Source organism: Pseudomonas sp. SWRI50 (genome assembly GCF_014269095.1).
GTDB classification, from domain to species: Bacteria; Pseudomonadota; Gammaproteobacteria; order Pseudomonadales; family Pseudomonadaceae; genus Aquipseudomonas; species Aquipseudomonas kermanshahensis.
Window position 1 is genome coordinate 230,687 of the sequence record NZ_JABWRW010000005.1, and the last position, 54,807, is coordinate 285,493.

Consider the following 54,807-nt stretch of genomic DNA (forward strand, 5'->3'; position numbering starts at 1 on the left):
ATTACTCGACCACTTGCTTGTCGCTGCCAGTAGGGGGCGACGTGCTGGCAAATCAACGCCGGAGCGCGGAGGTTTACAGCCATCATGTGATCCCACTTCGCGACGTCGAAGTCGTAGATAGAACCTCGGTGGTTAACGGCTGCGTTGTTGACCACAACGTCGATGCGACCAAACTGCTGACCCACCTGCTCGACCATTTCACGGATCGACGCGGGGATGCCAAGATCAGCCTGGACTGCAACGGCACATTGGCCGGGCGCCAGTTGAAGCTGTTTCAAGAAGCCCTGAGTCGCTTCCAAGTCGATATCAGCGGCCGCAATGTGCATTCCATCTTTGGCCAAGCGAATGCAGATTGCCCGCCCCAGTTCTCCAGCGGCGCCGGTGACGAGTGCAACGCGGCGATTTTCATGTGTTGTATTCATGGGCACGGTACCTCAGGGCTTGTTTCGCAAGCGACGGTGGTCATATTCATGTAGCGACGCACAAGATCCCGGTTCCGGGACAGCTTCGATACGTCGGTGTGGCTCGAGTCAAAATCCTCAATTGAGATCCAGTCGTCGAAACCGTTTTTTCGGAGCGTTTTCAGCATGGATTGAAGCGGTAGCACCCCCTCATCCGGCGGGCACCATTCCCAGCGCCAGCCCTCGCCAGGGGCCTGCGGAACGTACGCCACATTTTTAACTTGCACGTGAGCGAGGTAATCGCCCATCAGATCCAGCGACAGCTGCACGTCCTCTCGCCCCTCGATTGCGAGGTTGCCTAGGTCGTAAATGATGCCCAGCTGCTGCGCCGGATAGTGCTCAGCGATTCGCATTGCAAGCGAAGGGCTAGAGCAGATGGTTCGTTGGTGGACTTCAAGCGCGAGCTGAATACCTGCTTTTTCGGCGAGCGGGACAATGTCATCGAGGAAGCGGCGCATAGTCGAATAGCCGGCGGCATAACGCTGATTCTCGTAGCCAGGGCCCCAGAGTCGAAGTCGGGCTTGACCTGCTTGAGCGGCCAGGTCAATGAGGAGACGCGCATTTTCAATGTCCCCGACAGCCAGGTAAGGGCTTAGCCCAAAAATCTCGAGGCCGTGCGACTGGCAGTGACGGTAAATGCGATCAATAGCCTGATGAGTGGGAGGCACGGTACAGCGGTTATTGCTTCGCGCGTCCCATGGGCGCCCAGCATCCAGGTTATCGACATTTGCCACCCGCCATTCCACACCTTGGTAGCCTTCCCGCGCTAAGTGCTCGACAAGGTGTTCTGGGGAAAGCGTAGGCAGCGAAGCGCTGGAGACGCCTAAACGCGGCGTTTTTTGTTGTGTCATATACAGCACCTTAATCACACCCCTAGGTGGTGGGGTGGCTGGATGCTAAATCAAACAGCTGGTTCATTAAATTGATATAAAAGCCACCTTTGGTTAACCTGTGGGTTGATAAACAGAGGTGTTGAATGAAGCCATCACCCATCAGTCTTCGTCATTTCAGGGTGTTCCTCGCAGTCGTTAGCTCTGGCAGCCTTGTGACGGCTGCCAAGCTTCTTCACATCACGCTGTCGGCGGTATCCAAAAGCATCAAGGAGCTTGAGCAGGAACTGGACGCCCAGTTGCTGGTGCGTGGGCGAAAAGGGGTACAACTGACGCAAGCGGGCGAGGCGTTCAGCAAGCATGCCACTCAGACCATGGCCAACTTCCGGCTGGCCATGGAGGAAGTGAAAGATGTGCCCCAAGCACCTCAGGTTTTGAAAGTGGGTGCGTTACCGACTGCTGCTGGTTACATGCTTGCACCTGTCGTAGAGCAGATGCGGCAACGATATCCCCATATTCAGGTGCAGGTCGCTTCCGGTATTTACGATTACCTGGTGGGCAAGCTGAGAACGCGTGAACTCGACTTGATCGTGGGTCGCTTGATCGGACGGGACATGGTAGGTGTGGTGTTTGAAGCACTCTACGAAGAGGATCTGGTGCTTGTGGTACGCAGTGGCCACCCATTGACCCGGCAGCGTCATCTTGGTTTGGAAGATCTGCGCCCCTACACGCTCGTCGTTTCGCCGCACGGGACCTTGGTGCGGATCAGCGTCGACAATTTTCTATTATCCAAGGGCGGGGTTGAGGGATTTCAAATACAGGAATCTCTGAGCGAGACATTCTCGCGAGTGTATGTGCAAGATTTCGATGGGGTGTGGTTTGTTCAGCGGGGGGTGGTCGATCTGGATATACGCATGGGGTTAGTTCAGCAATTGCCGTTCAGCAGCACACTGCTTCGTGCGCCGATAGGATTGACGTCCCCGACAGACCGGCCATTATCAGAGGCGGCGACTGTTTTTGCCGAGCTGTTGAGGCAATGGTGTGCTCAAGTGCAGCCCAAAAACTGAGTGACTGGATGGGCCTCAATATCGACTGACCTACAGCAGGTGGTGATGGGGGACGATCCCGCTCGCCCCCGTAGCCTGATAACCGCACGATATAAATGCACTGGGCATTCAGCGGGTGGCGTGACAAAGCCTTTCTATGATCCGGCGGGCCCTGTTGGCACCGACGTCAACATGAATATCAATCATCTGCCGTTCACCGAATCGACACAGGTTCTTGTATTGAGATTCGATAACAACTTTGTCCTCATCAAATGTCATCATGGTTTGCTCAACTACTTTCGCTTTAACTTCTTCGTGATTGCTTTCCGGGTTGGTGGCGATGGTCCAGAAGTAATGGCTAGTGGTTTCGGTTTCCGGGGTCACGCCGTGGAAGCCGCGCATGTGGAAGCCGCCCCGCTGCGGATTGTCCAGGGGCTCGGTTCCGGCATCTACAGCGCCGGTCCAAATACGCAAGTGGCTGATATGAAACTCAATTTCCTGCCAGCGATCGACAGTGCCCTTGAATGGGTAGGCGGCGATATAGGTCGGAGGTGGGACGGAGTCAGGCATGTGTCGAACAACGCGAACCGAATGATCGTCACTTTCTACCGTCATCTGGGCATTCATGTGAACGCTGGCGTTGCCGCCAATGGTGCGTAGGTGGACATAGCCCAAATGGCTTAGATCCATCAAGTTGTCGTGTATGAGCTGATAGGGCGCGTCGTAGTGATACACGTCACCCTCAAAAAGATAATGCCCATTCGTGTGAACATCGTAGGCAGGAGGTTCATCGATAGGCTCTGGGTGTTCGGGGCTGCCAAACCAGATCCAAACGATCTGGTCTTTTTCAACCACGTGAAAGGCTGCCACTTTTGCTTTGCTAGGTATTTTTTCCTGGCCGGGGACCTCAATGCATTTACCGGCTTCATTGAACAAGAGACCGTGATAGCCGCAGCGAAGGCCGCTGGCTTCAAGTGTTCCATCAGACAGCGGTAGTGCCCTGTGACAGCATCGGTCTTCGAGTGCCGCCACCTTGCCATCCGCGGTGCGGAACATCACGACTGATGTGTTCAGCAAGGTCCGGCCCACGGGACGATCCTTGAGTTCCCAGCCCAACGCAGCCACATACCATTGATTGAGCGGGAATGTGGAAGGCTTGGCGGGTGCAATATCCTGGGCGAGTGACTGAAGGGGAGAGGCAGTCATAGGAGTCTCCGTTGCAGTGAATGTGTTGGTTAGAGATCAGAGGTCAAGTACGAGTCGAGGTGACTTTGCCCGGGAGCAGCACGGCGTGAAGCAATCATTCCTGGCGTGTTCATCGGCGGTCATGAATTGATCCCTGTGATCCGGGATACCCTCCAGCACGCGTGTCACGCATGTCCCACACACGCCTTGTTCGCAGGATGTTTGAACTTCAATTCCCGCGTCGTCCAACACCTCGAATACGCTGCGGTCGATTGGAATTTCAAAGGCTCTACCGCTCCTGGCGAGCACTACCTCGAAGGGCGTGTTCGAACCCTGGTCACTGATCTGGCCCGCAAAGAACTCCCGATGCATGCGCGCTTGCGGCCAGCCGGCAGCCTCGCCGGTTTCCAGAATGTGGTTCATGAAGCCGGTGGGGCCGCACACATACAGATGGCAACCTTGATCGACCCTATCGAGAATGGCGGCGGCATTCAGTTTTTGCTGCTGCACGCCGCTGTCATCATGGAAAGTGACGCGGTCCGCGAACGGCGCATGAGCAAGTGCGTTAACGAATGCTGCACGGTCGCTGGAGCGGAAGCAGTAATGAAGCTCGAACTCCAGGCTGCGATGCGAAAGCTCATAAGCCATGGCCAGGATTGGGGTAATACCAATGCCCCCGGCAAACAGCAGGTGGCGCTTTGCGCGGTGGTCGAGCTGGAACAGATTGCGTGGCGCACTGATCGTCAGCGTTTGACCTTGCTCTACAGCTGAGTGCATTGCCTGCGAGCCACCGCGGGAGCTAGGCTCCCTCAGAACACTGATGAGATAGCGATTACGCTCTCGTGGGTCATTGCACAGCGAGTACTGGCGAATGAACCCGCCTGGTACATGAACGTCGATGTGGGCACCGGCTTCATAGGGCGGAAGTGATCCGCCATCCAAGGGGCTCAATTCAAAGCTGCAAACACCTTCTGCTTCGATTGCCTTGCGGCTGACGTTGACTTCAAACATGACTCATCCCTCCACATTCAAGTGGCTACTGAAAATTCACAGGTAAACGATCGACCGGGAGGAGGTCAGCCTGGCGCGAATGGCGGCAGCTCTGGCTTGCAGCCAGGGACGCGGGAAGTGACTCGGTGACGGGTGTTCATGGCACTACCTGATAATTATTTTTGTGAGGTGCTGTGACGGCATATCATGCTGGGCTGGCCCCAGCTATCGGTTGAGTAAATCCTCGGACCAATTGGTTGCGGTGTCAACTAATTTTCTTCAAGGCCAATTTAAGGTGTGCTCTCGATGTCCTCAGCCCCCCAGCTAGACCTCGCCCGCTATGTGCCCGCGCTGCTGAATTTTCTGTCGAACAAACTCTCCTCAGGGGCTTCGCAGTGCTATCGAAAACACTTCGGGATTGGCGTTGTGGAGTGGAGGATGCTGTCCATGCTGGCAGTGGAAAGCGGGATAACGGCGAATCGTATCTGCCAGGTGATCGGCCTCGACAAAAGTGCTGTTAGCCGCTCTCTACAGGCGCTGGAGGTGGCAGGGCGAGTTCGTACGGAAGTAGATCCTGCTGACGGAAGGCGCTACACCGTTTCGCTTACCGAGAGCGGTGTGCAGTTGTACAACCGGGTCTTGATGGTTGCGCTTGAACGAGAGCGTCGCTTGCTGAGTGGCCTCTCGTCAGCCGAAGTCGATACCTTGATTAACTTGCTTGGACGCTTGAACAGCCAGGTCTCTCACGTCAACGACTACGATCCAGAGAACCCCTGAGCGTGATGACCATGATCTTCATCCGTTCGACGACCAAGCTGCACCTGAGATAACACTACCGGCTACCGGCGCCCCCTTCCGGTATCAACCTTCCAGGCTGCCTTCGCACCTTTGCGCGGGCATACCCCCCCTCGGAGCATCGCAACCGCACTATTCAATGCTTGGCCACAAGTATCGCGATTGCCGATAGGTCACATCCCAACAAGCGATTAGTCAGAGCCCTGCACTGAGGTCAACCTGTCCCCGTCGTCTGGTCTATCCCGCCAGCTGACTTCACCTCGGCAGGTCGATCGCATCGATCCCGTTCGCCTCGTCCGGCCGTGGTGGCAAAGAAAATTGCCAACAAAAACAATAAAAGAGGGTTCGTTCGATGGCTATTCGCTCCATCGCCGCAGCGCGGCGTGCGCCTTTCACTCTGACGCTCGCCACTGCCTTGGTCTGCGGTCTTCCATGTGCCCAGGCGTTTGAAGTGCAGACCGACAACCCTGACCTCAGTCTGCGGTGGGACAACACGCTCAAGTACAGCTCTGCCTGGCGCCTGAAGGACCAAAGCAGCAAGCTCAGCAGCGGCTCGGTGGCGTTGAACCAGGACGATGGCGACCGCAACTTTGACAAGGGCCTGATCTCCAACCGCCTGGATGTACTCTCTGAACTGGACATTGGCTACCGCGAATACGGCGCGCGAATCAGTGGCGCGGGCTGGTTCGATACCGAATACCAGAAAGACAACGACAACAATGACCCGACGCGGGCCAACCAGCGTTCGGTTGCCTACGACGAATTCACCGACGATACCCGCCACTTGCACGGCGGCGACGGCGAGCTACTGGATGCCTTTGTCTACTGGAACGGTGATCTGGCCGACCGTGCGCTCTCGGTACGTCTGGGCCGCCACGGGCTGATCTGGGGTGAAAGCCTGTTCTTCGGCGCCAACGGTATCGCTGGCGGTATGGCACCGGTAGACGTGGTCAAGGCAGTGTCGGTACCCAACACCCAGTTCAAGGAAATCACCCGGCCGGTCAGCCAGCTGTCGACCACCTATCAACTGACCGATGCATTGTCAGTCGGCGCTTACTACCAGTTCGAATGGGAAGAAACCCGTTTGCCGGGGGCTGGCAGCTATTTTTCGGTGAGCGACACCATTGGCGAAGGTAACGAGCGACTGATTGTCGGCGCACCGTTCCCGCCATTTCTGGGCGGCAACCCCGGCAGCCCGGCAGCCTTTTTCCACGGCAACGACAAAGAAGCCAAGAGCTCGGGGCAGGGCGGCCTGCAGTTGCGCTACACCGCCGACACCGTTGAGTACGGCCTTTACGCCATCCAGTACCACGACAAATCCCCCAAGCTGTACTTGAAGCCAAGCGCTACCGGACCGAACTTCGCCACTGGCCAGATCGGCGAATACTACTGGGTCTATCCCGAAGAGATCCGTGCACTGGGCGCAAGCTTTGCCACCACGCTGAATGAGTACAGCTTCGCCGGTGAAGCCTCCATGCGCTGGAATATGCCGCTGGTTTCCAACGGCCAGACCGTTACGCCGGGCATGGTTGCCGACAATGACGACCATCCGCTTTATGCCGTGGGCCGCACGGCGCACCTGAACCTCAACATGCTGGCGTCGCTGGGCCCCTCGTTCATCGCCAATGAGGCAAGCCTGGTCGGCGAAATCGCTTGGAACCGCTTGCTCAGTGTCACCAAGAACCGTGCTGCGCTTGACCCGAGCGCTACCGACGACGGCGTTGGCATCAAGCTGGTGTACAGCCCGACATATCGGCAGATTTTCCCTGGCATCGACCTCAGTGTGCCAGTGGGCGTCAGCTACTTCCCCATGGGCAAATCGGCGGTGATCAGCAGCTTTGGCCCGGACCGCGGTGGCGATTTCAACATCGGCCTGAGTGCCACCTACCTGGACCGAGTCACCTTCGGCCTGACCTACACCCACTACTACGGCCCAGAGGACACCAACCTCAACGCCGCCAGCCAGTTTACGTTCAAACAATCACTGAAAGACCGGGACTACCTGGCCTTCTCGGTCAAAACAACATTCTGAGGGGACGCGTGCATGAACATTCCTTTCTCACTCAAGCACTTTTGTGTGGCCCTGCTCGGCGCTGCCGCGCTCAGTTTGCAACTCGCGCAAGCCGCTGGCCCGGATGATCTGGGCAAGCAACTGACGCCGCTGGGCGCTGAGCGCGCCGGTAACGCCGACGGCAGCATTCCGGCCTGGGACGGCGGCTACACCAAGGTGGACCCCGCGTTCAAAGAGGGTGGCAAGCGCGGCGATCCGTTTGCCGCTGACAAACCGCTGTTCAGCATCACTAGCAAGAACATGGACCAGTACGCGGCCAAACTCAGCGATGGCACCAAAGCCATGTTCAAGCGTTACCCGGATACCTATCGCATCGACGTTTATTCAACCCGGCGCAGCGCTGCAGCTCCGCAATGGGTGTACGACAACACCCTGAACAATGCCAAGCACGCCAAGCTGGTGCAAAGCAGTGCAGGCCTTGTGCCCGAAGGTGCCTACGGCGGTATTCCGTTCCCGATCCCGAAAGACGGCACAGAGGCGATGTGGAACCACATCCTCAACTGGCGCGGCACGTCACTGGCGATGGATTTCCGGCATTACCTGATCACCGCCGATGGTGCTCAAGTGCTCACCACTGACGGCAAAGCGGTGCAGGAGATGCCGTATTACTACAAGGATGGTAACGCCGCCAGCTTCGACGGTGACTATTGGCTGTTCCGCCTGCTCAACGTTGGCCCGCCATTGCGGGCAGGCGAACAAATCATGGGACGTACCAACCTCAATGGCGACAAGTCAGAGGCGCACGTCTACCTGACCGGCCAGCGACGAGTGCGCAAGCTGCCCAACGCCTGCTGCGACACTCCTACGCCGGCGACTGCAGGCGTGATGTCGTTCGATGAGCTGAGTGTGTTCCAAGGTCGGCTGGACCGCTTCAACTGGAAGTTGGTGGGCAAGCAAGAGATGTACATCCCCTACAACACCAACAAGGTCCAGGCTGCCGGCAAGCCTGAAGACCTGTTCGACAAACATCACCTGAACCCCGATCAAGTGCGCTGGGAGCTCCATCGTGTGTGGGTGGTAGACGCCGAACTTGCACCCGGCAAGCGTCACCAGTTGCCCAAAGGGCGGTACTACCTCGACGAGGACACATGGCAAGCCATGCTCGGTGACCGCTGGGACGCCAATGGCCAGTTGGCCAAGACCCTGTGGTCGCTGCCTGCGGTGATGCCAGACCTGCCGGCGGTGGCCCAGTTGTCTTCGGGCTTCTACGACCTGGTGTCCGGTGCCTGGTTCATCCAGAACGTATACACCGGCAAAGCTCAGCAGTACGCCTCGGTTGAACGTTACAAACCTGCTGAATTCTCACCTGCCGCAATGGCCGGGCGCGGCGTGCGCTGACGATGTTCAGGGGAGGGTGCATAGCGCCTTCCCCTCCTGCGACAGAATCGAGGTAGATATGAACACACTGCGTCAGTTGAGTGGCCTGTTGTTGGCCCTCCTTATGCCTTTTGCGCCTTATTGCCTGGCTCAAGGGCTGGTGGTCGGCGACGTACTACAGAGCCCGGCGGCCAAGGTTGCCAACCCTCAGCGCGGGGTTTTCACTGCCCTGGCCTTGGCGGGCCAGCGCCTGGTGGCGGTAGGTGAACGCGGTCTGATCCTGCTATCCGATGACAACGGCGAGCATTGGCGTCAAGCCAGCGTGCCGGTATCGGTGGGGCTCACCGCAGTGCAGTTTGCCGATGCCAATGTCGGCTGGGCCGTGGGCCATGGCGGTGTGGTACTGGGGACGGGCGACGGTGGCGAAAGCTGGCGACTTCAGCTCGATGGCCTGCGTGCAGCGCAGCTTGAATTGCAGGCAGCGCAAAGCGCGCTGTCGAACCAGGCGGATGACGAAGTGGCGCAAGTACGCGTACAAACCGCCGAACGCCTGCTTGCTGAAGGGCCCGACAAACCACTCCTGGCGCTGTCAGCCCGTGACACCAAGCATGTGCTGGTGGTCGGTGCCTACGGCCTGGCTTTGCGCAGCGATGACGGCGGCGCTAGCTGGCATTCAGCGATGGGCCAGATCGATAACCCAATGGGCCTGCACCTGTATGCCGTGGCGTACCAAGGTAATGACTTGGTGCTGGCCGGCGAGCAGGGCTACTTAGCGCGGGCGCTGGACGGAGAACACTTCGAACAGATAAGCAGCCCCTATGCCGGCACGCTGTTCACCTTGGCAGCGCGCGGCGACGGTGCACTGCTCATTGGCGGGCTCAAAGGCCACGCGTTTGTCCTGGCGCCCGGGGCCGAGCGCGCCGAAGCGTTGCCGACCCTGGCGCCGGTGTCCTTCAGTGATGCCAGTGTTTTAAACGATGGTCGCGTGCTGCTGGCCAATCAAGCGGGCGGATTGTTTGCAAGCGCTCCCTCGGGATTCACCCCGGTCTCCGAATCATTGCGCAAACCGGTCTCAGGCATCGTCCAGGCCGCCGATGGCAGCCTCGTTGCCGCGGGGTTCTCCGGGCTTTCGCGCCTGCCACAGCCCACCGTTTCCGCTTCGGAGTGAGTCAATGAATTCCGCTCGCCAAACCCTGTCATCCGCGTCCGATAGCTTCGATCCTCGCTCTGGATCGCTGATCGAACGCGCACTGTTCAATCACCGCCATTGGGTGCTGTTGCTGTGCCTGCTGACCACCGTGCTGCTCGGCTGGCAGTCGGGCCGCCTGGAGCTCAATGCCAGCTTCGAGAAGATGATCCCCACCGGGCACCCCTACATCGCCAACTACCTGGACAACCAGAAGGAGTTGTCCGGCATCGGCAATGCGGTGCGTATCGCTGTCACCAACCGCCACGGTGATATCTACGACGCCGATTACCTGCGTACCCTGCAGGCGCTGAGCGACCAGATCTACCTGTTGCCGGGTGTTGACCGCGCCTACATGAAGTCGCTGTGGACGCCTGCCACCCGTTGGGTTTCGGTGACCGAAGAGGGCCTGGACGGCGGCCCGGTGATTCCTGATGAATACGATGGCAGCCCGTCATCGCTGGGCGAACTGCGGCGCAACGTGCAATTGTCCAACGAGATCGGTCAATTGGTAGCCTTCGACCAGCGCTCCAGCATCATCTACGTGCCGCTGATGGCGCGCACACCCGATGGCAAGCCGTTGGACTACCGGGTGTTGTCCGATCAGTTGGAGACCCTGCGGGCGAAGTACCAGAGCGACAGCGTCGATATCCACATCACCGGTTTCGCCAAGAAAGTCGGTGACCTGATCGAAGGCCTGGAGCAGATCCTGCTGTTCTTCGCTGTTGCCATTCTGATCACCACGGTGGTGCTCTACGGCTACACGCGTTGTGTGCGCAGTACCTTGCTGGTGGTGTTCTGCTCGCTGGTGGCGGTGGTCTGGCAGCTTGGCCTGCTGCCCCTACTGGGCTACGAACTGGACCCCTATTCGGTGCTGGTGCCGTTCCTGGTGTTCGCCATTGGCATGAGCCACGGCGCGCAGAAAATGAACGGCATCATGCAGGACATCGGTCGCGGTATGCACCGCGTGGTGGCTGCGCGTTTCACCTTCCGCCGACTGTTCCTCGCAGGCCTCACTGCGCTGCTGTGCGATGCCGTGGGCTTTGCCGTTTTGATGCTTATCCAGATCCAGGTGATCCAGGACCTGGCGATCATCGCCAGCATCGGTGTGGCCGTGCTGATCTTCACCAACCTGATCCTGCTACCGGTGCTGCTCTCCTATGTCGGCGTCAGTCCTCGCGCTGCTGCGTTGAGCCTTAGAAGCGAGCGGGCCGAGGAGGGGGGCCAGGTGCGTCATGCATTCTGGCGCTTCCTTGACCTGTTCACCCGCAAGCCCTGGGCCGCCGTCTGCGTGGTTGTCAGCCTGGTGATGGCAGTGCTCGGCTTCCTGGTCAGCCTGAACTTGGCCATCGGCGATCTTGACGCCGGGGCCCCAGAGTTGCGCGCCGACTCGCGCTACAACCTGGACGATGCCTTCATGACCCGCAGTTACGGGGCCAGCAGCGATCTTTTCGCGATCATGGTGCGTACACCAAACAGCGCCTGTGCACGCTACGACATCCTGCGCAAGGTCGATGAGTTGGACTGGCAACTGCGCAGCCTGCCGGGCGTGGACTCGACCAACTCGCTGGCGCTGCTCAACCGTCGGATGCTGGTAGGTCTCTCCGAAGGCAGCCCAAAGTGGTACGAACTGCAGAACAACCAGGCGATGCTCAACATGATCACTGCCAGCGCGCCGCGCGGCCTGTACAACGAGTCGTGCAACTTGCTCACGCTCTATGTCTACCTCTCCGACCACAAGGCGCAAACGCTGACCCGGCTGGTGGAGCACGTCGAAGCCTTCGCCGCTGCCAACGACACCGACGAAGTCAAATTCCAGTTGGCTGCCGGTAACGCCGGGATCGAGGCCGCTACCAACATCGTGGTCAAGGAAGCCAATCGCGAGATGCTGTTCTGGGTCTACGGCGCGGTGATCTTGCTGTGTCTGATCACCTTCCGCTCCTGGCGCGCCACCCTCTGTGCGGTGATCCCGCTGATGCTTACCTCCATTCTCTGCGAGGCGTTGATGGTCTGGCTGGGCATCGGCGTCAAGGTCGCCACCTTGCCGGTGATCGCCTTGGGCGTGGGCATTGGCGTCGACTACGCGCTGTATGTGATGAGCATCATGCTTGGCCACCTGCGCCAGGGCGCCAGCCTTTCCGAAGCCTATTACCGCGCGCTGGTCTCCACCGGCAAGGTGGTGATGCTCACTGGCGTGACCCTAGCCATCGGCGTCGGCACCTGGATCTTCTCGCCCATCAAGTTCCAGGCCGACATGGGCGTGCTATTGGCCTTCATGTTCGTCTGGAACATGGTCGGCGCACTGCTGCTGTTGCCAGCGCTCGCCTATTTCCTGCTGCCAGCGACCCGCCGCAGCGATGCAGTCGTCGCCGCCGAGCCAGTCGCCGATATGCAGCCCGCCAAGGCCGCCGCCACGGGTCGCCCGTTGTTGCTGGATACCGCCACCCGCTGACCTTCGCCCCAACAACAAGAGCACATGGGTATGACACCACTGATCGAGACTTTGCAAACCCTCTGGCTCGCACTGCCGCGCGTCCTACAGACGGCCATGGAGGCGCACTGCAATGAGCACTGAGCGCCAGGCGGGTTTGCCGCAATCCTTGTTGCTACTGTTTGGCAGCTGTTTGCCGGTGCTGGGCGCGGTGCTGCTGGCACCTGTACTGCCGCGCATGCAGGCGCATTTTGCCGATACACCCGGCGCCGAAGTGCTGGTGCCTATCAGCCTGACCATTCCGGCGTTAGTGATCGCGCTGCTGGCGCCGTTTGCCGGTGTCATCGCCGACCGTCTGGGGCGCAAGCCGCTGTTGCTGGCCTCGATGATGCTTTACAGCCTCTGCGGGCTGCTGCCGCTGTGGCTTGAGTCGCTGCTGGGTATCGTCATCAGCCGTGCAGGCCTGGGCCTGGCGGAGGCTGGCATCATGACCTGCTGCACGACGCTGATGGGTGACTACTACCAGGGCGGGCGGCGCGAGCGCCTGTTCGCCCTGCAGATGGTCGCCACTTCGCTTTCGGCGGCAGTGTTCATCGCCTTGGGCGGCGCACTTGGGCAAAACGACTGGCGTCTGCCTTTCGTGCTGTACGGCGCCGGCCTGTTGCTCCTGCCGCTGATGGCAATGCTGCTCTGGGAGCCGAAGGTCGCTGAAGCCGCGGCGTTGTCTGGCAAGGCTGAAGACTTCCCGTGGCGCAGGCTCTTGCCGTTGTACCTGCTCACCGTACTGGCGGGCATCAGCCTATTCATCGTGCCGGTGCAAGCTGGCTTCCTGCTCACCCTGCTGCACGTCGATTCGCCCCAGCAGATCGGCATGACCATGGGCGCCAACCAGCTCGGCGTGCTGGCCGGTGCACTGAGCTTCCGCCTGCTCAACGGCCAGCGCCGGCAACATCTGCTGCTGCTGGCTTTCGCCACAGCCGGGGGCGGTGGGCTGCTGATGGCCACCACCGCCAACCCAACGCTGGTGGCGGTTGCGGTGCTGATCAATGGCCTGGGCATCGGATTGATGCTGCCGACCCTGATCACCGGAGTGATGAGGCAGGTCGATTTCACCCAGCGCGGCCGCGCCACCGGAGGCTTCACCGCAGCCCTATTTGCCGGCGAGTTCATCAGCCCCCTGGTGGTGCTGGGCCTCAATGGCGGCGTGGTCGCCCAATTGCCTGGCGCCCTGACCGTGGTGGCTGTCGCCCAGTTGCTGCTGGCGCTCGCCTGCGTGGTGCTGGCGAAGTGTTTCCGTTCGCGCGGCGCTGGCGCTACCACCACGCTTGATCACATCTAGAGGTAGCCATGCCCCAATCCCTGGAAAACGCCGCGTGACGGCAATTGATTGAAAGGAGTTTTCATGCAAGCACTTCCCCCATTCCAGCGCGTGGTCACCGGCCACGACAACGAGGGCCGCGCCGTGGTCACCCTGGCAGGCCCCACGCTCAACAACTTCCCGCTCAAGGCGGTGCCCGGCACCCTGTTCTATGAGGTCTGGAACAGCAGCGTCAGCCCGGCGCTGCTGGACAATGGCGCCGACCCAACCGACAAGCCCCTGCAACTTTCCCCGGGTGCCCAGGGCAGCGTTATCCGTGTGGTGGATATCCCGCCGGACAGCGTGCAGAACCAAGTTAGCGCCGAGGATGCCGCTGCGGCCTTCGCCGAGATCGGCCAAGCCCATGCAGGCACTGGCAAGGCGGACTCCAGGCACAAGCTCATGCACCGCACCGAAACCCTCGACTACGGCCTCGTCACCGAGGGTGAGGTGTGGTTGGTGCTCGACGGCGAGGAAGTCCACCTCAAACGCGGCGACATCGTGGTCCAGCGCGGCACCAACCATGCCTGGAGCAACCGCACCGAGAACATGGCGCGGATGGTCTTCATCCTGCTTGACGGCCGCTACGCCCCCGAACTCAAGGAGATGCTGCAATGAAGCTTGCCACACTCGACGACGGCAGCCGCGACGGCCGCCTGCTACTGGTTTCCTGTGACTTGAGCCGTGCGGTGGACGCCGCCGATATCGCCCCCACGTTGCAAGCGGCCGTGGATGACTGGCCGAACGTGGAGGCCGACTTGCGCGGCCGCTACGATGCCCTTAACAAAGGTGAACTCGCCGGCGCCTTCGACTTCGACCCCGCCCGCGTGATGGCGCCGCTGCCGCGTGCCTGGCAATGGCTGGACGGCTCTTGCTTCCTCAGCCACGGCGAGCTGATGCAGCGAGCGTTCAACCTTGCGCCCATCGAAGGCGTAGAGTCCACGCCGCTGATGTACCAGGGCGCTGGCGACGACTTCCTTGGCCCGCAGCAAGACATTGCACTGCCCAGCGAGGCCCACGGCATCGACTTCGAAGGCGAGTTCGCTGTGCTGGTGGACGAGGTGCCCATGGGCTGCACGGCCGAACAGGCACTGAAGCATATTCGCCTGGTACTGCAGGTCAACGACGTCAGCCTGCGGGCGTTGGCGCCACGGGAAATGAAGACCGGCTTCGGCTTCGTCCAGGCCAAATCCTCCTCCAGCTTCGCCCCTGTCGCAGTTACCCCAGACGAGCTGGGAGATGCCTGGCGCGACGGTCGCGTACACCTGCCCCTGAAAGTGGAGTGGAACGGCCAGTGGTTTGGCCACCCGCATGGCGGCGCCATGCACTTCGGCTTCCACCAGTTGATCGCCCATGCCGCGCTGACCCGTCGCCTCGGCGCCGGTAGCGTGATTGGCTCCGGCACCGTTTCCAATGCCGATCGCAGCGTGGGGTCGGCGTGTATTTCCGAGCGCCGCGCCATTGAAATGATCGAGCATGGCGCGCCGCGCACCGGCTTCCTGCAATTCGGTCACCGCATTCGCATGGAGGCCCACAACACGGATGGTTCGCCGTTGTTCGGTGCCATCGACCAGCAGGTAGTCCAGGCAGCCCCGCCATGCGCGTGATGATTACCGGAGCTGCCGGTTTCCTTGGCCGCTTGCTGGTGCAACGACTGCTCGACAAGGGCCAACTGCGAGGCCAGCCGTTGGAAGCGCTGGTGTTACTGGATCAGCAACTGGAGGGTTTTCCTTCCGACCCGCGCCTGCGCTTGCTCGCCGGCAGTATCGCAGAACCGACCCTGTTACGCCGCGCCCTGGCCGATGGCGTGGATGTCGTGTTCCATCTGGTGAGCGTCCCCGGCGGCGCAGCCGAGGAGCACTATGCATTGGGCCGGCAGGTGAATCTGCTGGCGACCCTGGAGCTGCTCGACCAGTTGCGCAACGCTGCGCGGCCACCGGTGCTGGTCTACGCCAGCAGCGTGGCCGTGTACGGCGCGCAACTACCGGCACGCATGGACGAGCAGTGGATGCCGCGTCCGGCGCTGTCTTATGGCGCGCACAAGGTCATGGTGGAAACCCAGCTCAATGACCTCGCCCGCCGTGGCGAGGTAGATGGCCGCGCATTGCGGCTACCGGGCATCGTCGCAAGGCCCCACGAGCCGAACGGCTTGCGTTCGGCCTTCATGAGCGACCTGATGCACGCCCTTGCCGCTGGAGAAAACTATTGCTGCCCGGTGTCGCCGCAGGCCACCGCCTGGTGGATGTCGGCGCGTTGCTGCGTCGACAACCTGCTGCATGCCGCCGAACTGCAAAACCCCGGCCCTCAGCGGGTGTGGCAGTTGCCAGTGCTGCATCTGGCCATGGACCAAGTGGTCGAGGCTCTGGCCGAGGCCTTCGGCGACGACCGTCGGGCCTTGGTGAGCTACCAGCCGAACGTGGACCTGGAGGCCCTGTTCGGCCGCTATCCGCCTTTGCGTACCCCGCAATCGCGAGCCCTGGGATTTCATCACGATGGCTCTGCCCAAACGCTGGTGCGTAACGCCCTTAGCCTGAGCCAACGCCCGCGCCATGCGCGCGCGTCATTACAAACCCTTTGAGACCTGCTGCCATGACCCTTGCCCGTAAACGCCGCCTCGTCGATCTCTCGGTAACACTGGACAACAACCCCTACACCGACCCGCCGCCGCTGCTGCCCAAGATCGACTACATGGACCACCAGCAGGGTTGGCCTGAAATGGCCGCGATGTTCCCTGGCCTGTCCCTGGACCAGATGCCGGGGCACGAGTCGTGGGCAGCAGAGCGCCTGTCGATCACCACCCACAGCGGCACTCACATGGATGCGCCTTGGCACTACGCCTCTACCACCGACGGCGGCAAGCCGGCGTTCGGTATCGATGAGCTGCCGCTGGAGTGGTGCCTGCAAGCGGGAGTGAAGCTGGACTTTCGCCACCTGCCCGATGGCCATGTGGTGACTGGCGCCGAGGTGCACGCTGAGCTTTCGCGTATCGGCCATGAGCTGCAACCGCTGGACATCGTGCTGGTGAACACCCGTGCCGGCAGCCTGTTCGGCGAGCCGGGGTATCTGGAAGCAGGCGTCGGCATGGGCCGTGAAGCCACCCTCTACCTGCTGGAGCGCGGCGTGCGAGTCGTGGGTACCGACGCTTGGAGCTGGGACGCACCCTTCAAGTACACCCGCGAACGCTTCGCCGCGAGTGGCGATGCGTCGATCATCTGGGAAGGCCACAAGGCTGGGCGCGACATCGGCTACGGCCAGATGGAGAAACTGGCCAACCTTGATAGCCTGCCGGCCAGCGGCTTTTTGGTGTCTTGCTTCCCTTACAAGATCAAGCATGCCTCGGCCGGCTTCGTCCGCGCCGTGGCCATCTTCGAAGAATAAGAACAGGAGCAACTCCCTATGCGATTACGCATACTGTTGGCGGCCTTGGCGTGCTTTGCGCCAGTCTTCGCCGGCGCGGCCGAGCGCCCCAATATATTGCTGATCGTAGCCGATGACCTGGGCTACTCCGACCTCGGCGCCTTCGGTGGTGAAATTGCCACACCGAGCCTCGATCACCTGGCGGCCAGTGGCCTGCAACTGACCAGCATGTACGCTGCGCCGACCTGTTCGCCGACCCGATCCATGCTGATGTCCGGCACCGACAACCACCTGGCCGGGCTGGGTACCATGGCCGAAGGGATGCAGCCATTCCAACGAGGCAAGCCAGGCTATGAGGGCTACCTCAACCAACAGGCGCACTCTATCGCCGGCCTCTTGCGCGATGGTGGTTACCGTACCGCCATGGTCGGCAAGTGGCACTTGGGCCTGGCCCCGGAGCAGGGCCCGGACCGTCGTGGCTTCGAGCAGTCTTTCACCCTGCTCGAAGGGGGTGGGGTGCACTTCAAGCCCGCCCCTGGCTCGACCGCGAAGATCGAACAACTCTCTTACCGCGAGAATGGCAAGCCAGTGGAGCTTCCGGATGACTTCTATTCCACGGACTTCTATACCGACAAGTTGCTGGCGTACCTGAAGGCGGGGCAGGGCAGTGGCAAACCCTTCTTCGCGTATGCGGCTTACACCTCGCCACACTGGCCGTTGCAAGCACCGCAGGCTTACCTGGATAAATACCGCGGTCGCTACGACGGCGGCTACGACGCGGTTCGCCAGGCGCGAATCGAGCGCATGAAAGAAAAAGGCCTGCTGCCTGCCGACTTCCAGAGCTCCGCGCCGCTCCCGGTCACCCCGCAGTTGCCTGGCTGGGACCAACTGGACCCCCAGCGCAAGCGCATCGAGGCGCGCAAGATGGAGATCTACGCCGCGATGGTGGACAACCTCGACCACAACGTCGGTCGCCTGCTGGAATACCTGCAGACCAGCGGCCAGATGGACAACACCTTGATCGTTTTCATGTCCGACAACGGCCCCGCTGGCGAACGCCACGAGCAGTACTACCCCGCCGGCCCGAATACCGACAACCGCCTGGAGAATCTCGGCCGACGCGGGTCGCAGATCGACTACGGGCTGCGCTGGGCAGAGGTGAGCGCGGCGCCACTGCGGCTGTTCAAGGGCAGCACCGCCGAAGGCGGTATCAGCGTGCCGGCCATCGTACAATTGCCGGCCAGCCTCCGTCGTCAGGGGCTGGAGCGTGGTGTGGCACGGGTGGATGACCTAGCGCCGACCTTCCTTGCCCTGGCGGGTCTGCCGGACCCGGGTGACCAGTACCAAGGCCAGCCCAAGCATCCCATCACCGGCCGCTCCATGCTGCCGATGCTCGAAGGCAAAGGCCGGGCTGAGCCGGTAATGGCCGGTGAGCTGTTTGGCAGCCGCTATTACCGCGAAGGTAACCTGAAACTCCTTGGCCTGGTGCCCTGGAGCATGCCGGGCCAGCCCCAGCCACCGTTGCGTTGGCAGTTGTTCGACTTGTCGCACGATCGCGGCGAGCAGCACGACCTCTCCGCCAGCCAGCCGGAAACCACGCAACGCTTGCAGCAGGCCTGGCAGGACTACGCCCGCCGTGTCGGAGTGGTCGCACCGCCTCTGGCCAAGGCCCCATGAGGCGCCAGCTCTTCGTCGTGGGTGGCTTGAGTGTGCTGGCCCTGGCGACGGTAGCTGCGCGCTCGCCCACCAGCCTGCCCTTGGGCAATGTCGCCGGCTGCGAGGCCTACGGTGGCTTGCCGGCGGGTTGGGGCAACGACCCGCTGGCCGGGATGGTCCGCGTCAGCGGCGGGCGCTTCACCCCCGGCACTGATGGGGGTTACCCGGATGAGCGACCGTTAGCCCCAGTGCACGTCGGCGACTTCTGGATCGATCGCACCGAGGTTACCCGCGCGCAGTTCGGCGCCTTTGTCGAGGCCACCCATTACATCACCGAGGCTGAGCGCTCCGGTGGCGCCGCGTTGTTCCACGTACCGCTGGACACGGCCAGCGGCGGGTCGGCGTTGCCTTGGTGGCGTTACGTAAGGGGTGCTGACTGGCGCCACCCATCGGGCCCGGACGGGCCGTTGGCCAACCTGGACCAATACCCAGTGACCTTGGTCACCCTGGCGGACGCCCAGGCCTACGCACAGTGGCGCGGCAACGACCTTCCCAGCGAGGCCGAGTGGGAATATGCAGCGCGCGGCGTTGACCCCTCGCAACGTCTCGGCGAGGAACCACGCGACAGCAACGGCCAGCCCGCCGCAAATTACTGGCAGGGCGTGTTCCCCGTGCATGACGCAGCCGAGGACGGTTTCGCTGGCGTTGCCCCAGTGGGCTGTTTTGCCGCCAACGCCGCTGGGCTGTTCGACATGATCGGCAACGTTTGGGAATGGACGGCAGATGCCCAATGGGGGCCGCTGATCAGTCACGCCAATGGCGATCCGAGCCAATTGCGTAGCGCGCTTGCACCGTCGCGTCCTCAGGTCATCAAGGGTGGCTCCTACCTTTGCGCCGCGTCCTATTGCGCCCGCTATCGCACGGCGGCACGTGAGCGCCAGGATGCGGACCTGGCGACCTCTCATGTGGGCTTTCGCACCATTCGCCGTATCCCGCCAACAACCTTGACCCACTCGGAGTGGTAGGGTAGTACAAGCAGTCTGAATGACCCCTCGCCAACCGGTTTGCCGGGAAACGAAGAGCGGGTCGCCCCAGGGTATAGGGGGCGACCCGCTCACGGCGTGTCAGCGTTCGTGGAGCCACCCACCCTCAATGTTTGGGTGGCGGGCCGCCAGGGGCCCATTTTTCCTGGTAGTGGAAGAGAAAGTACTGCGAGTTGTCGGCACCGGGCGCTGCAACCCGCGCGGTCCAGCGCTCGTCATGCAGGTCCATGTCGGCGTCATATTCCACGTGGCAGCCCATGGGGCTGTTGAAGTACCAGAACCAGTTGGACCCCAGCTGGTGACGCCCTGGCCCCCAGAACGACTCATAGCCTTTCTCGACGAAGCGGGTACCGGCAATCATTACCTCGGTTGGGCCACCCATGTGGAAGGTAAAGTGTTCGATACCTTTCATGAACGGCGGCGTCTGGATCAGGAACAGGGTGTGGTGGTCCTGGGTGCCAGCCGGGCGCAGGAAGGGGCCGGTGTCGACGAAGCGGTCGGTGCAGACAAAGCCCAGGCGGGTGTAGAACGCTTCTGCCTTGGCCTGGTCAGGCACGAAATAGACCACATGCGACAGGCTGCGTGGCAAAGCCGGCATGTCGTCGCTGGCGCCCAGCGAGTTGATGGCGCGGCCCAGCTGTGCGCCGGGGGCGTTGCTTATCTCGCCGGGCATCACCAACGGGCGGCGCAGGGTGATGCGAAAACCTAGGGCGAAGCCCATGTCGTCCACCACGCGCAAAACGCCGTCCTCCCCACGCACAACGGTGCGGTCCTTGGAAAGTTCGGCCTCGATGGCCTGCAGGGTGGCTTCGTCGGCTACGCCGTAAACGGTTTCGCGCAGGGTGTTCGCAGTCTCCATGGCCTTGGGCAGGCGTGGGTCGTCGCGGTGGCGAATTTCAATGCCAGTGCCGTCCAGGGCCTCAAGGTAGCCGCCGGCTTCGTCCAGCTTGCCCGGCTTCAAACCGTAGTCGGTGAGGTATTGCACGCAGGCGTCGACGTTGTCGACGCCGAACACAAGGTAATCAGGTCCGATGATCTTCATGGTCGGTTTCTCTTCTTGTCTATCAGGCGGTACGACCACCGAGGTTTTCGGCGACCCAGTCGGCGATGTACTGGCCGGCGTTAATGGAGTTATCGAAGCTGGAGTGCTGCACACCGCCTTCGCGCGGGGTGAAGATCTTCAGTTCGCGCTTGGGGCTATTGACCAGTTGTTCGTAGGTGCGGTGGGCCCATTTGAGCGGGATCTGTGAGTCCTGCTCGCCATGGGTGACCAGGAACGGCACCTTGATCCGTTCCACCACGCCGTCTAGGTGGACGTTTTCGGCGATGGCCATGAATTCGTCGATGTTTTTGCCGCCCCACACCCAGCGCACGTGCTCCCAGTAATGCGGCACCGGGAAGCTGCCTTCGCGTTCCAGGCGGCGCTTTTGCACATCGCGCCAGTCGTGGTTGGCGCCCCACACCACGCCACAGGCAAAGCGCGGCTCGAAAGCCACCACACGCGGGCAGTAGTAGCCGCCCAGCGACACGCCTTCGCAGCCGATGCGCTTGGGGTCCACATCCGCACGGGTTTCCAGCCAGTCGAACACGCGGCTGCCCCAATGCTCGGCGTCATAACGGGCTTTCAGGTCGTGCAGGCGCAGCGCTTCGCCGGTGCCCGGCTGGTCGATCACTAGCGATGACACGCCCCGCTTGGCGAGCCAGGTCGGCAGGCCAACCCGGTATTTCATTTCTTTCGTGGAATCCAGGCCGTTGAGTTGCAGCAGTAGAGGCGCCGGCCCCTGTACGCCTTCGGCACGGATGAATAGCCCGGAAATGACTTTGCCCTCATAGGGGATCTCGACCCGCTCGCAATTCTCGCCGGAGAGCGCGATGCCGCGGGCGAAGGTGTCGAGGAAGCGTTGGTAAAGCGCCATGCGACCTGGGGCGCCGTGAGCTTGCAGGCGTTCACCTGTGAGGTAGTAGGTTGCGGCACGGTTGTACTTTTCGCCGGCCGAAAGCAGGCGGCCTTTCTCTTCGTCCTCGCGGGCCAGGTCGCAGAGTTTGTCGGCCGTCTTCGACCAGGCTTCTCGAAAGGCGCGGGTTCCGTCGGCGTCAGGTTGCTTGGCGGCTTCCTGAAGCGGTTCGCACATTTCGACGATTTCACCGATGCGCGCGCCCATCTCGATAGCGAGGTTTACCGAGAGGTTCCAAACGTAGTTGGTGGGGAAATAGCGGAACATATTGTTGTTTTTCCTTCTTCTGGTCCTGGCCGCAATCGACCCTGCATAGCCAGGGCTATCGCCCGAGGCGCTGTTCGCAGATCGGCAGGGCTCAAGTCGGGCAACCCGGTGTGAACGCTCCCGCATCAGGCAGTGGCGCGGGCGTCGGCCGCCCCTTGGGGCAGCTTGCGCAAGCTCGCATGGGCCAAAGGATTGGACAAATCGCTTGTTTGGATGCCAGCTATCGGATTGCGAGATACCTGGCGTGCCGCCGTGATGGCAGGCATGGCGAACGCTGAGGGGACGCATCGCCAGTATCGTTTGGTTGCGCATCCGGGACGGGGCTGTAGCGGGACCCCGGATGCCGAGGGGCTCAAGCGGTAACGGCAGACTCTGGGCGGCTGACCATCTCCGTCAGCTTTTCGCGCAGCCAGCGCAGCATGGGGTCACGGTCCAGGCTGCGGTGCCAACTCATGTATTCCTGCATGGCCGGCAGCTCCACCGGCGGCGGCAAGATGCGCAGCGGCAGGTTGCGTGCATAAAGCCGTGCCAGGCGGCTGTGCATGGTGGCGATGCGTTGGGTCCCAATGACCAGTTGCGCCAAGGTATTGAAGTCGTGGGTGATGACTTCCACGCGGCGTTTGCAACCGTATTGGCTCATGAACCACTCCTCTATGCCGGGCGTACGGCTGCGCCCGAAGGCGACGCCGACATGGCCCAGCTCAAGGTAGCGTTCCAGTGTCAGGCGCTCGCCGATGCTGTGGTTCTCGGCGCACACCACGCAGACGTGCTGTTCGTCGAACAAGAGCTGTGAGGGGTGCTCCTTAACGATGAAGTGCTCTGGCGCGATCATCAGGTCCACTTCGCCGCGCATGAGCATTTCCATGGCGGTCTGGCCGGGGCTGATGAGTTCGAAGGTGATGTTCGGGGCTTCGTGGTTGATCTCGCGAATCGCCTCGGCGAACAGCACGCTGATCAGGTAGTCCGAGGCCATGATGCGGAAGTGACGTTTACTCTCGGAGATGTCGTGCACTGGTTTGGCGGTGATGGAGGTCTGGATTTTCAGCAGTACGTCGCGAACCGGTAATGCCAGTTCCTTTGCCAGTGGGGTGGGCATCATCTTGCGGCCCACCTGCACTAGCAGGTCATCTTCGAAGTAGGTCCGCAGGCGTCCGAGCACACCGCTGGTGGCCGATTGGGTCATGTGCAGGCGGGCGGCGGCACGGGTGATGTTCTGCTCTTCGAGCAGTACATCCAGCGCCACCAGGAGGTTCAAATCCAGGTGTTTAAAGCGCATCACGGGCATCTCTTGTTGTATTTATTTTCGCGATACCCTGCATCCCGACTAACGATTAGTCAAATTGTTCCTGCCTTCCTAGCCTGTGCTCCTAGGGCCTCTCTGTTGTTGTGCTATCCAGCCGCGCTGGCGTGGTCCCGGTCAAAACATTGTTAATGCTCGGGTTGTCACGCTCGCGATCGACCCTGCGCTCCCACAACAAGAACAAGGATTCATCCATGAGCAGCGATATCAGCAAGGTACTCGTAGTCGGCGGCGGGATTGGTGGCCTCTGCGCGGCCATCGCATTGCGCCGCCAGGGCATCGCGGTGGACCTGGTGGAAGTCAAGTCCGAGTGGACCGTCTATGGCGTCGGCATCATTCAGCAGAGCAACGTGGTGCGAGAGATGGCCCGCCTCGGCGTGCTCGAAGGCTACCTCGAAGCGGCCTATGCCTTCGAGGACGTTGGCATCTACGATCTGCAGGGCAATGCCCTGGTACGCATCCCAGGCCAGCGCCTGGCCGGCCCGGAGTATCCCGCCAACGTCGGTATCTCGCGCCTGTCTCTGCACCAGGTGCTGAGCACCACTGCGATCGACCTTGGCACCCAGGTACGCCTTGGCTTGTCGGTAGAATCCTTCCAACAAGACGCGGCCGGCGTGGATGTGAGCTTCACCGATGGCAGCGCTGCTCGCTATGACTTGGTTGTGGGGGCCGACGGCGTTTACTCGAAGATTCGCGGCATGCTCTTTGGTGACACCTACAAGCCGCGTTTCACCGGGCAGGCCGTGTGGCGCTACAACTTTCCTCGACATCCTTCCATTGATCATCTGGCGAGCTATGTCGGTGCTGAGGGCAACGCCGGCCTGGTACCGCTGTCCGATGACCTGATGTACATGTTCTCCACCTCACACGAACCGGGTAACCCCCGCTATGAGCCGGCACAGTTGGCCGAACTGATGCGTGACCGCATCAGTAAGATCGCAGGCCTAGTGGGCGAGCTGCGCGAGCAGATTACCGACAGCAGCCAGGTGGTCTACAAACCCATGGAAGTGGTGTTCGTCAACGAACCTTGGTTCAAAGGCCGTGTGCTGCTGATTGGCGACGCGGCTCATGCAACCACGCCGCATCTGGGGCAGGGCGCAGGGATGGCAATCGAAGACGCGCTGGTTCTGAGCCTGGAGCTGTGCGGCAGCGGCTCGGTGGAGGAGCGGCTTGAGCGTTTCATGACGCGCCGCTTTGAGCGCTGCAAGTACATCAGCGAGAACTCGATCATGGCCGGGGAGAGGGAAATGGCCCGTGACGCGACGTTCGATCGCATCGGACTGACCAAGGCGATGCTCAAGCTGACCGCCGAACCGATCTGAAACTGCTAGCCGTGGCGGCTATTCCGGTGTTTACGCGCTCACCCCCTGAGTTATCGAGGTCTCTGTGTCCCAGGATTTGACATTGCTCTGCCGCGACGACCAGTTGCAGGAAGGCCTTGCACGTGGGTTCGACCCCTGGGCCCAGGGGCGTGATACCGTTCTTGCGTTGCGCTGGCGTGGCCAGGTGCGTGTCTATCGAAACCTGTGTCCGCACCTGGACGTGGCCATGCAGTACCGCAAGGACCGCTTCATGTCTGGCGATGGCCGGCACATCGTCTGCTTTGCTCATGGTGCGCTGTTTCAACCCGACAACGGCTTCTGCGTGCTTGGCCCCTGTCAGGGCCAGTCGCTGCAAGCACTGATGGTAAAGGTCGACGTTTCGGGAAATGTTTGGCTGGAGGACGGTGGCCCTCGGGCAAACGATGAGGCTATTGCGTGCGCTTCCATGGACTAGACCTGAACCTGCTGGTGGTGCTGGACGCTTTGTTTGTCGAGCAGCACGTCACGCGCGCCGCGGTGCGCCTGCACCTGACCCAGTCAGCGGTCAGCGCGGCCCTGGGTCGCCTGCGGGAGCATTTTAACGATCCGCTGTTTGTCCTCGTGGGCGGCGCCATGCTGCCCACGGCGCTGATGCAGTCACTGCACCCACGTATCGACCAGGTACTGGAAAACGCGCGGGGCATTGCCTTCGCCAATGCAAGCTTCGACCCGGGAGCGGCGCGCCGCAAGTTCCGCATCATTGCGTCAGATTATGTGATCGCGGTGCTCATGCCGGCGCTGATGCGACGGTTGGCCAGCCTTGCGCCCCAGGTCGACTTGCAACTTCTCACGCTGGTGCCGCTGCGCGGTGCCGAGCCGGGCAGCCTGGTGGATGAGGCCCTGGAGCACCGGCACTGCGACCTGGTGATCCTGCCGCTTGCCCATGGCTCGGCGCGTCATCCGCAACAACCGTTGTTCGAAGACAGCTTCAGCGTCATTACCTGCAGGGATAATTGCGCCCTGATGGACCGCCTCACGCTGGAGCATTACTTGGCAGCGCCACATGTGGTCCGCGAGACCGGCGCAGGCGCCCAGGGCAGCATGGAAGCGGAATTTATCGCAAGCCAGGGGCTGGCGCGGCGGGTGGCTGTGGCGGTGGACCAGTTCGCGTTGATACCGGAATTCATCGTTGGCGGCCCCTGCCTATCGACCCTGCACAGTCGCCTGGCGCACCTCTACGCGCAGCGCTTTCCTCTGCGCCTGCTGCCACCACCACTCGCCATTCCCGCCACTCTGCAGGTGATGCAATGGCACGCCTACCAGGACAGTGACCCGGCGCTGGTCTGGCTGCGCCAGTTGTTGGCGGAGGTGGCGGGCTGACAACGACGGCTATCAATTTCTGTCATGGCCGGCCAGTAGGAAACTTCACTTCCTCAGGCATTGGCTGCCCAATACCGTGTCGGTACGACAACAACAGGACAGACCGACATGCCCAGACGCCACGTTCACTGCCAAACCCTCTTTACTGGCCTTGAGGACCAGGCTCGACACGACCAGGTGCTGATCATCGAAAAGGGTATGTTCACCCATGTCGGCCCTCGCCAGACCGCTCCGCAGCCATTGCCTGGCGAACGCGTGATTGACACTGGCGGACACTTCGTCATGCCCGGTCTGGTGGATGTCCACACCCATCTGGTGTTCGGCAACGCCAAGAGCGAGGAAGACATCGACCTGCACGTCTCGCCGGAATTTCGCGCCCTGCGCGGTCTGTTTTTTACCCAGCATGTATTGGCCGCCGGCTACACCTCGGTGGTGGTGCCGGGTGACGCCGGGCATTGCAGCATTGCCGTACGCAACGCTATCAATGCCGGTATGTTCAGTGGCCCTCGCATCGCCGCCAGCAGCAATGTAATCGCCAACCGGCAGAGCCTGAACGATTGGTTCCCCAGTTGGGTCGGTACGCCTGAGTATTTCTCTGGCCGCCTGTGCGCTACCCGCGACGAGCAGATTGCGGAAATCCGTCGTCAGGCCAAGGACGGCGTGGACCTGATCAAGATCGCTATGGACGGCCCGCACATGCGTCCCAACGGGGAACATATCGCCGCGTTCACCCAGGACGAGACCCGCGCCATGGTCGAGGAGATCCACCGCCTTGGAAAAAAGGTCGCCGTGCATGCCTATGGCCGCGAAGCGGTGCTGTATGCGGCGAAGGCGGGGGTGGACGTGATCTTCCACGGGTTTTTCCTAGACGATGCCTGTATCGAGGCAATGCTCGAATCGGGTAGTCACCTCGCTCCGACCTTCACCATGCTCGCCAACAACGTCGAATTTGCCGAGGATTACGAGCCTTCGACCCGCTGTGGTTACGCTGCGATGCAGCGCCGTGTGATCGAGGTGGGTTGTCGCAACTTGCGCCGCGCCCGGGAAGCCGGTGTGCCGTTCATGACCGGCAGTGACAGCGGTTTCGCCATCACTCCCTACGGTGAATGGCACGCCCGTGAAATCGAGATTTTTGTCGACTGGTTGGGTTTCAGCCCTGCCCAGGCATTGCGCGCGGCAACCTCGGTTGCCGCGCGGATGATGCCCGCGGCGCAGCAGGTGGGCGCCATCGAGGTTGGCCGTCGCGCCGACTTCATCTGTGTTGATGGCTCCCCCCTGCAGAACGTCTCGATTCTTCAGGAGCGCGAGCGCATACGTGACGTGTACCTAGGCGGGCATCGCGTGGAGGCCCAGGTACCGGGCTACGATCCCTACAAGGTCAGTGACTTCAACACGGTGAAATGGGCCGAACTTCACACCCGGCAACGGGCCGTGGAAATGGGCAAGCGCAGCGCACCTGAACCTGAGCAAGAGGTAGGCCAGCATGAATAAGCTCACCCTGGAACTGGCGTCGCAGATGGTCGACACTGCGCTGGCAGAGGGCCGGCGGTTAGCCTTGCAGCCACTTTGTGTTGCGGTACTGGATGCCGGCGGTCACCTGCTGGCGCTCAAACGCGACGAGCGCGCCAGCCTGCTGCGACCGCAAATCGCGTCGGGCAAGGCCGCATCAGTTCTGGGCATGGGCTTTGGCGGCCGCGAACTTGCCCGTCGTGCTGCCGCGCTTCCTGCCTTCTTCAATGCATTGAGTGACCTGGCCGGCGGCAATATGGTTCCGGTGCCCGGCGGGGTGCTGGTGCGCAATGGGGCAGGGGAAGTGATCGGCGCTATCGGTGTCAGCGGTGACAGCTCCGACAACGATGAACGCTGTGCGATTGCCGGTGTGCTGGGGGCAAACTTGATGCCCGACAGTGGTGCATGTTGATAGGAAAAAAGCCACTTTTGCCACTGCGGCTTGGGTGGCTTTTCTCATTTCATACGCTTATTTGGTGCGCTCAGCCTCGGATATCTGAAAAAGTTTCAGTCTCAAATCTGCCCGCGCCAATCCAAGCCCTAGATGCATGTGTTGTATTGCCGTTGGGAATTCAACGGATGCAGTTGTGGGCGATCCAGTTGATGAACCGGTCGGCGTACAAGAGGGAGGAAAGATCGGGAATGGGATGAACGCCCGCGTCACACAGGAAGCCCTAGCGACCAAAGTCAAGATCTCTGATAGCGGGCCGCAAGGTGCGGCTCGTCAGCTCACATTCGGAAAGAACAAAGTCTGTTTTTATGAAGCTGCTCGGCTCTCGCTGAGGATTGACAGGCGGCAGAAAGGTAACCAACCTGCGCGTGCTAATAAGAAGTAAATAATTCTGAGCCGCCTGCATAGCTGCCAATTCTCGGGTTGATTAGTTACGCGTCAGGCCGCAGCTTTTACGCACAATCAGCTTCGGTTTGAGTAAGAACTTCATGGCAGGGGCGTCTGGGTTCTTCAGGCGCTTCATGAGCATTTCACTAGCAACCTCTCCAATACGCTCAGGCTCCAGGGCCACGGTGGTGAGGGGAGGGTTGCAGTATGCGGAGCTCGCGACCCCGTCACTCCCGATCAAAGCGATGTCCTCACCCGCCTTAAGTCCTCGGTTGCCCAGCTCGCTGAGCGCGCCAGTGGCAATCAGGTCGTTGTAGCAAACCACTCCTGTCGGCCGACGATCCATGTCGAGCAGGCGACTCATGCCGTCTTTGCCGCCAGCCAGGCTGATGGCAGTTTCGATCATCCAGTCCGGATGTGGGGTAATCCCGTTTTTCTCCAAGCACTCCATGTAGCCGTGCAAACGCTCCATGCTTACCGAATAGGTGCTGTTGCGCCCGACGAAGGCAATGTCCCGACCGAACGGGCCGTTCGCACGAGCAGTACCCAGCGGGTTCTGCCACAGCACTTTACGGGTGTGCATATCGATGGCATTGATCATGCCGAATGGTGGTTCGTTGCGAACCGCCCCTGTTGGCGGTTTTTTCGCCTGGAATTCAAGTAAGTCGCATTCGGATCGAACGGTCTGGCCATGCCAACCACCTCATCAGGAACGGCAGCTATCGCATTCAATGATTATGGTTGACATCAAAGGTTTGACTTTAATGATGATGATCATAATCATTGGGCTTATGGTTTCTGACTCTAAGGACGCTCGATGCAAAAGCCTGTACCTGGAACTACCGAATGTGTAGGTGCTCTCGATTCGACTGAACTGCCTGCTGATCAGTCATCTGTTGAGGGCGGGGAAAAGGTTGCGCCTAGGGAAGTGGCCGAAGACGCGGCAGATGCGGGCGGCCTGATCTCCATACCAGGGCATCCACCTTTCAAGTGGAAAGGACTCATGCTCGAGCAGTGACGCTCATGGGGAATGGATGGGCCTGCCTCAGGGCGTCAATTTGTCCATGATCTGCTCACGGCACACGCTGAGCACTTCATCAGCAAGTGGTGAGTCGTCCGGACAAGCGCGAGACAGAATCAAGGCGCCGAGGGCGTGTGCGAAGGTGTCGATGATTTCCGCACGACTTGCTTTCGGTTCGTCATCCTTGCCCTGTAAAACCTCCAGCAACTTTTCAATCCCAGCCTCGTAAGCTGCTTTGATGTCATTGGACTGTCGAGCGGCGTCTCCGCCCAGTGCCGCTAGGGTGCAACCTTTACCTTTCTCATCGCGGTGCTTGCGGGACAGGTAGAAATTGACGAAGTCGGCGAGTTCGATGCCCTGCATCTGCTCGACCGTCTTGTTGATTCCGCACGTCGCGGATTCACCTATCAAATCCGCCTTGGATTTGAAGTGTTTGTAAAAACCGCCGTGGGTGAAGCCGGCAGCTCCCATGAGGTCTGCAACACCCACGCCGTCGTAGCCGCGCTCACGGAATAGCGTGGAGGACATTTCCACGATATGGGCCCGGTTAGCTTGTGCTTGGGCCTTGGTGACCTTCATTTCTCAGCTCTCTTCGCTATCAAGCCAACCAATATCATACATTGATGACGTTCATAATCAAAGTTGTTGACTGGATGGATGACGATCATCATCATTAGGCTATGTCTTCCACTGAGAGAGCAAAATGTCATGAGCTATACCCATCTCACCGTTCCGACCCGCACAGTAGAAGTAGGCGGCGACACCTTCACCTACCGACGCTGGGGTAATACTTCAGGTGTTCCCCTGGTCTTCATTGCCCACTTCCGTGGTGGGCTCGATCACTGGGATCCGATCATCACTGATGGTCTGGCTGCGGGTCGTGAAGTGATCCTGCTGAACGGTAGGGGTGTAGCGTCGTCGTCGGGAACACCGGCCACGACCATTGAGCAAATGGCGGATGACATTGCAGCGGCCATCAAGGCACTGGGGCTGACCCAAGTCGACCTGCTTGGCTTCTCCATCGGTGGTCTGCAAGTTCAGGAGGTGGCGCTTCGTCACCCCGAGTTGGTACGCAAGCTTTTGCTGCTCGGCACCGGACTGCGCGGTGGTGATCCAACCATGGCGGAGGGGGTGAGAGAGGCCGCTTCGAACCCCGTTCCGACCATCGAAAACTTCCTGTTCCTCTTCTTCGGTCGTTCGGAAGCAGCCAAGAAGGCGGGCCTGGCGTTCTGGGAGCGCCGCAACCAGCGCGCCGATCAAGACACCCCAAGCTCGATTGATGTCGCCATGGCACAGGGCGCTGCTTTTGCAGCCTATGTCCAGTCGGCACAGGGCGAGAACCGCTTCTCTTACCTCAACGAGCTCAAGCAGCCCACCTTGGTAGTCAATGGCGTCGACGACGTCATGATCCCTTCGATCAATTCGTGGAGCCTGGTGCAGAACATCCCGAATGCCCAGCTGCTGATCTACCCGGACTCCGGTCACGCCGCTCACTTCCAGTATCCCGAGCGCTTCCTGAAACACGCTCTCCAATTCTTGGAAGAGTAAGGCCACCCCCACCTGGGCTGCTGGGGGCGCGTAAGCGTCTTCAATAGCGGTGTGTTTGAAACCTAATTCGTAGTATCGGAATGTTGAGAATGGCTGAGAAATCCGTATTTGAGCCCTACACCCTTGGGGCAATCACCCTTTCCAACCGTATCGTGATGGCGCCGCTGACGCGCAACCGAGCGGAGGAGGGCCTGCTGCCGAGCCAGTTCGCCGCTACCTACTACAGCCAGCGCGCTTCTGCAGGGTTGTTGATCACTGAAGCTACCCAAGTTTCAAAGCAAGCTCAGGGCTACCAGAACACGCCCGGCATCTTCACCCAACAACAGGTGAGCGCTTGGCGCGAAGTGACCGATGCCGTCCATGCTGAGGGTGGTCGTATCTTCCTTCAGATCTGGCACGTTGGCCGGGTATCGCACGTCGTTTACCAGGACGGTCAACCGCCTGTAGCACCTTCTGCAATCCGAGCTGCTGCCAAGGTCTCCGTGAATAACGAACTTGTGGATGTCTCCGAGCCTCGTGCGCTTCGTATCGAAGAACTCCCAGGCATTGTCGAAGACTTCCGACAGTCTGCAGCTAACGCCATCAAGGCCGGCTTCGATGGGGTCGAGATCCATGCAGCCAACGGCTACCTGCTGGATCAATTCCTGAAGGACAGCGCGAACAAACGTACCGACGCTTATGGTGGTTCGGTAGCCAACCGGGCACGGCTCGTTCTGGAAATTGCCCAGGCGGTGGCATCAGAAATTGGCGCCGAGCGCACGGGCATCCGCATTTCGCCTGTCTCCCCGTTCAATGATGTTTCCAGCACCAACGCTCAAGAGCAGTACGACTACTTGATCGACAAGCTCAATGAGCTTGGCCTGGTGTACCTCCACGTTATTGAAGGTGTGCCGGGTGGCCCACGTGATATTGCTCCGTTCGATTACGCCGGGCTGTGCAAGCGCTTCACCAACACCGTGATCGTCAACAACGGCTACGACGTGGAGCTCGCTTCCTCTCAATTGACGTCAGGTCAAGCAGATCTGTTTGCGATTGGTCGGCCCTTCATCGCAAACCCTGACTTGGTCGAGCGATTGAACTCCGGTGCTGCGTTGGCAAGCTTCGACCCCGCGACACTCTACGGCGGCGGTGCAGCGGGTTACATCGATTACCCCGCACTGGAAAACGCTTAAGCCCAGCGCGTCTATCTTCAATTCGAGATCATTAATATGACCCAGTACATCGCCGCACCCAACCAGACCCTCGAAATCGATGGTGTTCCCTTCGCTTACCGTGAGCTCGGGCGCAAAGGTGGCGTTCCCCTCATCCTCCTGAATCATTGGGGAGCCGTTCTCGACAACTTCGATCCACGCATCGTCGACGAGCTGGCCAAGCATCACCATGTAATCGCTACGGACTATCGCGGCATTGGTTTGTCTGGTGGTGTTGCGCCGCTCACCGTCGCAGAAATGGCCCGCGATTCCGTGGCGTTTATCAAGGCGCTGGGCTTCGACAAGGTCGACCTCTTCGGCTTCTCGTTGGGTGGCTTCGTTGCTCAGGAGATCGCGATCACCCAACCCGGCCTGGTGCGCAAACTGATTCTGACCGGCACTGGCCCTGCAGGGGGTAAGGACATTGACCAGGTCGCCGTAGTGTCCATGCCGCTGATTGAGAGGGCGACGTCCGAAGGGATCGATCCGAAGACCTATCTCTTCTTCACTTCGAGTGAGACGAGCCAGCAGGCTGCCAACGCTTTTTTGAAGGCCATGCTTGAGCGCCAGATCGACCGCGATGTTCCTGTCACCCAGGAAGTATTCGGTCGTCAACTTCAAGCCATTCAGGCTTGGGGCCAGCAAGCGCCGCAGGACTTGGCTAGCTTGAATATTCCAGTGCTTATCGCCAACGGCGACCAGGACATCATGGTGCCGTCCGAACTGAGCAGCGATATGGCAGAGCGCATTCCCGGCTCTACCCTGGTTATTTACGAGGACGCAGGCCACGGCGGGATTTTCCAGAACCACGCTGACTTCTCTGCGAAAGCGCTCGCATTCCTTGCTGACTGACCATTTACTTGCATCTGAAGAAAAGCGGGGCTGCCCGCTTTTCTTGCTGAAGGAGTCACTCATGACATTTAAAGCGCTGCTTCTCACGAAAGAGGGTGAAACGGTCTCATCGAACGTGGTGGATTTCTCTGAAGGGGATCTCATGCCAGGGGACGTCACCGTTGCTGTGGAGTTCTCCACGGTGAACTACAAAGACGCGATGGCTCTCACCGGTCGTGGTGGTGTGGTGCGCAGCTACCCCCTGATCCCTGGGATCGACTTCGCCGGCACCGTCATCGAGTCGAGCAACCCGGAATTCAAGGTTGGAGACCGTGTGCTCGCTAATGGCTGGGAGCTTAGCCAGAGCCACCACGGAGGCTTTGCTCAAAAGGCTCGTGTGAAGGGCGAGTGGCTGGTCAAAATCCCGGACGAATTCACCACCAAAGACGCCATGGCCATCGGAACCGCTGGCTACACCGCGATGCTGAGCGTGCTGGCACTCGAGCACGGCGGACTGACTCCTGAGCGTGGCGACATCTTGGTGACCGGGGCCAACGGTGGTGCTGGCTCTATCGCTATCGCGCTGCTGTCGAAGCTCGGCTATCGAGTGGTCGCCTCAACAGGTCGTCTCAGCGAGTCGGACTACCTCAAGTCACTTGGTGCCGCTGAGGTCATCGACCGTCATACGCTCTCTGAAGCGGGTCGCCCAATCGGGGCTGAGCGTTGGGCTGGTGCGATTGATTCCGTGGGCAGCCACACCCTGGCCAACGTACTGGCCCAAACGAAATATCGCGGTGTTGTAGCCGCCTTCGGCTTGGCTCAAGGCGCTGATCTTCCTGGCTCGGTGCTGCCCTTCATTCTGCGTAACGTCACGCTCGCCGGCATCGACTCGGTGAATGCACCGCGTGAAGTCCGTCTTGAAGCGTGGTCTCGCCTGGCACGCGACCTCGATTTGGACAAGCTGGGTCAGACCGTCCAAACCGTTGGTTTGGCAGATGTGCCGCGTGTTGTTCGCGAGCTTTTCGAAGGGAAAGTGCGTGGGCGTACTGTGGTCAACGTGAACGAGTGAGGCCATCACTTCGAGGAGTCGGATAAATGAGTCAGCCTACTGCAATCGTGTTCGGTGTTGGCACTACCCGAGGTGTTGGGGGAGCGGTCTGTAAGCGTTTTGCCCAAGAGGGGTATCACGTCATTGTCGCAGGCCGAACCTTGGAAAAGATCGAGGAAGTCGTTGCAGACATTGGGAGTTCCGGCATCGGGAGCGCCGAAGCGTTGCAGACTGATGTCACCGTCGAAGAGCAAGTCATCGCAGTGTTTGATCTTGCGATGTCTCCAGGCGCGGGCCGAGCCCCTGCCGACGTCGTGGTCTTCAACGCGGGCAATAACGCCCTGATCGATTTCACTCAGCTCACAGCCAGCCAGTTCGAGGACTTTTGGCGAGTAGGCTGCTATTCCGGCTTCCTCGTTGGCAGAGAAGCAGCCAGGCGGCTGGTTCCTCTGGGTCGAGGCACCGTGATTTTTACTGGTGCTTCCGGAAGCTTAAGGGGCAAGCCTGGATTTGCCCACTTTGCCGCCGCCAAGGCTGGTTTGCGGATGATCTCTCAGAGCATGGCACGCGAGTATGGGCCTAAAGGTATTCATGTGGCTCATGTCGTGATCGATGGCGGGATCCTGGGTGATCGTCTGCGAAATGCCGCCCCGGCCAGGGTTGAGAGCATCGGGGAAGAGGGGCTGTTGGGTTACGAGGCAATTGCTGAGAACTACTGGACGTTGCATCGGCAGCCACGATCCGCCTGGACTCAAGAACTCGACCTTAGGCCGTTCAAAGAAAGTTGGTGATCGCCTGATCACCTGCACTTCCGGCACATCTACGTTTTGGAATTTTGAAGATATGAAAGCGTTTCTGATTGATCGCTACGGCAAAGACGTCGTTGGTGATATCACTGAAGTGCCAGAGCCAAAGGTGGGTGATTTCGATGTTCTGGTTGAGACCCACGCTGCAAGCGTGAACGTTCTTGATATCAAAATCCGCAAGGGCGAGTTCAAGCGGATTCTGCCTTTCCAGATGCCCCTGATCTTGGGTAACGATGTCGCTGGCATCGTGAAACGGATCGGTGGGAAAGTCAGCCGCTTCCAGGTGGGCGACGAGGTGTACGCACGTGTCGGCCAGGCGCGTATGGGCGGCTTTGCGGAATTCGTGGCCGTCAACGAAGCGGCAGTCTCGCCCAAGCCTACCAATCTGAGCATGGAGGAGGCGGCTTCGCTGCCATTGGTGGGCCTCACAGCCTGGCAGGCTTTGGCGGAAATGGCCAAGGTTCAACCAGGGCAAAGGGTTCTGATTCATGCCGGTTCCGGTGGCGTCGGTAGCATCGCCATCCAAGTCGCCAAGCACCTGGGAGCATTCGTCGCAACAACCACGAGTACCGTCAATGTGCCGTGGGTTAAGGCGCTGGGTGCCGATGTGGTGATCGATTACAAGACCCAGCAGTTCGAATCACAGTTGAGTGATTACGATGTCGTGCTCAGTGGGCTGGGCGGTGATGTTCTCGAAGAATCCATCCAGGTACTGAAGCCAGGTGGTCAGTTGATTTCCATCTCTGGCCCACCTACCCCTGAGTTTGCTGAGCAGCTTCGCCTTTCCTGGTTGTTCAAGCAGGTCGTGCGTTTGATCAGCCGTGGGATCAGGAAAAAATCTGAGCAGAAGGGCGTCAGCTACAAGTTTCTGTTCATGAGGGAGAGTGGTGCGCAACTGGCTGATCTGGCCAAGCTGGTTGAGGCTGGGATTATCAAGCCTGTAGTGGATCGCACCTTCCCATTGGATTCGACGCGTGATGCTCTGGCATACGTCGCGGAAGGCAGAGCCAAAGGTAAGGTAGTGGTGAAGGTGAGGTGATCACCTGGGCGCAAAGGGGAGCGAAAGCTCCCCTTTGTCGGCTAGTCGCTAGTCTCGTCATCCGAGGCTCGGCATCTCATTCTTCAGAGATTCACGTACCCAGTAGATTGGCTCAGAAGCCCCTCTCAGTCCGTAGTGACGAAGATGACTCAACCCCCCGAATGGTTAACCCTCTACCGCGTAGTGTCCTGATTTCGAACGGCGCTTGTAGGGCCTTAAGCACTTTTCTCAGATAACAAATTTGTACTTCTATGATCTTGGTACCGGGATTGAACTGGTATCCCCAAATTTCCTCATAGATCGTCGTTCGGCTCACGACGTGTCCTTGATGGCGAAGAAGCAATGTCAGAAGGCGGCAAGACGTGGCCTTGAGCGGAAAGTGAAGATCTTCGAATCTGACAGTCCGCGTGCTTGCATCCACGATGAGCTCACGTACGGGCGTCGTGAAAGCTTGCTGATCTTCAAGATGTCCTAGGTAAGAATTGCCTCCCACGCCTTTCTGGGAGCTTACGCTGGGCTCTAAAATAGCCATCTATCTGTTGGTCAAGCAGCTTGGTTGAAGAGCAGGGGAACGCCACATGCCTCACTCAATCGATGCATGTAATCGCGCACTTGATCTGGGAATTCAACGGTTCGAACGATGGAGAGCGATCGCAATACGGGCCAAAGCGTCACATCGTTGATGCCGATTGTTGTTCTGTCCTTTACCAGCGGAACAAGGTCGTTGATCAGAGGTTGCAGTTCCGCCACCAGCTTGGATGTGGCTCCACGCAAAGCCTCCAGATCCCCGAAGGCTTGTTCCTCCCGCAGCCGGTACGCCTCTCTTGCCATTGGCGTGTTGATTTCTGCGAAGTCTGCCTGGACGAAGCGTGGTATGAATAGCTTGAGTGCCGTGGGCCAGGCTTCTTTGATCCAAGCGTCCAAGGTTGGGTCTTGCGGCGCCACCAGTACTGTCGGGCCGATGCCATCGAGATATCGCACGATATCTAGGCTTTCCCCAATATGGCTGCCGTCTTCCTTCTGCAGGATCGGCACAGCCTTTTTTCCAATCAGGCGCAGGGGCGTTTCGGCATCGCTCTCCATGATGACCTGAAGCATCACCGGGAGACTCTTGAGTCCAACGATCATCCGAGCACGCGTGCAGAACGGGCAATGTTCGTAAAAATAGAGTTTCATCATTCAAATTTAACCGGATTACTACCGTTGGGCCTGGATGCTCAGAACTGTACTGAGCGTGTCAGTCCGCCATCCACGAGCAAGTTTGTGCCGGTGGTAAAGCTTGCAGCAGGGCTGGCCAGGAATACGACTGCTTTGGCTACTTCATCGGGTGTAGCCATGCGGCCCAACGGGTTTTCAGCTAGGCATTTCGCGAAGGTCTCGGGCTGGTCGCGCTCTATGTCACCCCATACGCCCTCAGGAAAATATACGTTTCCTGGGGAGACAGAGTTCACCCGAATACCTTCGCGCGCATGGCGTGCAGAAAGCGTTTTACCGTAGTGCAGCAAGGCTGCTTTCAATACGCCGTATGGCTCGGCGAACATATCGACTTCGCGGCCCGATACGCTGGAAATTAGGACAACCGATGCGGCTTGCGATTCACGCAGGGCGGGCAAGGCGGCTTTGACCATCGTCGCACTTCCCAGTAAATCGGTGTCGAAGGCTCGCCGCCATGTCTGCAAGTCATCTCCGCCAGCCAGAGCGCTCACGTTCGGCACGACGATATCGATTCCTCCAAGACGCTGCGCTGCATCCGTGACCCACGCCTGCACCTGGTCGGGCTGGGTGACATCAACGGCGGTACCGATGGCGTCATGACCGAGTGCTTGTTGCGTCGTTTGGACGCCTGCGGTACCCCGAGCACAGAATGCCACCTTGGCGCCCTCATCGAGAAACAACTTGGCAATTGCCCGCCCGATACCCCTGGAAGCTCCGCTAACCAGTACGCGTTTACCTTGCAAGCCCAAATCCATGATCAAACTCCTCTGTGAATCAGTGTCAAGACGGGGCCCAAGTGGGCCCCGTCAAGGCATTACTTACGCAGCTTGTATGCGATGATTTCGTCGCTGGTGCCGGTTTCCATGAAGGCGTGGCCAGACGCTGAGACGAGCACATACTGCTCGCCATCAACCTCGTACGAGATCGGGTTGGCTTGGGCGCCCGCCGTCAATGCGTCTTCCCACAGCACCTCACCGGTAGCCGTGTCGATGGCTCGGAACAAGTTGTCAGTCGCCGCGCCGACGAAGGTGAGTCCACCTGCGGTGACCACCGTTCCGCCATTGTTCGGCAAGCCGATATTCAGTGGCAGATGCGACGGGATGCCGAAAGGCCCGTTGCGACGCGCGGTACCCAGCGGCTCGTCCCACACGGTCTTGCCGGTATCCAGGCTGATTGCACGAATTCCGCCATACGGTGGTGCCGAGCACGGTACGCCGGTGCCCCAGTTACGCCATCCCGCATTCACACTGATCGCGTAAGGCGCGTTGACCTGCGGATAGGTCGATGCTCCACCTTCGCCCTTGCCCGATTTGCTGCCAGCCTTGTTCAGCGAGGTCTCATCAACCTTTGGCGCATAGATAGGTTTGAGCCCCATCTTGTCTGCCTGTTCACGCGGTATGAGCTGGTTGAGGTTAGGAATGTCGTTGTAATTGGCGATTAGCAGTCGTCGAACTGGGTCGATCGCGACCGAACCCCAATCGGAGCCACCGTTGTAGCCTGGGTATTGAATCCAGGGACGATCCACCGATGGCGGCGTCAGGTAGCCTTCGTAGTTGGCCTGGCGGAACTGGATGCGGCACATCAACTGATCGAGTGGTGAGAAGCCCCACATGTCCGCTTCGGTTTTCGGCGCCTTGCGTAGAGTGTGCCACTCGGAGGTAGGTTGAGTATTAGCCAGGAATTGGGGTTCAACGGAGCCGCCTTTTGGTGCCTTGACTTCACCAATCGGAACCAGAGGCTCGCCAGTTGCGCGATCCAGGATGTAGATGTCACCCTGCTTCGTCGGCAGCAGCACTGCAGCCACTGGTTTTCCGTCCTTATCAGGGAAATCAAGAAGGGTTGGCTGACTGCCCAGATCATAATCCCACACATCATGGCGGATGGTCTGGAAGTGCCATACGTCCTTGCCCGTCTTCACGTCGACGGCCACCAGTGAGGTCGAATACTTGTTTTCTTCCTCGCTACGGTTGGAGCCGAAGTAATCAATTGAAGAGTTGCTGATCGGCAGGTAGACGTAGCCAAGCTGCTCATCGCCCACTGCAGCCGTCCACATATTCGGGGTGCCACGGGTGTAGGTGCTGCCTTCGGCTGGGCCATGAACGTTTTCAGGGTTACCCAGATCCCAAGCCCAGGCCATTTTCCCGGTGATCGCGTCGTAGCCGCGAATCACCCCAGAAGGTGCATCCTCGTCCTGACCGTCGCGGATTTGTGCTCCCGTGACCACCACGCCATTGACGATGGTAGGTGGCGCTGTAACCGCATACCAGCCGGGGACTTTTTTGCCCAGACCTTCCCAAAGATCTACGGTGCCGTTTTGCCCGAAGTCCTTGCAAGGCTCGCCCGTGCGCAGATCTACAGCTACCAGCCTCGCATCCAGTGTCGCTTCTATCACACGGCTGCGGCATTGTGCGGACTCAGGGATCTCTGGCGCGGTATACACCGCTACGCCGCGGCATGCTGCTGCGTGAGGAATGGCCTGATCAGGAACTCCAGGGTCGTGACGCCAGTTTTCCTTGCCGGTTGCAGCATTGATCGAAATAAGGATGTTTTTAGCAGAGCACATCAGCAGGTCGTTGCCGACCTTGACCGGGGTTGTTTCAGGCGAGTACCGACTGCCAGGATTCGGCAAGTCCCGTGTGTGATACACAAATGCGCGCTCCAGGCGCCCGACGTTTTCCGGTGTAATCTGCTTGAGTGGGCTGAAGCGCTGAGCGTTGTGATCGCCGCCATAGAATGGCCAATCGCTGCCTACCTGAGGCATCTGCTGAGCTTGAGCGAACTGCATCTGAAGCACGCAAGAAATGGCGAGCGCCAGCGCGCTTCTGCATTTGACTGTTAGGAACATTACAAACCTCTTTACGCAGCAGAGCGGGGGGCGCGACGCAATGACGGCGACACGGCAAGGATCAACAACAGGATGACGGTGATTGCCACGAGACGTGGTACAAGCCCCCACCAGTTGAGCCCGACTTCCCATAAAGCCCAGACCAGTGTCAGGCCCCAGATCACGGCGAACAGGTACACAGCTGCTAATCGTTGCCTGCACAGCAGAACAGCGGTTACTACGCATCCCGCCCCGGTGAGGGCGTAATACCAGCTACCGCCCAAAGCCATCAGCCATACGCCTCCGCCAAAAAGGGCCATGCCAAATGCCCCCAGCGCCAGGGCTAACACGACGGTCGCCAGCCGCCATTTCCCGCTGTGACCAGCCGAGGCCCGGCCGTTGCTGCGGGATTCACTACTACGTTGATTCATGACGCCACTACTTCCTTCATTTGCTATTGATTCAGGCCACGGCCTGTTTGCCGGAGGCTGTAAAGCCGATGGGCCGACGTGTGCAGAACATCGAGAGGACTGAGCCGATCACAAGTAATGCGCCGACGACGACGAAGGCCAAGGCGAAGCTGCCAGAGCCGGCCACCACGTAGCCAGTCACGATCGGAGCGAGGAGACCGAACAGATTGCCGACTGCAGTGATAAAGCCAGCTGCAGTGCCGACATCGTCTTCCGAGCGCACCAGATCGTTGACCAGCGAGAGGTTCAGGGAAATCGCTGAGGCACAAGTGGCTAGCGAAAGCGTGATTACGAAAAGAATTGCCCAGGTATTGTCGATTGCAGGAACCAGGAAGATGACCGAAGACGCCAGCAAGACGCTGGCAACGACCATGCGCCTCTGTCCCGATTCTGCGGCCCCTGGGCGCATCACTTTGTCACTCCAGCGACCAATGACGATGGCAAGAATTGCAGCGCCCAGATACGGAATCGCGGTGTAGATACCGCTCGACATCACCGTCAGACCTTTCTCGGCTTGCAGATAGCTTGGCAACCAGGTCAGGAAGAAGTAGGTGGCATAGACCGCACATCCATGGGACAAGGCGATGGCCCACATGCTGCTAGAGCGAGCGAGGCCTTTCAGACCAAGGGAAACAGTCCGGGCAGGGTCTGCACTGGAAGAGACGCTGCCAGCGGCAATTTCTGCGCGTTCGGCATCCCCCAGCCACGGCGCTTTAGCGGGATGGCTGTACCACTTCAACCAAGCAGCCAGCCAGACGAAGCCCAATGCACCGGCCACGACAAATGCGATGCGCCAGCCGAATGTACTGATCAGCCAGCCGAAACCAATGGCACCAATGGCCGGCCCAACCAGGCTGCCGCTGTGGAAGACCGCAGTGGCCATACCGCGCTCTTTAAGCGGCATCCATTCGCGAATGACCCGGGCACCGGCGGGGTAGGTGGTAGCTTCTCCCATGCCCATGATCAGCCTGCAACTGAGCAAAGAGATGAAACCAGTCGACAATGCAGTGCAGGCCGTTGCAACCGACCAAACACCGATCCCATAACCATTAACCTTCTTGGGGCCGAAGCGGCCCACCAGATAGCCCATGGGGATGAGAGCGAGGAAATAGAGCCACACGAACGATGAGAAGAGGTATCCCATCGCAACTGGCGAGATATCGAATTCTTCCTTGAGGACTTTGGATGCGACTGAGAGCGAGACCCGGTCGACGTAGTTGATCAAGGTCAGGGTGAAGAGAAACGCATAGATCCATACACGTTTTTTCTTCAGGAGACTGGTGCCTTTTTGCATCGCCATCACCTTTGTACTTATTGGGACGATCCAGAGGAGTATCGGGCTGTACGGCACGAGCCCGCTCAACGAGCCCAGGCAGAAGGGCGTTCAACGTGAGCGGGTACCACCGTATGGTCAGAGAATGGTCAGCCTAGCCAGCGCTGAATGTTGGCGACCATGACGTCTTTGGAGATGCCGTAGCGGTCGTGCAATGTCGGCAGTGCGCCTGCATCCAGGAACTGATCGGGCAGCGCAACGTGACGTACTTCAGGCTGTACGCGGGCCTGCAACAACGCCATGGCGATGGCCTCACCCAGGCCGCCGATTTGAGTGTGGTTTTCCGCAATGACCACCAGACGGCCTTCGCGCCGGCATTGCTCCAGGATGGTCTGGACATCGAGCGGCTTAATTGTCGGAACGTGCAAAACGGCGGTGTCCACTTTGTGCTTGGCCAGTTCGTCTGCGACTTCCAGAGCACGCATCGTCATAAGGCCGGAGGAAATGACCAGCACATCGTTGCCATCTCGTAGGAGCTGGGCTTTACCGAGTTCGAATCGGTAATCGTACTCGTCGAGAATCAGCGGTACCCGCCCACGAGGCAGGCGCATATAGACAGGGCCGTCGTGCTCGGCGATCGCGGCCACGCACTGCTCGGTTTCCAATGCATCGCAAGGATCGATAACCATCATCTGCGGAATCGCGCGCATCATCGCCAGATCTTCTGTAGCCTGATGGCTCGGGCCGTACCCAGTCGTCAAGCCCGGCAGCGCTGCGCAGATTTTGACGTTCAGGTTTTCCTCAGCGATCACTTGATGAATGAAGTCATAAGCGCGTCGGGTGGCGAATACCGCGTAGGTGGTGGCGAAAGGCACGAAGCCTTCCTTGGCCATGCCGCCGGCAGCAGCCATGAGCAACTGCTCAGCCATGCCCATCTGCAGGAAACGCTCTGGATAGCGCTGGGCGAAAATGTGCAAGTCAGTGTACTTGGCCAAATCTGCAGTCATGCCGACAATGCGTGGGTTCTTTTGGCCTGCCTTTATCAAGGCGTGGCCGAACGGTGCTGACGTGGTGCGCTGACCCTCGCTTGCTATAGAGGCGATCATGGACGAAGTGGTGAGTTTCGGCTTTGTAGAGGAGGCGGCGTTCATTGTGGGCTCCGGGTCGCATAGATCTCGTCGAGGTCTGTAAGTGCTTGCTGCCACTCCTCGGGCTCGACCCTGATGAAGTGGTTCTTGTCCCGCTGCTCCAGGAAAGGCACACCCTTACCCATTAGCGTGTCGAACAGGATCACGCGAGGTTTGTCCCCCGTAAAACCGCGAGCAATGTCGAACGCCTCGATCACGGTTTGCAGGTCGTTGCCGTCTACACGCTGTACATGCCAGCCAAACGCTGCCCATTTATCGGCCAGGGGTTCGAACTGGAGGATGTCATGGGAGGGGCCATCAGCCTGCTGGCGGTTGATGTCTACCAAGTTGATCAGGTTGCCCAACTGATGATGCGATGCCGACATAGCTGCTTCCCACACCGCCCCCTCATCCAGTTCTCCGTCGGACATCGAGTTGTAGACGAAGGCATCGTTGCCCTTCATGCGCAGAGCAAGAGCTTGGCCTACCGCGATCGCTAAGCCTTGACCGAGTGAACCACCCGAGATCTCCATGCCGGGCGTATAGGTCGCCATCCCGGACATCGGCAGTCGGCTGTCGTCGGAGCCGTAGGTTTCTAGCTCTTCTTCTGGAAGAACCCCTGCTTCCAAGAGGGCGGCGTATAGAGCAATGGCGTAATGCCCGTGTGACAGTAGGAAGCGGTCACGACCTTCCCATTCCGGGTCATCAGCACGAATATTCATGGCGTGGCAGTAGGCGACAGCAAGCACGTCGGCCCAGCCCAGCGCCTGGCCCACATAGCCCTGGCCTTGAACTTCTCCCATGCGCAAGGCAAAACGCCGAATACGCCACGCGTGTTCCGACATCCTGGCCAAAAGCGGGTGGTGAATCTCGGTCATATTGTTCTCCATTGGTGACCAGCGATCCGGGTTTACTGACGCAATCTATTCATCAGTCAGCAACCGTATTGGGTAATGCCCTGATATTCATGTAAAAATAGTGACTCGACAAAAGGTTTAAATTCGTCAACTAATGAACTGGATTCATCTATGAAGCTTTTGAAACGGGTGCCTCTCCCTGCCCTCAGAGTTTTTGAAGCAGCGGGTCGTACCTGCTCTTTTGTCGAGGCAGCAAAGGAGCTCGATCTTTCCCCGAGCGCGGTCAGCCATGCGATTCGCAAACTGGAAGCGGCCGCAGGACTTACCCTCTTCACGCGGAACACGCGCCACACATCCCTGACGCTAGAAGGCGCCATGCTGCTGGATCACGTTCAGCGCGGGTTTGAAGAAATGAGTCGAGGCCTTGCGATCGCGACCAACGAGCCTGCGGTACCTCTACGTCTGCACACGGCGCCCACCTTCGCCAGCCAGTGGTTGGTGCCGCGGTTAGCGAGTTTCCTAGAAGACCACCCAGGAATTGATCTGCGTATTTCAGCGAGCACAGACTATGCGCTGTTCGATAACGATGATTTCGACCTGGACATCGTCTACGGTGAGCCCAGACCGTCGCCTCATGAGAAGACGCCGCTGCGCATCGAGGAGTTAACACCGCTGTGCAGCCCGGAGGTAGCCAAGCATCTGCGCACCCCTCAGGATTTATATTCTCAGTTCCTAATCCAAAGCGACGGTCAGTCCGTCCAGTGGAGAGGCTGGTTTGCAGCGAATGGAATGCAGCCACCGAGTAACTACGGCTTGGCGTTTGACCGGAGCTCTATGGGCATAGCTGCTGCTGCAGGAGGTCTGGGCGTAGTACTTGAATCTGATTTGTTAGCCGAGCAGGAATTGGCGAGCGGTCGCTTGGTCAGTCCGCTTCGCCATGTCAGCAATAGCGTTCGGTACGTTGGTCACTACCTAGTGCATCCACGCCGACCTAGGCAGCCCCATGCAGTTTCTCAGTTTAAGCAGTGGATGTTCAAAGCACTATCGGCTCAAGCAATTTGAGCTGCCGAAGCCCAAGGCGTTGACGCTGGAGAATCAGACGGTGTGCACTGGCTTCTTGGAAATCCCCGCCGGCGGAGTCAAGCTAAGGCGATGAAGGAAATGCAAGCACCCTGGCTCGGCTGCTGCGGCAGCTATGCTCGTCGTCTCTAGTAGTGGGAAATGTGATGCAGCACCTCGATCACTTATCGTTGCACCTGTTCGTAATCATTTGCGAAGAAGGCACTATCGCCCGAGCCAGCGAGCGTGCATACATGGCGCCCTCCGCTGTCAGCAAGAGAATCTCGGACATTGAGGCGCGCTTTGGTATTACTCTGCTCAAACGCAGTAAGCGTGGCGTCGAACCTACCCCGGCGGGTGTCGCACTTTTGCGCCATGCACGAGGACTGACCCGCGCCATCGAATCTCTGCAAAGCGAACTGAGTGAATACGCGGACGGCGCACGCGGGCATGTGCGTGTGCTAGCCAATGTCTCGTCGATCATGGAGTTCCTTCCCGAGGAATTATCGGACTTCATGCTCGACAATCCGTTGATTCAGGCGGATATCGAAGAACGCTTCAGTCCGGATGTGGTGCGCGGGGTAGCGGAGGGCAATGCAGACCTGGGCATCTGCCGCAAGTCGATGGCCGTTGGCGACCTGGAGTTCGTGCCGTACCGGCAGGATCATCTGGCCGTGGTAGTTGGCGCCGATCACCCGCTGGCCGGGCGGGGCAGTATCGCGTTCGAAGAGACGCTGGATTACGAGCATCTGGGTTTGTCTGCATTCGCCACGCTCAATACCTTCATGCGCAACAGCGCTGAGGCGGCGGGCAAGGAATTGCGTTTTCGCTCGTACGTGTCGTCCTTTGACGCGGCCTATCGTCTGGTGCAGTTCGGCCTGGGCCTCGCAGTGTTCCCGCAGGAGGCGGTGGTGCGCTATGCGCAGCTGTTCGACCTGAGAGTGATCCCGCTGACCGATGACTGGGCGCTTGGCGAGTTCGTCATTTGCATGCGCGACCGCCATGCCTTGAGCCTGTCTGCGCGTCGCTTGCTCGACCATTTGCTGCTGCGTGCGCCGGCTTGGCAAACACGGAGCTGATCCATCGCGGCTGACGATGGATCAACCCGTGAAACACGTCTTTTCTGCCTGTCGTCCTGCTCTTAGTCTGGCCCCACGCTTCAGACAGAGAGACCGCGATGACAACAATAACAATCAACGAAGTCGGCATGCGCGATGGCCTGCAAAGCCTGCACACGGTAATGCCGACTGCCGCCAAGCTGCGCTGGATCGATCGCGCCTATGCCGCTGGCGTGCGCCATATGGAAGTCGCCTCGTTCGTGCCGGCCCGGCTGCTGCCGCAGATGGCCGATGCCAGACAGGTGGTGGGCCATGCCCTGACGTACCCCGATCTGCTGGTAACGGTGCTAGCACCCAACCTGCGTGGTGCGCAGGATGCGCTGGAGTCAGGCGCCCAGCGTATCGTCGCGCCGGTATCCGTCAGCACCGCCCACAGCCTGGCCAACGTGCGCCGTACGCCGCAGGAAATGGTCGAGGAACTGGGGCGCATGTGCCAACTGCGCAACGAGCTGGGGCGTCACGATGTGCAGATGATCGCCGGCATGTCGGTGGCCTTTGGCTGCACCCGCCAGGGCGATGTGCCATTGGCTGACCTGTGCGAGCTGACCCGCCAGGTGATCGAGGTGGGCTGCGACCTGGTCTCGCTGGGCGACACCACCGGCTACGCCAACCCCGCTCAGGTGGCTACTGTGATCCAGGCCGTTCGCTCCATTGCCGGCGAGCGACTACGTGCCGCGCACTTCCACGACACCCGTGGCCTGGCCCTGGCCAACAGCCTGGTGGCGGTGCAGCAGGGTATTCGCGAGCTGGATGCATCGCTTGCCGGCCTTGGCGGTTGCCCGTTCGCACCAGGTGCGTCGGGCAATACGGTGACCGAAGACCTTGTGTTCATGCTGCAGAGCATGGGTTTTGACACTGGTATCGACCTGCCAGCGCTGATCGCTTCCCGCCAGCTGCTGCGCGAGGCGCTGCCGGATGAACCGCTTTACGGCGCTATTGCCCGCGCCGGCCTGCCGCTCAACTACCGAAGGAACGCGTAATGTCCAGACTCCCCTTGGACGGCATTCGTGTCGTCGAGATTTCGCACATGGTCATGGGCCCCACCTGCGGCATGATCCTGGGTGACCTGGGTGCCGAAGTGATCAAGATCGAACCCACCCGCGGGGACGGCACTCGCCGCTTGCTCGGGGCGGGGGCGGGGTTCTTCCGCACCTTCAACCGCAACAAGCAGTGCATCGCCGTCGACCTCGACACCCTCCAGGGCCGTGAGGCGGTGCTGACGCTGATCGACAGCGCCGACGTATTCATCGAGAACTTCAAACCCGGGCGCATGCACACACTGGGCTTCGACTACGCCACGCTGCGCCAGCGTAATCCACGGTTGATCTATGCCTCGCACAAGGGCTTCCTCAGTGGCCCGTACGACAACCGCCTAGCCTTGGACGAAGTGGTGCAGATGATGGCTGGCCTGGCCTACATGACCGGGCCGGTGGGCCGCCCCTTGCGCGCCGGCAGTTCGGTAAACGACATCATGGGCGGCATGTTCGGCGCCATTGGTGTACTGGCCGCGCTCAACGAGCGCAACACCACGGGTGTCGGCCGCGAAGTGCAGAGTGCACTATACGAAAACTGCGTGTTGCTCGCGGCCCAGCACATGCAGCAGTACGTGGTGACCGGCCAGGCAGCGGCGCCGATGCCCAACCGCATCAGCGCCTGGGCGGTCTACGACGTGTTCACCTTCGCGGGCGGCGAGCAGATGTTCGTCGCTGCCACGGGTGAAGGCCAGTGGCAGGCCCTGTGCCAGTTGCTGGGCCAGACCGCCTTGCTCGACGACCCGACCTTGGCGACCAACAATGACCGGGTATTGCAGCGGCCGCGGCTGCTGGCGCATCTGGCCGAGGTGTTCGCCAATCTCGATGCCCAGCAATTGGCTACGGAACTGGAGGCGAACAGTATTCCGTTCGCGCCGATCCGCCGCCCAGAAGAACTGTTCGACGACCCGCACCTGATCCAGAGCGGTGGCATGGCGAACCTGCTGCTGGAAGATGGCAGCAGCACGCCGATGCCCTTGCTGCCGCTGTCGCTGGATGGCCAGCGCCTGCAGCCGCGCCGGCCGATCCCGCGGATTGGAGAACACACGCACAAGGTCATGCGCGAGCTGGGCTATAGCGATGAACGCATCGCCGAGCTGTGTGCGGCGGGGGTGCTGAAAACCGACGACCCGGCCCAGGGAGTGCACTGAATGGCCATCTATCGATACGACACACTGACCCCGACTCTTCACCCGGAAACCTTCATCGCCGAGGACGCCACGGTAATCGGCGATGTCACCCTGGAGCAGGGCGTGAGCGTGTGGCCGCAGGCAGTGTTGCGCGGTGACAACGAGCCGATCCGCATCGGCCAGCACAGCAATGTTCAGGAAGGGGCGGTGCTGCATGCCGACCCAGGGTTTGCCCTGACCGTGGGTCGCAACGTCACCATCGGCCATCAGGCCATGCTGCACGGCTGCAGCATCGGCGATGGCGCGCTGGTCGGGATCCAGGCGGTGGTGCTCAATGGCGCGGTGATCGGCCGCAACTGCCTGGTCGGAGCCGGCGCCATAGTCACCGAAGGCAAGGTGTTCCCCGACAACTCCCTGATTCTCGGCGCGCCGGCCAAGGTGGTGCGTGAGCTGAGCCCCGAAGCCGTCGCCGGCATGCACGCCAATGCCGCCGAGTACGTGCGCAAGGGCCAGGCCTTCAAGGAAAAGCTCGTGCGCATTGGCTGACACGTTGTACGCGGCGCCCTCAACGGGCGCCGTCGCTCTCCAATAATTACAAAAATGGAGATTCACCATGGTTGCCTTGACTGGCGAAGTGGCGCGCGAGCGCGCCGACAGCCACATCGACGAACTGCTGCTTTACCGCCGCGTGGCTTGGCGCATCATGCCGCTGGCCATCATCTGTTTCCTTTTTTCCTACTTCGACCGCATCAACATCAGTTTCGCCAAGACTCAGATGCAGGCTGAGCTGGGCCTGAGCGACGCCGCCTACGGACTGGCCGCGAGCATGTTCTTCATCGGCTACGTGCTGTTCGAAGTGCCGAGCAGTTTGGGCCTCAAGCGCTACGGGGCGCCGGCCTGGATCTGCCGGATTATGGTGTCGTGGGGCCTGGCCACGGCGGCCCTGGTATTCGCCTACACCCATTACACGCTGTATTTCCTGCGCTTTCTGATCGGAGTAATGGAAGCGGGTTTCGGCCCGGCGATCCTGTTCTACTTGGCCTGCTGGTTCCCTAAGAAACACTTGGCAAAAATGAACGGCCTGTGGTTCCTTGCCGTGCCCTTGGCCGGGGCGGTGGGCGGGCCGGCTGCGGGCTTCCTGCTGGGAACCATGGATGGTGTATTGGGCCTAGCGGGCTGGCACTGGCTGTTTCTGATGTCGGGTTTGCCATGCGTGTTTCTGGGGCTGCTGGTGCTAAGGAAGCTTGACCGCGACATCGAGTCGGCCAGATGGCTTAGCCGCCAGGAGAAAGACCTGCTGGCGGAGAACTTGGCTCAGGACAGGCGCGTGCAGAAACCAATTCTGGGGTCAATCTGGCAGGTGCTGCTGACCCGCGAAGTGGCGATCATGGCGTTCATTTACTACGTGGTGAAAACTGCTTCCTACGGCCTGAACTTTTGGATGCCACACCTGATCAAGTCGTCCGGCGTGCAGGACATGCTGTGGGTCGGCGTGCTGTCGGCATTGCCGTATGCAGTGGCCTGCATTGGCATGGTGTGGTTGACCCGCCGATCCGACCGTACGGGTGAGCGCAAGCGCTACTTGGTGTACTGCCTTCTGGCCGCCGCTTGCGGTTATCTGTTGGCTTGCCTGTACTCCGACTCGTCGGTGGCCATGATGGCTGCGCTGGTGCTGGCCACCGCAGGCACATTCATCGCCATCCCGATCTTCTGGACAATTCCCCAATCGACTTTCTCAGGGCTGGCCATCGCCACGGGCACTGCGGCGATAAACTCGGTTGGCCAACTGAGCGGCATCGTCGCGCCGGTGATGGTTGGTAAAATCAATGACCTTACCGGCAGCAGCTACATGGGCATGCTGTCGATTGCACCGCTGATCCTGATCGCTTGCCTGGTGGTGATGCGCTGCGTCAGAAATCCCAAGGCTTGAACAACAGCGCTTTCCAACAAGAAAAACAAGGCGTAACCATGAATGTATCCTCCTCCCGGCGGGCATCGCTGATGCTCGCGGCGCTTGGCTGCGCGTGCCAGGCGGCCCAGGCAGGCTTTGCCGACGACGGCAAGGGCAGCCTGGAGGTGCGCAACCTCTACTTCGACCGCGATTTCCATGGTGATACCGCCAGCCAGTCGCGACGCGCCGAGTGGGCCCAGGGCTTCATGCTCAAGTGGCAGTCCGGTTATTCCGATGGCGTTGTCGGCTTTGGCCTGGATGCAGTCGGTATGTTGGGCATCAAGCTAGACTCTTCGCCCGACCGCAGCGGCACCGGCCTCTTGCCGCTGGCATCTCTACATCTCCGCATTGCTTCATAACAATCTATAACATTGCGGGCAAGCATGGCAAAGCGGAGCTAAGGTGCCTCTAAGTAGCTGCATTCGATATCATACATTTGTACAAATCCATGCTCGCAAACCTGAACATTTAACGATTTCCAGTACCGCAAAGGCGTTTTAGTCTCCTGTTCAAGCGTTGAACAATAATAAAAGGAGACACCCCATGCCCATTCAGTCAGAGCATGATCCGCGCCTAAAACGATCACTGAAAACACGCCATATCAGCATGCTTGCCCTTGGCGGCGTTATTGGTGCAGGTCTGTTCGTCGGTTCCAGCGCAGTCATTGCCTCAACCGGCCCGGGTGCGTTCCTCACCTATGCCATAACCGGCATCATCGTCGCTCTAGTAATGCGAATGCTCGGCGAGATGGCAGCGGCACATCCCACCAAAGGTTCTTTTGTTGACTACGCCCGAATGGCGTTTGGCCGGCCGGCTGGGTACATGACCGGTTGGCTGTACTGGTATTTCTGGGTCATTGTGGTTGGCTTCGAGGCCGTGGTTGGTGGCCAGATCATCAATGGCTGGTTCCCGGATATTCCGGTCTGGGTCATTGCCCTGGGGCTCATGATCAGCATGACCTTGCTGAACATGATGTCGGTCCACTCCTTTGGTGAGGCCGAATACTGGTTCGCCGGGGTTAAAGTGGCCGCTATCGTCGTATTCCTGCTCGTGGCGGGCGCGTACGTGTTCCATCTGTGGCCGAACTCGACTGCCACGTTTGACAACCTGACCCAGCACGGCGGCTTCTTGCCCCACGGTGTTGGTGCGCTGTTCACGGGCGTCGTCGTGGTCATCTTCTCGATGACAGGTGTCGAGGTCGCGACACTCGCCGCGGCAGAGTCGGAAGACCCTACTCGCAACATCCGCAAGGCCGTGAACACCGTCATGGTACGCATCCTGGTGTTCTTTGTACTGGCCACTTTCTTCATCGTTGTCGCCCAGCCATGGACCAGCCTGACCCCAGGCAAATCCCCCTTCGTGACCACGCTGGAGCACATTGGCATTCCCGGTGCTGGCGAGATGCTCACTGCGGTCATTCTGGTTGCCGTGCTGTCGGTACTCAACGCCGGCCTCTACACCTCTTCGCGCTTGCTGTTTGTCCTGGCCTCCAATGACGAGGCACCTCGCTGGATTGCTGGCGTGAACAAAAAGGGCGTGCCGGTTCGTGGCGTGCTTGCCTCCACCTTGGTGGGCTATGGCTGTGTGGTCATTGCAGCACTGTGGCCGGATACGGTGTTCCAGTTCCTGATCAACTCCTCGGGCACGGTGTTCTTGTTTGTCTACCTGATGATCTGCCTGTCGCAACTCAAGCTGCGCCGCAAGTGGGTGGAAGAGGGCAGCCTGAAGTTCGCCATGTGGGCCCACCCATGGCTGCCGCTGCTGGTCACTGCCTCGATCATCGCCGTCCTGGTCAGCATGGCATTCGACCCCTCCATGCAGATGAGCCTGCTGCAGTGCGTGATAGCCATCTTCGCTATTGCTGCTTCGTACCTGGTACTGAGCCTCTCTCGTAAGCGTCAGCGAGCCGTCGAAGGCCAGCCCGTCACCACTGCTTAGCCAACCACGCCGTATCAGTACACCCCGGAACCCGGGCCCTCAATGGGAAGCCAACAGCATGTCAGCGAAATACGAATTGTCCCAGTTGCCCAACAAACCGCTGTGGTTCGCGCCAAGCCCGTCGCGTGAGCGACTGGATGGCGCGGCCCAGGCCGACGTCGTCATCGTCGGAGCCGGTTACACAGGGCTGTGGACGGCCTATTACCTGCTCAAGAGTGATCCTTCTCTGCGCGTAGTTCTGCTGGAGAAAAACGAAGTCGGTTTTGGTGCCTCCGGGCGCAATGGTGGTTGGGCATCGGCGATTTTCCCGATCTCGCTGCACCGCGTAGAGCAGCTGTATTCGCACAATGCGGCTCTGCATCTGCAGGCTGCAATGAACGAAACAGTCGATGAGATTGGCCGCGTTCTCGCCCTGGAAGGCGTGGACGCTGACTATGCCAAGCAAGGCTTCTTGTCGCTGGCACGTAGCAAACCACAGATGGAGCGAGCCCGAGCAGCCGTCGAGTCTTCGGCACGCTTTGGGCTCCCCGATCAGTGGCGCGTGCTTGAGGCTGCTGAAGCCCAGACACGTATTGGTGCTCAAGAAACGCTGGGTGGCCTTTATACCGAGCACTGTGCGCTGATCCACCCGGGCAAGCTGGTCCGTGGCTTGGCGAAGCTGGTTGAAGGCCTGGGTGCGAAAATATATGAGCAGTCGGCAGTCACTCAGATGGCGCCGGGGGTGGTGCACACCGCCCATGGCTCGGTGCGCGCTGAAATGACTGTGCGTGCCACCGAGGCATTCACTTCCCAACAGCCCGGACACTCGCGTTTTGTCATTCCGCTGTACTCGTTGGTCCTGGCCACCGAGCCACTACCTAGCGATCTGCTGGCCAAGCTCAAACTCGATCACCGCATGGCCTTCAACGACATGCGCCACCTGCGCGTTTACGGTCAGGTGACGGCGGAAGGCCGGTTGGTCTTCGGTGGTCGAGGGGCACCCTACAACTGGGGCTCGCGCATGTCTGCCGAGGACGATCTGGTGGACAACATCCACGGCAAGATCTACGACACGCTGCTCGAGTTCTTCCCGGCGCTGCGAGATGCGCGCATCACTCACCGTTGGGGCGGCGCGCTAGGCGTCTCGCGCGACTGGTGCCCGACTGTGAGCATCGATCGCAATAAGCGCATGGCCTGGGCGGGTAACTATGTCGGTGATGGCGTAGCCACCAGCAACCTGGCCGGGCGTCTGCTGCGCAACTTCATTTTGGAGCGCGACGAGGAAATCAACACGTTGCCTCTGGTCAACCACCGCTCGCCATCCTGGGAGCGCGAACCCTTGCGTTGGTTCGGTATCAACACCGGCCTCGCAGCGGCCTCGCTGAGTGATATCGAAGAACGCTTCACCCACAAACCTTCGCGTACCGCGATGCTGCTGGAAAAGCTCACCGGCGCCCATTGATAAGGAGAAAACCCTATGCCTTCGTTCACCATCATCAAGCACGCCGACATCAAGGCCCTGCCTCTTTCCAATTGCCGTCGTTTTGCAGAAAGGTAATCAATGTGGTCAGCAGTGCCGCACCCTGGGTACGATCGTGCTCAATCAATGGACCCAGATACCGACCAACAAGTGCACGTGCTTCAGGCATCGACTTGGGTGCCATGATCAATCCGGTTTCCACCTCGCCATAAGCCAGGATTTCTTTGTCTATTTCCTGGGCTTGAATAAGCGCGAGCCGGGATTGTCGGAAGCTTTCCTGTAGGCCCGTTGCTGCTGAGATTGGCCCGCTAACGCCGATCACAGTGCCGACACCGAGGTTGGTGCGCAATGCCTCAAACATTGATGTCTGATTTCGACTTAGCGCCATCAACAGTCCGTTCTCGACGAACAGCAACGGCGTTAGCGCGTACAGGGCAGGGGAGTGATGAATATCTTCGATTGACCATGGGCCGGCTGGGCCTGGCAGTATCGCCAGACTTACCAATGTGCCTGTAAGCCCATGACGCTCCAGCATCGGCAGCGCTAAAGTAAACTCGGTTGTACTGTCGACCAAGCTGCGGAGCAGCGATGCACCTTCTGCGCGTTGCAGGTCGCGCTGGATCATCAGTCGCTCCAGTTCGACACCCAGCAGACCGGCCAATGACCTCACCAAAATGGAATCATCGGGCGAACGCCTGGCGCTACTCGAGATAATGAGATTGACGCGGGCTCGACCGCCGATCGGTATGCGTTCGATGTGATCGACATCCACTGGGGATAGGGTTTGGGCTTCGACAATCTTGAGCCCACTGACGGCATCTTCGATGGTCAGGTTCATGCCCAAAGCATTGGCGAGGATCGACAGCCTTCCTGCCATTTCTGGCTGCTTGCGCAGTGCTTCTGCGTAAGTCTGAAACAGCCGTTCGCTGGCGTTGAACCGTTCCCGCTGTGCCTGCAACACACTTTCAATCACTTGGTGTGAAAGCTTGACGAACTCCAGTTGGAAACTCGCGCGCAGCACCGGAAAATGCAGTCTGTCGGCAGCGTCTAGCAGTGCTTGTGTCAAGTCTGGGGCATCTTGCCTAGGCGCGATAACCAATGCGCTAGGGTTGCTTTGTACCAGTTGCTCCAGCCATTCGACCTGCTGCTGCGAAGCCTGTGGCAGGCCAACGCCAGTTGTCATCACCAGGTCACCCGGTGACACCCAGCGCCATGGGTCGGGCAGGTCAACCGTATGTGCCCAGGTGATGGTCCGTCCGATACCCGCCATGCCGGCGGCAACCTGCAGTTTCAGTGGATCAATAGCAATTAGATTTTGCACCGTCAGCATTAGAAGCTCTCGTGTCACGCGGATAAAGCAACGCACTCTGCACAGACAGGCGAGCATTGCCAGAATAAGCGGGATAATCCACAGCCAGCGGAGCCGAGCTCCGACTTCACCGCAGTGTGCGACAGGGAGGAGAGAGAGTAAATCCAATAGTCAATGTGAATCGCCCCTGGTTTACTAGACACTCTCCAAGCTCAGAAAATAGCGTTTCTCATACTCTACTGGCGACAGCTGCATAGCACTGCTGTGTCGACGCTTGGGGTTATAGAA

50 protein-coding genes and 2 pseudogenes (1 of these 52 running past the window's edge) are annotated in these 54,807 nt (G+C 59.8%); 33 read left to right on the plus strand and 19 right to left on the minus strand.

Translation table 11 applies throughout. The features are described from left to right. Both HU750_RS08240 and HU750_RS08245 read right to left on the minus strand, forming a co-directional pair. Positions 1-422, minus strand: the 5' portion of a protein-coding gene (locus tag HU750_RS08240) for an SDR family NAD(P)-dependent oxidoreductase (RefSeq protein WP_186678464.1). 358 nt of this gene lie to the left of the window's left edge; 422 of the gene's 780 nt are visible here — the first part of the coding sequence; its start codon is at positions 420-422; the stop codon falls past the left edge of the window. Then, positions 419-1,312: a sugar phosphate isomerase/epimerase family protein gene (locus HU750_RS08245; RefSeq protein WP_225935634.1), complete on the minus strand. Its 894-nt coding sequence runs from the start codon at positions 1,310-1,312 to the stop codon at positions 419-421. Before HU750_RS08245 ends, HU750_RS08240 begins: the two co-directional genes overlap by 4 nt. Before the next feature lie 125 nt (positions 1,313-1,437). On the opposite strand from HU750_RS08245, the gene HU750_RS08250 reads away from it, so the two are divergent. Beyond that, positions 1,438-2,358 (plus strand): LysR substrate-binding domain-containing protein, encoded by a 921-nt coding sequence (locus tag HU750_RS08250; protein WP_186678466.1) that lies wholly within the window; start codon positions 1,438-1,440, stop codon positions 2,356-2,358. Positions 2,359-2,466: 108 nt separating this feature from the next. Here the strand turns inward: HU750_RS08250 and HU750_RS08255 are convergent, their stop codons facing one another. Together HU750_RS08255 and HU750_RS08260 are read right to left on the minus strand one after the other, a co-directional pair. Next, positions 2,467-3,543, minus strand: a complete 1,077-nt coding sequence (locus HU750_RS08255) for a Rieske 2Fe-2S domain-containing protein (protein ID WP_186678467.1) — start codon at positions 3,541-3,543, stop codon at positions 2,467-2,469. Between the two features lie 36 nt (positions 3,544-3,579). Further along, on the minus strand, positions 3,580-4,533 hold the full coding sequence (locus HU750_RS08260) for a PDR/VanB family oxidoreductase (RefSeq protein ID WP_186678468.1): 954 nt from the start codon (positions 4,531-4,533) through the stop codon (positions 3,580-3,582). 285 nt (positions 4,534-4,818) lie between these two features. On the opposite strand from HU750_RS08260, the gene HU750_RS08265 reads away from it, so the two are divergent. The 12 genes from HU750_RS08265 (at position 4,819) to HU750_RS08320 (ending at position 19,707) form a co-directional block, all read left to right on the plus strand. Beyond that, positions 4,819-5,289 carry a MarR family winged helix-turn-helix transcriptional regulator gene (locus HU750_RS08265; RefSeq protein WP_099454190.1) on the plus strand — a complete coding sequence of 157 codons (471 nt, stop codon included), beginning with the start codon at positions 4,819-4,821 and terminating at the stop codon, positions 5,287-5,289. Positions 5,290-5,659: 370 nt separating this feature from the next. Further along, positions 5,660-7,339: a DUF1302 domain-containing protein gene (locus HU750_RS08270; protein ID WP_186678471.1), complete on the plus strand. Its 1,680-nt coding sequence runs from the start codon at positions 5,660-5,662 to the stop codon at positions 7,337-7,339. A 12-nt stretch (positions 7,340-7,351) separates the two neighbouring features. Further along, positions 7,352-8,716, plus strand: coding sequence for a DUF1329 domain-containing protein (locus HU750_RS08275; protein ID WP_186678473.1), 1,365 nt, complete (start codon positions 7,352-7,354; stop codon positions 8,714-8,716). 58 nt (positions 8,717-8,774) lie between these two features. Beyond that, positions 8,775-9,863, plus strand: a complete 1,089-nt coding sequence (locus tag HU750_RS08280; protein WP_186678475.1) for a WD40/YVTN/BNR-like repeat-containing protein — start codon at positions 8,775-8,777, stop codon at positions 9,861-9,863. Positions 9,864-9,867: 4 nt separating this feature from the next. Next, on the plus strand, positions 9,868-12,333 hold the full coding sequence (locus HU750_RS08285; protein WP_186678476.1) for an efflux RND transporter permease subunit: 2,466 nt from the start codon (positions 9,868-9,870) through the stop codon (positions 12,331-12,333). A 112-nt stretch (positions 12,334-12,445) separates the two neighbouring features. Next, complete coding sequence (locus tag HU750_RS08290; protein WP_186678477.1) at positions 12,446-13,651, plus strand: MFS transporter; 1,206 nt, start codon at positions 12,446-12,448, stop codon at positions 13,649-13,651. 63 nt (positions 13,652-13,714) lie between these two features. After that, on the plus strand, positions 13,715-14,287 hold the full coding sequence (locus HU750_RS08295; protein ID WP_099454184.1) for a cupin domain-containing protein: 573 nt from the start codon (positions 13,715-13,717) through the stop codon (positions 14,285-14,287). Further along, complete coding sequence (locus tag HU750_RS08300) at positions 14,284-15,276, plus strand: fumarylacetoacetate hydrolase family protein (protein WP_186678479.1); 993 nt, start codon at positions 14,284-14,286, stop codon at positions 15,274-15,276. Before HU750_RS08295 ends, HU750_RS08300 begins: the two co-directional genes overlap by 4 nt. Beyond that, positions 15,267-16,247, plus strand: a complete 981-nt coding sequence (locus HU750_RS08305; protein ID WP_186678482.1) for an NAD-dependent epimerase/dehydratase family protein — start codon at positions 15,267-15,269, stop codon at positions 16,245-16,247. Before HU750_RS08300 ends, HU750_RS08305 begins: the two co-directional genes overlap by 10 nt. An 11-nt stretch (positions 16,248-16,258) precedes the next feature. Beyond that, positions 16,259-17,047, plus strand: a complete 789-nt coding sequence (locus HU750_RS08310; RefSeq protein WP_099429316.1) for a cyclase family protein — start codon at positions 16,259-16,261, stop codon at positions 17,045-17,047. An 18-nt stretch (positions 17,048-17,065) separates the two neighbouring features. Next, complete coding sequence (locus HU750_RS08315; protein ID WP_186678485.1) at positions 17,066-18,703, plus strand: arylsulfatase; 1,638 nt, start codon at positions 17,066-17,068, stop codon at positions 18,701-18,703. Then, positions 18,700-19,707: a formylglycine-generating enzyme family protein gene (locus HU750_RS08320; protein ID WP_186678487.1), complete on the plus strand. Its 1,008-nt coding sequence runs from the start codon at positions 18,700-18,702 to the stop codon at positions 19,705-19,707. Before HU750_RS08315 ends, HU750_RS08320 begins: the two co-directional genes overlap by 4 nt. Positions 19,708-19,831: 124 nt before the next feature. Here the strand turns inward: HU750_RS08320 and HU750_RS08325 are convergent, their stop codons facing one another. The 3 genes from HU750_RS08325 to HU750_RS08335 all read right to left on the minus strand — a co-directional run bounded on the left by HU750_RS08325 (position 19,832) and on the right by HU750_RS08335 (position 23,223). Then, the gene (locus tag HU750_RS08325) at positions 19,832-20,767 is read right to left on the minus strand and encodes a VOC family protein (RefSeq protein ID WP_027593287.1); all 936 of its coding nucleotides are present in this window, start codon (positions 20,765-20,767) and stop codon (positions 19,832-19,834) included. A 22-nt stretch (positions 20,768-20,789) separates the two neighbouring features. Next, positions 20,790-21,947, minus strand: a complete 1,158-nt coding sequence (locus tag HU750_RS08330; protein ID WP_186678489.1) for an alpha/beta hydrolase family protein — start codon at positions 21,945-21,947, stop codon at positions 20,790-20,792. A 352-nt stretch (positions 21,948-22,299) separates the two neighbouring features. After that, the gene (locus HU750_RS08335) at positions 22,300-23,223 is read right to left on the minus strand and encodes a LysR family transcriptional regulator (protein WP_027593285.1); all 924 of its coding nucleotides are present in this window, start codon (positions 23,221-23,223) and stop codon (positions 22,300-22,302) included. A gap of 218 nt (positions 23,224-23,441) precedes the next feature. On the opposite strand from HU750_RS08335, the gene HU750_RS08340 reads away from it, so the two are divergent. From HU750_RS08340 to HU750_RS08360, 5 genes are all read left to right on the plus strand, one after another. Continuing rightward, on the plus strand, positions 23,442-24,569 hold the full coding sequence (locus HU750_RS08340; RefSeq protein ID WP_186678490.1) for an FAD-dependent oxidoreductase: 1,128 nt from the start codon (positions 23,442-23,444) through the stop codon (positions 24,567-24,569). Between the two features lie 64 nt (positions 24,570-24,633). Beyond that, complete coding sequence (locus tag HU750_RS08345; RefSeq protein WP_186678497.1) at positions 24,634-25,023, plus strand: Rieske 2Fe-2S domain-containing protein; 390 nt, start codon at positions 24,634-24,636, stop codon at positions 25,021-25,023. After that, positions 25,005-25,928, plus strand: coding sequence for a LysR substrate-binding domain-containing protein (locus HU750_RS08350; RefSeq protein WP_186678500.1), 924 nt, complete (start codon positions 25,005-25,007; stop codon positions 25,926-25,928). The genes HU750_RS08345 and HU750_RS08350 overlap by 19 nt, the downstream gene beginning before the upstream one ends. 108 nt (positions 25,929-26,036) lie before the next feature. Beyond that, positions 26,037-27,419: a metal-dependent hydrolase family protein gene (locus HU750_RS08355; protein ID WP_186678501.1), complete on the plus strand. Its 1,383-nt coding sequence runs from the start codon at positions 26,037-26,039 to the stop codon at positions 27,417-27,419. After that, complete coding sequence (locus HU750_RS08360; RefSeq protein WP_186678502.1) at positions 27,412-27,849, plus strand: GlcG/HbpS family heme-binding protein; 438 nt, start codon at positions 27,412-27,414, stop codon at positions 27,847-27,849. The genes HU750_RS08355 and HU750_RS08360 overlap by 8 nt, the downstream gene beginning before the upstream one ends. A gap of 466 nt (positions 27,850-28,315) precedes the next feature. Here the strand turns inward: HU750_RS08360 and HU750_RS08365 are convergent, their stop codons facing one another. The 3 genes and pseudogenes from HU750_RS08365 to HU750_RS08370 form a co-directional block, all read right to left on the minus strand. Then, complete coding sequence (locus HU750_RS08365) at positions 28,316-28,786, minus strand: substrate-binding domain-containing protein (RefSeq protein WP_477749793.1); 471 nt, start codon at positions 28,784-28,786, stop codon at positions 28,316-28,318. 6 nt (positions 28,787-28,792) lie between these two features. Beyond that, positions 28,793-28,903, minus strand: a pseudogene (locus HU750_RS27540) (hypothetical protein); the annotation flags it as partial. A 417-nt stretch (positions 28,904-29,320) separates the two neighbouring features. Next, positions 29,321-29,875 carry a TetR/AcrR family transcriptional regulator gene (locus HU750_RS08370; RefSeq protein ID WP_186678510.1) on the minus strand — a complete coding sequence of 185 codons (555 nt, stop codon included), beginning with the start codon at positions 29,873-29,875 and terminating at the stop codon, positions 29,321-29,323. Positions 29,876-30,004: 129 nt separating this feature from the next. On the opposite strand from HU750_RS08370, the gene HU750_RS08375 reads away from it, so the two are divergent. The 6 genes from HU750_RS08375 to HU750_RS08400 all read left to right on the plus strand — a co-directional run bounded on the left by HU750_RS08375 (position 30,005) and on the right by HU750_RS08400 (position 35,758). Continuing rightward, positions 30,005-30,844 (plus strand): alpha/beta fold hydrolase, encoded by an 840-nt coding sequence (locus HU750_RS08375; RefSeq protein WP_099455847.1) that lies wholly within the window; start codon positions 30,005-30,007, stop codon positions 30,842-30,844. 89 nt (positions 30,845-30,933) lie between these two features. Then, positions 30,934-32,016: an alkene reductase gene (locus tag HU750_RS08380; protein ID WP_186678511.1), complete on the plus strand. Its 1,083-nt coding sequence runs from the start codon at positions 30,934-30,936 to the stop codon at positions 32,014-32,016. Between the two features lie 36 nt (positions 32,017-32,052). Then, entirely contained in the window at positions 32,053-32,886 is an 834-nt protein-coding gene (locus HU750_RS08385) for an alpha/beta fold hydrolase (protein WP_186678512.1), read from the plus strand. A 61-nt stretch (positions 32,887-32,947) separates the two neighbouring features. Continuing rightward, the gene (gene acuI, locus HU750_RS08390; protein WP_186678513.1) at positions 32,948-33,934 is read left to right on the plus strand and encodes an acrylyl-CoA reductase (NADPH); all 987 of its coding nucleotides are present in this window, start codon (positions 32,948-32,950) and stop codon (positions 33,932-33,934) included. Positions 33,935-33,960: 26 nt separating this feature from the next. Continuing rightward, on the plus strand, positions 33,961-34,704 hold the full coding sequence (locus tag HU750_RS08395) for an SDR family NAD(P)-dependent oxidoreductase (RefSeq protein ID WP_186678518.1): 744 nt from the start codon (positions 33,961-33,963) through the stop codon (positions 34,702-34,704). 52 nt (positions 34,705-34,756) lie between these two features. Beyond that, entirely contained in the window at positions 34,757-35,758 is a 1,002-nt protein-coding gene (locus tag HU750_RS08400) for an NADP-dependent oxidoreductase (RefSeq protein ID WP_186678520.1), read from the plus strand. 112 nt (positions 35,759-35,870) lie between these two features. Here the strand turns inward: HU750_RS08400 and HU750_RS27545 are convergent, their stop codons facing one another. The 8 genes from HU750_RS27545 to HU750_RS08440 all read right to left on the minus strand — a co-directional run bounded on the left by HU750_RS27545 (position 35,871) and on the right by HU750_RS08440 (position 43,545). Next, positions 35,871-36,290 carry a winged helix-turn-helix domain-containing protein gene (locus HU750_RS27545; RefSeq protein WP_186678522.1) on the minus strand — a complete coding sequence of 140 codons (420 nt, stop codon included), beginning with the start codon at positions 36,288-36,290 and terminating at the stop codon, positions 35,871-35,873. Positions 36,291-36,301: 11 nt separating this feature from the next. Next, entirely contained in the window at positions 36,302-36,937 is a 636-nt protein-coding gene (gene grxB / locus HU750_RS08410) for a glutaredoxin 2 (RefSeq protein WP_099454168.1), read from the minus strand. Positions 36,938-36,975: 38 nt separating this feature from the next. After that, the gene (locus HU750_RS08415) at positions 36,976-37,728 is read right to left on the minus strand and encodes an SDR family NAD(P)-dependent oxidoreductase (RefSeq protein WP_099454167.1); all 753 of its coding nucleotides are present in this window, start codon (positions 37,726-37,728) and stop codon (positions 36,976-36,978) included. A 59-nt stretch (positions 37,729-37,787) separates the two neighbouring features. Then, positions 37,788-39,818: a pyrroloquinoline quinone-dependent dehydrogenase gene (locus HU750_RS08420; protein ID WP_186678527.1), complete on the minus strand. Its 2,031-nt coding sequence runs from the start codon at positions 39,816-39,818 to the stop codon at positions 37,788-37,790. Between the two features lie 11 nt (positions 39,819-39,829). Further along, positions 39,830-40,228, minus strand: coding sequence for a glucose dehydrogenase (locus HU750_RS08425; protein ID WP_027593271.1), 399 nt, complete (start codon positions 40,226-40,228; stop codon positions 39,830-39,832). Positions 40,229-40,259: 31 nt separating this feature from the next. Further along, complete coding sequence (locus HU750_RS08430) at positions 40,260-41,561, minus strand: MFS transporter (protein WP_027593270.1); 1,302 nt, start codon at positions 41,559-41,561, stop codon at positions 40,260-40,262. A gap of 128 nt (positions 41,562-41,689) precedes the next feature. Beyond that, the gene (locus tag HU750_RS08435; RefSeq protein ID WP_027593269.1) at positions 41,690-42,691 is read right to left on the minus strand and encodes a transketolase family protein; all 1,002 of its coding nucleotides are present in this window, start codon (positions 42,689-42,691) and stop codon (positions 41,690-41,692) included. Beyond that, a complete protein-coding gene (locus HU750_RS08440; protein WP_374707393.1) occupies positions 42,688-43,545 on the minus strand; it encodes a transketolase in 858 nt (285 codons plus the stop codon). The genes HU750_RS08435 and HU750_RS08440 overlap by 4 nt, the downstream gene beginning before the upstream one ends. 150 nt (positions 43,546-43,695) lie before the next feature. Between HU750_RS08440 and HU750_RS08445 the strand changes: the two genes are divergently transcribed. The 9 genes and pseudogenes from HU750_RS08445 (at position 43,696) to HU750_RS08485 (ending at position 53,192) form a co-directional block, all read left to right on the plus strand. Next, entirely contained in the window at positions 43,696-44,586 is an 891-nt protein-coding gene (locus tag HU750_RS08445; RefSeq protein WP_085272854.1) for a LysR substrate-binding domain-containing protein, read from the plus strand. Between the two features lie 164 nt (positions 44,587-44,750). Next, positions 44,751-45,662, plus strand: coding sequence for a LysR family transcriptional regulator (locus HU750_RS08450; protein WP_186678533.1), 912 nt, complete (start codon positions 44,751-44,753; stop codon positions 45,660-45,662). A gap of 98 nt (positions 45,663-45,760) precedes the next feature. Next, a complete protein-coding gene (locus HU750_RS08455; protein WP_186678536.1) occupies positions 45,761-46,681 on the plus strand; it encodes a hydroxymethylglutaryl-CoA lyase in 921 nt (306 codons plus the stop codon). Next, positions 46,681-47,883, plus strand: a complete 1,203-nt coding sequence (locus tag HU750_RS08460) for a CaiB/BaiF CoA transferase family protein (protein WP_033694013.1) — start codon at positions 46,681-46,683, stop codon at positions 47,881-47,883. The genes HU750_RS08455 and HU750_RS08460 overlap by 1 nt, the downstream gene beginning before the upstream one ends. After that, positions 47,884-48,408, plus strand: coding sequence for a gamma carbonic anhydrase family protein (locus tag HU750_RS08465; protein ID WP_027593263.1), 525 nt, complete (start codon positions 47,884-47,886; stop codon positions 48,406-48,408). A gap of 67 nt (positions 48,409-48,475) precedes the next feature. Beyond that, positions 48,476-49,792 carry an MFS transporter gene (locus HU750_RS08470; RefSeq protein ID WP_186678541.1) on the plus strand — a complete coding sequence of 439 codons (1,317 nt, stop codon included), beginning with the start codon at positions 48,476-48,478 and terminating at the stop codon, positions 49,790-49,792. A gap of 38 nt (positions 49,793-49,830) precedes the next feature. After that, positions 49,831-50,139 (plus strand): annotated as a pseudogene (locus HU750_RS08475) (OprD family outer membrane porin); the annotation flags it as partial. A 217-nt stretch (positions 50,140-50,356) separates the two neighbouring features. After that, a complete protein-coding gene (locus HU750_RS08480; RefSeq protein ID WP_186678543.1) occupies positions 50,357-51,751 on the plus strand; it encodes an amino acid permease in 1,395 nt (464 codons plus the stop codon). 58 nt (positions 51,752-51,809) lie between these two features. Then, positions 51,810-53,192 (plus strand): NAD(P)/FAD-dependent oxidoreductase, encoded by a 1,383-nt coding sequence (locus HU750_RS08485; protein WP_186678545.1) that lies wholly within the window; start codon positions 51,810-51,812, stop codon positions 53,190-53,192. 49 nt (positions 53,193-53,241) lie between these two features. Here HU750_RS08485 and HU750_RS08490 read toward each other — a convergent pair whose 3' ends face one another. Continuing rightward, positions 53,242-54,540, minus strand: coding sequence for a PucR family transcriptional regulator (locus HU750_RS08490; RefSeq protein ID WP_186678547.1), 1,299 nt, complete (start codon positions 54,538-54,540; stop codon positions 53,242-53,244). Between the last annotated feature and the right edge of the window lie 267 nt (positions 54,541-54,807).

Excerpts from the sequence above, each read along its gene's own strand:
- HU750_RS08285 (WP_186678476.1), top strand. The coding sequence starts at position 9,868 with ATGAATTCCGCTCGCCAAACCCTGTCATCCGCGTCCGATAGCTTCGAT.
- HU750_RS08270 (WP_186678471.1), top strand. The coding sequence starts at position 5,660 with ATGGCTATTCGCTCCATCGCCGCAGCGCGGCGTGCGCCTTTCACTCTG.
- grxB (WP_099454168.1), bottom strand. The coding sequence starts at position 36,937 with ATGATGAAACTCTATTTTTACGAACATTGCCCGTTCTGCACGCGTGCT.
- HU750_RS08375 (WP_099455847.1), top strand. The coding sequence starts at position 30,005 with ATGAGCTATACCCATCTCACCGTTCCGACCCGCACAGTAGAAGTAGGC.
- HU750_RS08335 (WP_027593285.1), bottom strand. The coding sequence starts at position 23,223 with ATGCGCTTTAAACACCTGGATTTGAACCTCCTGGTGGCGCTGGATGTA.
- HU750_RS08360 (WP_186678502.1), top strand. The coding sequence starts at position 27,412 with ATGAATAAGCTCACCCTGGAACTGGCGTCGCAGATGGTCGACACTGCG.
- HU750_RS08370 (WP_186678510.1), bottom strand. The coding sequence starts at position 29,875 with ATGAAGGTCACCAAGGCCCAAGCACAAGCTAACCGGGCCCATATCGTG.
- HU750_RS08395 (WP_186678518.1), top strand. The coding sequence starts at position 33,961 with ATGAGTCAGCCTACTGCAATCGTGTTCGGTGTTGGCACTACCCGAGGT.
- HU750_RS08320 (WP_186678487.1), top strand. The coding sequence starts at position 18,700 with ATGAGGCGCCAGCTCTTCGTCGTGGGTGGCTTGAGTGTGCTGGCCCTG.
- HU750_RS08490 (WP_186678547.1), bottom strand. The coding sequence starts at position 54,540 with ATGCTGACGGTGCAAAATCTAATTGCTATTGATCCACTGAAACTGCAG.
- HU750_RS08245 (WP_225935634.1), bottom strand. The coding sequence starts at position 1,312 with ATGACACAACAAAAAACGCCGCGTTTAGGCGTCTCCAGCGCTTCGCTG.
- HU750_RS08250 (WP_186678466.1), top strand. The coding sequence starts at position 1,438 with ATGAAGCCATCACCCATCAGTCTTCGTCATTTCAGGGTGTTCCTCGCA.
- HU750_RS08295 (WP_099454184.1), top strand. The coding sequence starts at position 13,715 with ATGCAAGCACTTCCCCCATTCCAGCGCGTGGTCACCGGCCACGACAAC.
- HU750_RS08445 (WP_085272854.1), top strand. The coding sequence starts at position 43,696 with ATGAAGCTTTTGAAACGGGTGCCTCTCCCTGCCCTCAGAGTTTTTGAA.
- HU750_RS08455 (WP_186678536.1), top strand. The coding sequence starts at position 45,761 with ATGACAACAATAACAATCAACGAAGTCGGCATGCGCGATGGCCTGCAA.
- HU750_RS08340 (WP_186678490.1), top strand. The coding sequence starts at position 23,442 with ATGAGCAGCGATATCAGCAAGGTACTCGTAGTCGGCGGCGGGATTGGT.
- HU750_RS08400 (WP_186678520.1), top strand. The coding sequence starts at position 34,757 with ATGAAAGCGTTTCTGATTGATCGCTACGGCAAAGACGTCGTTGGTGAT.
- HU750_RS08385 (WP_186678512.1), top strand. The coding sequence starts at position 32,053 with ATGACCCAGTACATCGCCGCACCCAACCAGACCCTCGAAATCGATGGT.
- HU750_RS27545 (WP_186678522.1), bottom strand. The coding sequence starts at position 36,290 with ATGGCTATTTTAGAGCCCAGCGTAAGCTCCCAGAAAGGCGTGGGAGGC.
- HU750_RS08380 (WP_186678511.1), top strand. The coding sequence starts at position 30,934 with ATGGCTGAGAAATCCGTATTTGAGCCCTACACCCTTGGGGCAATCACC.
- HU750_RS08330 (WP_186678489.1), bottom strand. The coding sequence starts at position 21,947 with ATGTTCCGCTATTTCCCCACCAACTACGTTTGGAACCTCTCGGTAAAC.
- HU750_RS08265 (WP_099454190.1), top strand. The coding sequence starts at position 4,819 with ATGTCCTCAGCCCCCCAGCTAGACCTCGCCCGCTATGTGCCCGCGCTG.
- HU750_RS08300 (WP_186678479.1), top strand. The coding sequence starts at position 14,284 with ATGAAGCTTGCCACACTCGACGACGGCAGCCGCGACGGCCGCCTGCTA.
- HU750_RS08450 (WP_186678533.1), top strand. The coding sequence starts at position 44,751 with ATGCAGCACCTCGATCACTTATCGTTGCACCTGTTCGTAATCATTTGC.
- HU750_RS08275 (WP_186678473.1), top strand. The coding sequence starts at position 7,352 with ATGAACATTCCTTTCTCACTCAAGCACTTTTGTGTGGCCCTGCTCGGC.
- HU750_RS08315 (WP_186678485.1), top strand. The coding sequence starts at position 17,066 with ATGCGATTACGCATACTGTTGGCGGCCTTGGCGTGCTTTGCGCCAGTC.
- HU750_RS08305 (WP_186678482.1), top strand. The coding sequence starts at position 15,267 with ATGCGCGTGATGATTACCGGAGCTGCCGGTTTCCTTGGCCGCTTGCTG.
- HU750_RS08420 (WP_186678527.1), bottom strand. The coding sequence starts at position 39,818 with ATGTTCCTAACAGTCAAATGCAGAAGCGCGCTGGCGCTCGCCATTTCT.
- HU750_RS08415 (WP_099454167.1), bottom strand. The coding sequence starts at position 37,728 with ATGGATTTGGGCTTGCAAGGTAAACGCGTACTGGTTAGCGGAGCTTCC.
- HU750_RS08325 (WP_027593287.1), bottom strand. The coding sequence starts at position 20,767 with ATGAAGATCATCGGACCTGATTACCTTGTGTTCGGCGTCGACAACGTC.
- HU750_RS08435 (WP_027593269.1), bottom strand. The coding sequence starts at position 42,691 with ATGAACGCCGCCTCCTCTACAAAGCCGAAACTCACCACTTCGTCCATG.
- HU750_RS08470 (WP_186678541.1), top strand. The coding sequence starts at position 48,476 with ATGGTTGCCTTGACTGGCGAAGTGGCGCGCGAGCGCGCCGACAGCCAC.
- HU750_RS08440 (WP_374707393.1), bottom strand. The coding sequence starts at position 43,545 with ATGACCGAGATTCACCACCCGCTTTTGGCCAGGATGTCGGAACACGCG.
- HU750_RS08310 (WP_099429316.1), top strand. The coding sequence starts at position 16,259 with ATGACCCTTGCCCGTAAACGCCGCCTCGTCGATCTCTCGGTAACACTG.
- HU750_RS08485 (WP_186678545.1), top strand. The coding sequence starts at position 51,810 with ATGTCAGCGAAATACGAATTGTCCCAGTTGCCCAACAAACCGCTGTGG.
- HU750_RS08430 (WP_027593270.1), bottom strand. The coding sequence starts at position 41,561 with ATGCAAAAAGGCACCAGTCTCCTGAAGAAAAAACGTGTATGGATCTAT.
- HU750_RS08465 (WP_027593263.1), top strand. The coding sequence starts at position 47,884 with ATGGCCATCTATCGATACGACACACTGACCCCGACTCTTCACCCGGAA.
- HU750_RS08280 (WP_186678475.1), top strand. The coding sequence starts at position 8,775 with ATGAACACACTGCGTCAGTTGAGTGGCCTGTTGTTGGCCCTCCTTATG.
- HU750_RS08255 (WP_186678467.1), bottom strand. The coding sequence starts at position 3,543 with ATGACTGCCTCTCCCCTTCAGTCACTCGCCCAGGATATTGCACCCGCC.
- HU750_RS08460 (WP_033694013.1), top strand. The coding sequence starts at position 46,681 with ATGTCCAGACTCCCCTTGGACGGCATTCGTGTCGTCGAGATTTCGCAC.
- HU750_RS08260 (WP_186678468.1), bottom strand. The coding sequence starts at position 4,533 with ATGTTTGAAGTCAACGTCAGCCGCAAGGCAATCGAAGCAGAAGGTGTT.
- HU750_RS08290 (WP_186678477.1), top strand. The coding sequence starts at position 12,446 with ATGAGCACTGAGCGCCAGGCGGGTTTGCCGCAATCCTTGTTGCTACTG.
- HU750_RS08480 (WP_186678543.1), top strand. The coding sequence starts at position 50,357 with ATGCCCATTCAGTCAGAGCATGATCCGCGCCTAAAACGATCACTGAAA.
- HU750_RS08355 (WP_186678501.1), top strand. The coding sequence starts at position 26,037 with ATGCCCAGACGCCACGTTCACTGCCAAACCCTCTTTACTGGCCTTGAG.
- acuI (WP_186678513.1), top strand. The coding sequence starts at position 32,948 with ATGACATTTAAAGCGCTGCTTCTCACGAAAGAGGGTGAAACGGTCTCA.
- HU750_RS08425 (WP_027593271.1), bottom strand. The coding sequence starts at position 40,228 with ATGAATCAACGTAGTAGTGAATCCCGCAGCAACGGCCGGGCCTCGGCT.